Origin of the sequence: Streptomyces sp. PH10-H1 (assembly GCF_030063355.1) — a bacterium.
Lineage (GTDB): Bacteria > Actinomycetota > Actinomycetes > Streptomycetales > Streptomycetaceae > Actinacidiphila.
The window spans coordinates 32,095-79,374 of record NZ_JASISZ010000037.1; the positions used below are offsets into that span (position 1 = coordinate 32,095).

Sequence of the window (47,280 nt, forward strand, 5' to 3'; positions counted from 1 at the left end):
TTGGCGCCGTGGGGTTTTGCGGGCCCCCGTCGGCCGAAAAACGTGGGGGGGGATGGCCACCCGGTTGGGGGGGCCCCCCCCACCGCAGGTTGCGGAGACGGGATTGCGTGAGCGGGGTCGCCGCCGGTCCTATGCCGTCACTGGGATGCCATGGTGGTCTGCGCGCTGGAAGGTCTCCAGCAGTTCTGAGGGCGGTACGGCGATGACAGTGCACGTGGCGTGGGCCAGGCAGAAGCGCTTCCGGACACCCACCAAGGGCACCTTCTCGGCCCAGGTCATGTTGCGCCGCAGCAACATGGTGGTGTCCGTGGACTACACCCGCACGGACAACGACCGGGCGAAAGCGCGCACGGGGGCCGTCGACGCCGCCCGGGAGGCTCTCGGCCGGCTGTGACACCACAGCCGGCTGTGACACCGCAGCCCGGAACGCCGTCCCGCACCGGGGCACCCACCCGACCCATCCTGGTGGGCGGCTGATGACGGCGAGTTCACGCCGGATCGGGGAGATCGCCTGCGCGGTTTCCGTCCGCGATGACACTGGAGGGAACGGAAGAGACCGCACATGTGACGGTCTCGTAGGGGGGATCATGAAGGTGAATCGATTACGCGCGCGCCTGCTGGCATCGGCGGGTGCATTCGTGCTGCTCAGCATGGGTGCCGGGCAGGTGCTCACGGCCGTTCCGGCGGCGGCGGACTCGGGGGCGCGGGTCGTGGGGTACGCCGTTGACGATCTCGGCACGCTGGGCGGCACCGCCAGCTCCGCGGCGGCGATCGACAACGCCACAGTCGTCGGGACGTCCCAGATCACAGGCGACGCCACGACCCATGCGTTCGCGTACGACCGGCACACCCGCACGATGACCGACCTCGGCACCCTCGGCACCTTCAGCCGGGCGATCGCCGTGGAGGGGCCGTTCGTCGTCGGCGTGTCCGGGCTTTCCGACGGCGGCCCGGTCCATGGGTTCGCCTACGACCTGCCGAAGCACACGATGACCGACATCGGCACGCTGGGTGGCAGCAGCATCAGCATCACTGGTCTCAGCGGTCACACCATCGTGGGCTCCTCGTCCCTGGCCGGTGATCTGGTGACCCACGCGTTCGCCTACAACCTGGTCACGCACACCATGACCGACCTCGGCAGCCTCGCCGGCCCGTCGGGGACCAGTTCCGCGGCGGACGTCAGCGGGCACTTCGTGGTCGGAACCTCCTCGCTGCCCGGTGGGCCGGCCACGAGCAGGCACGGGTTCGTGTACAACCTGCTCACCCACACGATGACCGACCTCGGCACCCTCGGCGGCACCATCAGCACGGCCACTGCGATCAGCTGGCCCGTCGTCGTGGGCCAGTCCCGGACGGCAGGTGACGCGAGCCTCGACGGGTATGCCTACAACCTGCTCACCCACACCAGAACCGACCTCGGCCGCAGCCTGATGATCTCCCAACTGGTCAGCGGGAAGACGGCCGTCGGAGCAGACAGCCTCCTCGCGTTCACCTTCGATCTCACCACCCACGCGATCACCAGGATCGGTCCGGGGAACGGCGTCACCGAAGTCAAGGCGATCAAGGGCGATCTCATCGTCGGGGACGTGTTCGCCCCCAACTCCTTCGCCTTCGCCTACGACGTGAAGACCGCCACCTTCACGAAACCGGCCTCGCTCGGTGGCCTCAACTCCGTGGCGCTGCAGTCCGGTTGCCATGGCATCGTGGTCGGAAGCGCGGCCCTGCCGCCCCCGGACCCGCGCACCGCCAACGGCCCGTATCACGCCGTCATCTGGGTGCCGCACGCCGTCTGAAGGTCTCCCGCGGCCGGAGGACCTCTCTTGCACAGTGCGGTAACGATGCCTACGGCGAACCGGTTTCAGCGAGGCAGCCGACTGAGGAAGGGGCTGAGGCAGCCGACCGAGGCAGTCATGTCAGGCAACCGGGCGAGGCCGACGAGGGAGGAACCGTGGAGATCAAGAAGGTAGTGGTCCGCGAGGAAGAGACCACCAACCGTCAGCCGCGCGTACTCGAGAAGCGGCCGACGCGCTGAGCAGGCGGGGCCGAGGGCTGGGGCGGGCGCCGGGCGGAATCCGGCGCCCGCCCCGAGCCGGGGGAGGTGTGGCGGGATGCGCATTCACCTGGTGACGATGCCCTGGCATCCGATCGACCTTCCGTCGCTGCAAGTGGGTCTGCTGCACGCACTGGTGACGCGCAACCGGCCGGACGACGACGTACGCGAATTCCATGGATCGCTGCTCTGGGCGGAGTTCCTGCTGAAACGGTCGGACGGCCGGCTGCGTCCGGGTGACTACGTCACCGTCGGCAGTGATTCGATCTTCGACGGCCTGGGGGACTGGGTCTTCACGGGTGTCCTCTACGACGACCCGTCCTGGGGCGTGGCGCGGTCGCGGGACTACGCCCTGCGGCGCGGGATATCCATCGGCACGGCATCCGACATGCGCGTGCACGCGGCGGGTGGTGGCGCTGCCGCCGCGCATCCGGCACTGGCCTGTGCCCCGTACGGGGATCTGACCTGTGAGTTTCCCGTCGGTGGCCCGCCTGCTGCGGCGGCACCGTCCTTTCGTGTTTGCTCTGCGCCGAGCAGACGGCCAGCTCCATCGGGCGGCAGGTCACCGCACTGGCGCCGGCCTTGCTGGCCGTGACCCGGCCGGACTCGGGTCCGTTCGGCGCGGCGGCGCTGATGGCGCCGACGTATCTGCCCGGGGCCGTCCTCAGCCCGTTCGCCGGTGTGCTGGTCGACCGGGCGCGGCTGCGCAGGCTCACCGTCACGCTCACGTCCCTGCAGGTGGTCGTCGTCGGATCCGTCCCGGTCGCGGGCGCCCTGGGCCGGCTCGGCTGGTGGCAGTTGTACGCCGTGGCGACCGTCTCCGGGGCCCTGACGTTCCCGCTCTCGGTCGCCCTGCAGGCCGCCCTGATCGGGACGGTGCCGGGCGGGGCGCTGGCCGGCGGAGCGCCGGCGTCCTGGCTCGGCGATGTCCCGGTGCTCACGGGCGCGGCGGCGGAGGAGCTCCTCGCCGCGTGCAGCCTCTGGCTCCCGCCCCGTCTCAAGGACGCTGTCGAGGCACCGGTACGGACGCACCATCGATGAAACCGCGAGAAGGCCGAACGGGCCCGCTGCGGGCCCGTTCCGCACCGTTCGTCACCGTTAGACGGGGGCTACGGCGGGGGCTACGGCGCTCCCGCCGTGGTGGCGTGCTCCGCCACGGGTGGCTGGTCAAGGTCCCGCCAGTGCCCGGCGGGGATGCCGACCAGGTCGTAGAGCCGGCGGACCGGGGTGCGCCGTGGCAGGAGGACGGCGCCGGCCACGACCGCGAACAGCGCCAGGCCGACCGGCCACCCGAGCAGATGGACCAGGACGCTGGCGGTGACGGCGCCGCCGAACGGCAGCGCGTAGACCCCCGCCCCGGCGATGGCGACGGCCACGATCCGCGGCACCTTGCGGTCCGTGTCGCCGCCGGGCAGCCGCCAGCCCTCCACCAGCCAGCCGATCTCCGTGACCAGCATCGTCGTGATCACCGCGAAGCCGAGGACGACGAGGGCGAGGAAGGTGCCCGAGGTGGCGAAGTCCAGGACGCGGTTGACGACGCTGTCCTTCGGCCAGTCGGTGAACTGCTGCTGACTGGTGGTCAGGAAGCGCCGGTAGCCTTCGCCGTCCCAGCCGTGGATCAGCGTCGCGAAGACCAGGAAGTACCCGCCGACGGTCTGCAGATAGGCCCAGTAGCCGATGCCGGCCACGGCCAGGGCCTGGGCGATCAGAAAGCCCAGCAGCGCCGCGACGACGATGCCGGCCGCGTAGAGCAGGACGAATCCCGGCCACAGGCCGCGGTGGCCGCCGGCCACCTGCATGGTCTGCCACGACGGGTTCTGCCACAGCAGAAACAGCCCGGTGGGGACCAGCAGCACCGCCGCGAACAGCACGGTGAGACAGAGGTACGGATTCGCGGTGGGGCCGCCGATCCGCACCGCCATGACGCCGGGCAGCGCCTCGGGCGCGGCCTCGCGCTGCCGGGAGCCGACGGTCCAGCGTCGCCAGAACTGCAGTTGGCGGGTGGCGGAGACGGCGAAAGTGGCGCCGAGGGCGTACGCCCAGAACAGGGCGGCCTGTATCGGGATCATCGGGTCTCCGCTCGCAGGTTCAGTGATCGCGCGACGATGCTGTCCGAGGTCACGAGGGCCTGTTCGGCCTCCACATGGGTGAGGTAGACACCGGGCGGGATGACGGGCGGCATCGGCAGCTTGTCGGGGGTGAAGGTCACACACAGCACGCCCTCGATACACCCGCTGAGCCGGGTCAGATAGAGGATGACGTTGCCGCTGAGGTCGAGGCTGTCCGCGCTCAGGGCGAGCCGGCCGCCACCGTCATGGGTGGAAAGCCGGTAGTCGGTGAGGGATGCCGACGCCATGGTGACGATCATGACTTTCAGCGGGCCGTCGGCGGTGGGCATCGTGGTCACCCCCGAGAGGGCGAAGCCGTTCGGGGAGAAGCGGGTCGTGGTCACGGTCGGCGGATGGGCACCCGCTCGCGGCGTACCGGCCCCGCTGTCGGCGGCGCGTACCGGTGCGGCGCCGGCGCCGCCGATGAGCGCCAGCAGCACCACCGGCAGCGCGACGGCGAGCGCCCGGCGGCCTGGAGCGCCGCGCATGACTCCAGGTTCCGGTTCCGGTTCCGGGTCCGGGTCCGGGTCCGGCGCGATCTTGGGGTCGGATGCCGCGGACGTGTCAGCCGGCTCGGGTTCGACCGGCGTCCAGCCGAAGCCGATCGCGCTCCCGGCGATCCCGAGCAGCATGCCGACGAGGAAACCGCCGAGGTTCGTGGCGGCGAACGAGAGCACCGACAGGATCAGCGCGTTGATGCTGACGTAATGCCGGGTGTGCGGCAGGAACCACAGGAAGAGTCCCGCCACGATCAGGGCCAGCCCGATACCGATCGCGGCCAGGCCGCCGAGGCCGAGGCTGACCAGCACGGTCAGCGGCGACAACGGGATGACCAGCAGTTCGGCGCCGCCGAGGATCAGCAGCAGCCCACCCCAGAACGGCCGGGTGCGGCGCCATTCCCGTAACGCCCGGCGCTGGTCGGGCAGCGGCAGCCGTGTGTGGAGGCGTTGGAACCGGGCGGGCGCCTCGCGCAGCGCCCTCAGGAGCACTTGGCGCCGCCCAGGCTGACGTTCACCTTCATGCCCTTGAGACGGAAGTTGCCGCCGGTCGCGGACCAGGCGTGGGACTTCACTCCGGCCACGGTGATGTCCCCGGCCTGCAGCCCGAACGCGCCCTTGTCGCCGTGCAGACCCGGCACCGAGTCGAGCTCCGCGGCGTCCCGGCCGATCTGCGCGGTGCCGAAGCGGGCGTCGCCGACCAGGTCCTCGGCGTCGATGACGAGGCTGCTCGCGGTGACATTGCCGGCGCTGCCGCCCGCCGTGAGCTTGAAGACCACGGTGCCCAGCGGGGTGCTGACCTCGGCGGACTGGCAGATATCGCTCAAGGTCGCGTCGCCGAGGCCGAGCAGGGCCACGGGATGGCCCTTGCCGTCGACGGACCGGTCGGTCTGGACGTAGGAGGCGAGTCCGGTGCTCGTCAGCTGTCCCGACGAGACCTGGAAGCTGGTTCCGGAGACGGCGAAGGAGGCGGCCAGGGCGCCCTCCGCCATGACGGAGGCCATCGCGCCGACGGCGAGAACCGCGGGGATGGCGACGACTGCTGTCTTCTTCCACGCCGTTCTGCCGTACGGCAGGCGGCGGTTGGCTGCGCTCACTGTTCCTCCCAGGGGGCAGCGGATCCACCGGTCGCCCATGCGCGGCCGGTGCGGCTGTGCGGGTGGTCAGGAGGTGCGGGGCGTGCGGGACGTTCTGGGTGTGCCTGGACGCGCGGGGAGGTGCCGCGACAGGACCCGGCGGAAGGCGGTGTCGCTCGGCGGCCTTCTGTCATACTGCGGAAGTCCTGTGGCAGTTGGAGAGTAGGCCCGGTTTTGAATAATAGTCAACAGCGCGGGACGGAGGCCGGGGTGGAGGTTGTGCGCGGACCGCGCGGCACGGACCGCTCCCTGGCACGGCGGGCCGAACTCATCGCCACCGGCCGGAAATTGTTCGCCAATACCTCGTACGACGCCCTGTCCATGGACGACATCGCCCGGCACGCGGGCGTCGCCAAAGGGCTGATCTACTACTACTTCAAGAACAAGCGCGGTTACTACCTCGCCATCGTGCAGGAGTCCGTCGAGGAACTCGTGGTGCGCGCGTCCAGCAACGCCGACCTGCCGCGCGCCGAACGCGTGCGCCGTACCGTCGACGGCTATCTGCGCTACGCCCAGCGCCACCAGGCCGCCTACCGCACGATCGTCACCGGCGGCGTCGGCTTCGACGCCGAGGTGCACGCGGTACGGGACGCTGTGCGCGAGGAACTTCTCGGGGCGATCGCCGAAGGCGCGTACGGCCGCCGGGAGATCCCCGTCATCGCGCGCACCGCGCTGGTGGGATGGCTGTCGTGCGTGGAGGGCGTGACCCTGGACTGGCTCGGTCACCAGGAGCTGGAGCGGGACGTGGTGCGGTCCCTGCTGGTGCGCATGCTGCGGGACACCCTCCGGACGATCGAGTCCTTCGATCCGGGCTGCCCGGCGCCCGTCACGGACTGACCGCTCCACCGGCCGTCAGGACGGACCGCTCCACCGGCCGTCAGGACGGACCGCTCCACCGACCGCTCCGGCGACCGCTCCACCGACCGCTCCGGCGGGTGCCAGAACGGACCGCTCCGCCGGCCGCGGGCGTTACCCCGTTACCCCTTCCGAATTACTGGAACGCGTTCTACTCTGTGCGCCGTTGCCGCAGGGACCGGAGACCGCAACGCCGGAGACCTCAGGAGGGGCCGTGCACCTGGACTACACACCCGAGCAGCAGCAATTGCGCGCGGAGCTGCGCTCGTACTTCGCCGGGCTGGTGCCGGACAACGTCTACGCCCGTTACGCCGATCCCGCGGCGCAGAAGAAGTTCTACCGGGACACCATCCGCCGGCTCGGCGCCGACGGCTGGCTGGGCATCGGCTGGCCCGCGGAGTTCGGCGGCCGGGGGCTGTCGCCGATGGAGCAGTTCATCTTCTTCGACGAGGCGGCTCAGGCGGGTGTGCCACTGCCGCTGATGGCGCTGAACACCGTCGGTCCGACGATCATGCAGTTCGGCACCGAGGAGCAGAAGGCGTACTTCCTGCCGAAGGTCCTCGCCGGTGAACTGGACTTCGCGATCGGCTACTCCGAGCCGGACGCGGGCACCGACCTCGCCGCGCTCAAGACCCGTGCGGTGCGCGAGGGCGATGAGGCCACCGGCCACTACACCGTCAACGGGCAGAAGATCTGGACCACCAACGGTGACACGGCGGACTGGGTGTGGCTTGCCGTCCGCACCGATCCCGACGCTGCGCCGCACAAGGGCATCACCATGCTGCTGGTGCCGACCTCCGACCCCGGATACTCGTGCACGATCATCAACACCCTCGCCTCGCACGACACCACCGCCAGCTACTACGAGAACATCCGCGTCCCCGTCACCCGCCGGGTCGGTGAGGAGAACAAGGGCTGGCGCCTGATCACCAACCAGCTCAACCACGAGCGCGTCACGCTCGCCGCCCACGGCACCATGGCGATCCGCGCCCTGCACGACGTGCAGCGCTGGGCCGCCGACACCAAGCTCGCCGACGGCAGCCGGGTCATCGACCTGGGCTGGGTGCGGCGCCGGCTCGCCCTGACCCATACCCGGCTCGACGCCATGAAGCTGCTGAACTGGCAGATGGTGGATGCCCTCCAGAAGGGAACTCTCACCCCACAGGACGCCTCCGCCGTCAAGGTGTACGGCTCCGAGGCCCGCCGCGACGCGTACGCCTGGCTGATGGAGGTCGTCGCCGCGGCGGCCCCGATGAAGGAGGGCTCCGCCGGCACCGTGCTCCACGGTGAGCTGGAGCGCGGCTACCGCAGCGCGGTCATCTTCACCTTCGGCGGCGGCAACAACGAGATCCAGCGGGAGATCATCTCGTGGATCGGACTGGGTATGCCGCGCGTCCGCCGCTAACGTGGGTGGCGGGGCGGCAGGACGCGACCCACGGCAGGACGCGACCCACGGCAGCGAGGAGTCGGCGATGCGCGATGCGGACCCCGGGCTCTTCGGACCCGGGTCGGTCACCTGGCAGCTGCACGCCGACCCGGTGATGTGGGTCGCGGGGGTGCGCGCCCTGTACTTGCAGGCGCTGCATCCCCGCGCCGTACGGGCGGTCATGCAGAACTCCGACTTCAAGAAGGACGCCTGGGGGCGGCTGCTGCGTACCGCCGACTTCGTCGGCACGATCACCTACGGGACCTCGCTGCAGGCCGAACGCGCGGGCGCCAGGGTGCGCGGCATCCACCGCCGGCTCGGCGCGGACGATCCCCGCACCGGCGAGCGCTTCGGCGTGGACGACCCCGAGCTGCTGCTCTGGGTGCACTGCGCCGAGATCGACTCGTATCTGCAGATCGCCAGCCGGTCGGGACTGCCCCTGACCGGTGCCCAGGCCGACGCCTACGTCGACGAGCAGCGCACCGCCGCCCGACTGGTGGGCCTCGACCCCGACGCCGTTCCCGACAGCGCCCTGGCGCTCGCGGAGTACTTCGAGAAGATCCGGCCGGAGCTGGCCGCCGCCGAGGACGCCCAGGCGGTGTACGAGTTCCTCCGGGCGCCGCCTGTGCCCTGGCCCCTGCTGCCCGCCAGGGCGGCGTTGTGGGGGCGGGTCGCGGGCCTGGCCTACGCGGCGCTGCCGCCCTTCGCCCAGGAGCTGTACGGCCGCCCGGGGCCGCCCGACGCCGTGACCGGCCTGCGGCTGCGCCTGGCCGGCCGGGTCCTGCGCACCATCCCCCGCCAGCTGCGATGGCAGCTGCCGCCCGGTCATATCCTCAAGGCGGTGGGGCGGCTCGGGCCCGGCAGTCACCCGTCCGTGTACAAGCTGCGCGAAGGGGCGCGTTCCCTGCCGTAACGCGGCGTGCCGCCCGGCGGTGCCTGCGGCCATACTGGAAGCCGGGGGAAGTACGCGGAACGACGGGGGCGGGGGCGGCGGCGGATGATGGCGGCTGTACACGACGACAGTGGCACGCTGATTCAGAGCCGGTACCGGTTGCACGAGCTGATCGGCCGGGGCGGGATGGGCGAGGTCTGGCTGGCGCTGGACGAGTCGCTCGGGCGACGGGTCGCGGTGAAGTGTCTCAAGCCGCTGAGCCCGGCGGCCGACGCCGGATTCACCCGGGTGCTGCAGGAGCGCTTCCGGCGCGAGGCCCGGGTGGCGGCCTCGCTGCAGCACCGCGGTGTGACCGTCGTGCACGACTTCGGCGAGCACGAGGGCGTCCTGTTCCTGGTGATGGAACTGCTCGACGGACGCAATCTGCTCCAGGTGCTGGACGACGCCCGCCGCCAGCCGCTGCCGGTTCCGGACGTCATGGACATCGCGGAACAAGTCGCCTCCGCGCTCGCCTACACCCATGCGCAGGGCATCGTGCACCGGGATCTGAAACCGGCCAACATCATCCGGCTGAGCGACGGAGCCGTGAAGATCTGCGACTTCGGCATCGCCCGGCTCGGCCACGACATCGGCTTCACCTCCCGGCTCACCGGTACCGGCATCGCCATGGGAACCCCGCACTACATGTCGCCGGAACAGATCGGCGCCGCCGAGGTCGACCACCGCAGCGATCTGTACTCGTTCGGCTGCGTCCTGTACGAACTCACCACCGGGGCGCCGCCGTTCGACATGGACGACGCCTGGGCCGTCCTGGTCGCCCACCGCGACACCGCACCCGTGCCGCCGAGTGGCGGCAGGCCCGACCTGCCCGCGGAGCTGGAGCGGCTCATCCTGGACCTGCTCGCGAAGGACGCCGACGACCGGCCGCAGAACGCGGCGGATGTCGGCGGCCGCCTCAAGGCGATGCGTGGCGCGGCGGTCCTTCCGGTGGTGCCGGCGCCGCCGCTGCCGTCCTGGGCGCGCGATCTGCCCACCGGCTCCGGCGCCCGCGCCACCCGGGCCTTCCACGCCGCCGTCCCGCCGCGTCATGAACTGACCGGCGCCTGGTCCACCCGCACCGCCTCGGGCGCCGTCGCGCCCGCGCCCGAGCAGCTCGCCACCCTGGCCGCCCGTCACACCGAAGGCACCGGCCTCGGGCGGCTGGGCCGCTGGCAGGAGGCGTACGACCTGCACACCGCGGTCGCCGCCGAACGCGACCGGGCGCTGGGCACCGAGCACCCCGACACCCTGACCAGCCGCTACGAAGCGGCGTCGTGCCTCGCCCGGCTGGGCAGGACCGAGGACGCGATGCGGCTGTTCGACTACGTCGCCGGGGTGCGGCAGCGCGTACTCGGCCCCGACCACGCCGACACCCTCGCCGCCCGGCACGAGACGGCGTACGCGCTCGGGCGGCTCGGCCTGCACCTGGAGGCCCATCAGGGCTACTCCGCGGTACTGGCCGCACGGGAGCACACCCTGGGCGCCGAGCATCCCGACACACTGCGCTGCCGCCACAACCTGACCTTCAACCTCGGTCGGCTCGGGCGGCTCGACGAGGCCTACGCCATGGCGGTCGAACTCGCCGCCGTCCGGGCCAGGGTGCTGGGTCCTGACCACGCCGAGACGCTCGTCACCCGCTACGAGGTCGGCTATGTGCTGGGCCAGCTCGGCCGCTGGGCCGAGGCGCTGGACGTCTACGGGAAGGTGGCCGCCGCGCACGAGCGGACGCAGGGGGCCGGGCATCCGGACACCCTGGCCGCCCGTTACGAGATGGGCATCTGCCAGGGGCGGCTGGGGCGCAGCGCCGAGGCCCTGGATCTCTATCGCGACCTGGTCGCGGCCCGCACCCGCACCGCGGGCCCGTCCGACCCCGAGACGCTGCGCGCCCGGCACGCCATGGGCGTCAATCTCGGCCGGCTCGGCCGCTGGGACCAGTCGCTGGCCGAGGCGCGCGATGTGGCGGCGCTCCGGGAGCGGGTGCTGGGCGCGGACCATCCCGACACGCTGGTCAGCAAGCGCGAGGTCGCGGTGGGCCTGGGCTGGCTGGGCCGGTGGACGACGGCGCTGGACGTCTACCGCGAGGTCGCCGACGCCAGGACGCGGGTGCTCGGCCCGGCCCATCCGGACACCCTCACCAGCCGTAACGACGAGGCGCACTGCCTGGAGCAGCTCGGCCGGTCCGACGAGGCGCTCGCGGTCTATCGCAAGGTCACCGCCGAGCAGGGCGGGCCGCAGCGGTTGTGATCCGGTCCGAAGGGGTTGGGACGCGGTCCGCATTGGCTTTGACGGGGCTCGCGGTGGTTGTGGGTTTCGCAAATATCTGACGTTGCGTCAGATAATCCCTTCCGTCTCCGCGCCCGCTGCGGCATCCTGCCCACCATGGAGACGGAGCTGAGCAAACGGCTGGGTATCGAGCACGCCATCTTCGGCTTCACGCCGTTCCCCGCGGTGGCCGCGGCCATCAGCCGCGCCGGGGGAATGGGCGTACTCGGGGCGGTGCGCTATTCGGACGCGGACGAACTCGCCCGCGGTCTGGACTGGATGGAGGAGAACACCGACGGACGGCCCTACGGCCTCGACGTCGTGATGCCCGCCAAGAAGGTGGAGGGCGTCAGCGTGGCCGACATCGAGGCCATGATCCCCGAAGGGCACCGCGACTACGTACGGCAGGTCCTCGCCAAGCACGGCGTGCCGGAACTGGGCCCGGACGACGTGTCGGGCTGGCGGATCACCGGCTGGATGGAGGAGGTCGCCCGCAACCAGCTCGACGTGGCCTTCGACTACCCCATCAAACTGCTCGCCAACGCGCTGGGCTCCCCGCCCGCCGACGTCATCGCCCGCGCCCACGAGCACGACGTCCTCGTCGCCGCCCTCGCCGGGAGCGCCCGGCACGCCGGGCATCACAAGGACGCGGGCATCGACATCGTCGTCGCCCAGGGCTACGAGGCCGGCGGCCACACCGGCGAGATCGCCAGCATGGTCCTGGTTCCCGAGGTGGTCAGCGCCGTCGACGGCATACCGGTGCTGGCCGCGGGCGGCATCGGCACCGGCGAACAGGTCGCCGCCGGCCTGGCGCTGGGCGCCCAGGGCGTCTGGCTCGGCTCGGTCTGGCTCACCACCACCGAGGCGGAACTCCCCTCACGGGTCCTCATCGACAAACTCCTGGCGGCGGGCTCCGGCGACACCGTCAGATCCCGGGCGCTGACCGGCAAGCCCGCCCGCCAGCTGCGTACCGAATGGACCGACGCGTGGGAGGACCCGGCAGGGCCCGGCACTCTGCCGATGCCGCTGCAGGGCCTGCTGGTCGCCGACGCCGTCTCCCGGATCCAGAAGTACGAGACCGAGCCGCTGCTCGGAACCCCGGTCGGCCAGATCGTCGGCCAGATGAACTCCGAACGCAGCGTCCAAGCCGTCTTCGACGATCTCACCCGCGGTTTCGAGCGGGCCGTCGACCGGATCAACCGCATCGCCGGCCGAGCCTGAGGAGGCGCCCGTATGACGTCCACCGCACCCAACGGTTTCTGGGCACAGGCCGCCCAGGACCCCGACCGGCTGGTACTGGTCGCCCCGGACGGCGACGAATGGAACGCCGGACGGCTCAGCGCCGTCTGCAACCAGCTCGTCCACGGACTGCGCGCGGCCGGGCTCGAACCCGGCGACGCCTTCGCGGTCGTGCTGCCCAACAGCGTCGAGTTCTTCACCGCCTACCTCGCCGCGTTCCAGGCGGGCTTCTATCTGGTGCCGGTCAACCACCACTTCGTGGCGCCCGAGATCGCGTGGATCCTGTCCGACTCCGGCGCCAAGGTCCTCATCGCCCACGAGCGGTTCGCGCCCGACGCGCAGGCCGCCGCCGACGAGGCGGGCTTCCCGTCGGACCGGCGGTTCTCGGTCGGCGAGGTGCCGGGCTTCCGCCCCTACGCGGACCTGACCAACGGACAGCCGGTCACCGAGCCCGCCGACCGCACCAGCGGCTGGGTCATGAACTACACCTCGGGCACCACCGGGCGCCCCCGCGGCATCCGCCGCCCGCTGTCCGGCAAGCTCCCCGAGGAGACCTATCTCGGCGGCTTCCTCGGCATCTTCGGCATCAAACCGTTCGACGACAACGTCCACCTCGTCTGCTCACCGCTGTACCACACCGCCGTCCTGCAGTTCGCGGGCGCGGCCCTGCACATCGGCCACCCCGTCGTCCTCATGGACAAGTGGTCACCCGAGGGCATGCTCCGGGTCATCGACCGCTACCGCTGCACCCACACCCATATGGTGCCCACCCAGTTCCACCGCCTCCTGGCGCTCCCGGAGCCGGTCAAGCAGCGCTACGACGTCTCTTCCATGCGCCATGCCATCCACGGCGCCGCGCCCTGCCCCGAACACGTCAAGCGCGCCATGCTCGACTGGTGGGGCCTCTGCGTCGAGGAGTACTACGCCGCCAGCGAGGGCGGCGGCACTTTCGCCACCGCCGCCGACTGGCTCAAGAAGCCCGGCACGGTCGGCAAGGCCTGGCCGATCAGCGAGATCGCCATCTACGACGACGACGGCAAACCACTGCCGGCGGGCGAGGTCGGCACCGTCTACATCAACATGAAGACCGGCGGTTTCAGCTACCACAAGGACGAGGGCAAGACGCGGAAGAACCGCATCGGCGACTTCTTCACCGTCGGGGACCTCGGCTTCCTGGACGAGGACGGGTATCTGTATCTGCGCGACCGCAAGATCGACATGATCATCTCCGGCGGCGTGAACATCTACCCCGCCGAGATCGAGGCCGCACTCCTCACCCACCCCGCCGTCGCGGACGCCGCCGCCTTCGGCATCCCGCACGAGAGCTGGGGCGAGGAGGTCAAGGCCGTCATCGAACCCGCGCCGGGCCACCGTCCGGGCCCCGAACTGGCCGACCTCATCCTGACCCACTGCGAGCAGCGGCTCGCCGGCTACAAACGCCCCAGGACCGTCGACTTCATCACCGAGATGCCCCGCGACCCCAACGGCAAGCTCTACAAGCGCCGATTGCGCGACCCCTACTGGGAGGGCCGCGACCGCGCGCTGTGACCGCGCGGTCCTCAATCGCCGGACGGGCTGAAATCAGCCCGTCCAGGGGGCACCTCCCAGCGGTAGCCGGGGGAGCCCGGACCGCCCATGATCCGCCGGACAGGCCCTAGATCGCCTTAGATCTCCGGCGGCGGGCCCCAGCGGCCCGGGTCCGGGCGGCCGTAGGGCAGGCCCGCTTTCTCGCAGGCCTGGCGCAGCTGATCGGTGTCCGGCATGTCGAAACTCTCCCGGCGGATGACCTGGCCGGTCGGTGACCAGACGAAGAGCGCTTCCCTGTCGTCCTCGTGGGTGTCGACGCCGATGCCGCCGATCGTGGCGCGCAGGTGCTCCCACCTGGTGCGGCCCGTGCCGCCGCGTGAGGCGAGGCGGATGCCGTCCGGGCCGAGGGCCAGTCCCGGACGGCGCAGGTCGTACAGGCCGCCGAAGAGCGCGCCGGCGACCACGGCCGTCGGCAGACCCCAGGCCAGCCAGCTCATGCCGCCGCTGAGATAGCGCATCTTGAAGCCGATGACGCCCACCACGATGACCATGCTCAAGGCGCCCGCGATATAGTACCACTTGCGGGTGCTCCAGGGCATGTCCAGCACGGCGGGTTCGCCGGCCGGCGCGGGCGGAAGGGCCGGCCGGTCCTGGACGATGCCCGCCGCCAGGCCCGCGTAGGCCGCCGACTGGTAGACGTCGTACTCCGGGTCCGCGAGCGGGTAGCCGAACGCCCGCGCCCGGTCCCGTAGTTCGGTGCGGGAGATCCGGAGCGCGCTGAGCGGCGCGTTCAGCTGCTCGGTGCCGTCCTCACCCCGCAGCCGCAGCCAGGGATGCCCATGGCGGGTGTTGATCTCCATCGAGCCGATGTCGGTGCGCTGGACGCGGATCTCCGTGGTGGCGCCCTCCCAGCGCAGATACGCCGAGGTGACGGTCAGTACGGCGTCCGGGGCCACTTGGTGCGGGAGGAAGCCGGGGCGCAGGTCGTAGGCGCGGCTGCGCGGGCCGTCCTCGATCACCCGGTAGCCGCGCGACCGCAGCACCGCGAAGAGCTCCTCCACCGGGATCCGGCCCGAGTGCGCGGTGCCCAGCAACGCCAGGTCGTGGCCGTAGATCTGCAGCAGCGCCGGCGACCCGCCGCCTTCCGCTCCGGAGGCGCCCAGCGGCTGCGCGACCAGTCCGGCGATGCGCTCGGCGGGCAGATCGGTGGTGCCGAAGAGCGGATCGAAGGCGATGACCCGCTCAGGGGTCACGGTCCAGCGGGCGGGACGGTTTCCGGCCAGCCGGACGACGGAACCGGCGGCCAGGACCAGCACCGCGATACCGAGGGCGTTGAGCAGCGCGACGCGTTCGGGGACCGCCGTCGCGCCGTCACCGGCGGCCACGACCAACAGCGCGATCACGGCGCCCGCCACGGCCACCAGCCGACGGCCGAACTGCCGTCCGCGCAGCCCGGGTTCCGGCCTCGTGAGGTCGACCGCGCCCTCGGCGGGCACCGGCAGCGGACCCTCGGCCGCCGCGGCCAGCAGCGCCGCCTCCCGGCGGGCGAACACCGTCTCCCAGTGCACCGCCGCGCCAGAGGCATCGCCCCGCCGGTCTGTGATCAGTACCGGGGCACCGAGCCGCCGCGCCGTCAGATGGAACGGGAACATCGCGAGGCCCATGCCCGCCACGCCCATCGAGCACAGACTGCCGACCTTCGTCGCCCCGTACTCGGCCGGCGCCAGCACGTCCAGGTCAGGGACCAGGAGTGTCAGCGGCCGATCACGGGAGAACGTATGGGTCTCCATCACCCGTCCGCCCCGCAGCCACTGCAGCCCGCTCGCGCTCAACCGCCAGAACGTGAGCGGCCGCAGGCGCCGCCACCCGACGGCGGCGGCCCACGCGAGCGCCGCCACGCCGAGCGGTACGACCAGCCGCAGCAGCCGGTCGCCGGCCAGCGCGTACGCGATCAGTCCCGCGGCCAGGGCTGTCGACGGCGGCATCCACCACGGTGCCAGGACCGCCCGCAGCCGGTTGCTCTCCAGGACGGTCCCCGCCCCGGTGCCCGGCCCGGGGTACCGGGACGATGACGACTGCGACGGCTCCATGGATGACCTTCCCCCGTGACGGCAGTGGTCCAATATCCTTTCAGATGCCCAGGGGTGAGCGAGTGGAGGCCGTACCGTGCCAGAGATCGTCCGGCTGGAACCGAAGGAATTCGCCGACCACGTCGGGGACCTGGCGGCGCTGCTCGCCGGGACCGTCGGCGGCGGCGCCTCGGTCGGATTCCTCGCGCCCCTGGATCACGGCGCCGCCGCCCGCTGGTGGGAGGGCCTGGCACCGGCCGTGCACGAGGGGCACGTCATCGTCTGGGTGGCCGGGGACGGCGAGCGGATCACCGGCACGGTGCAGTTGCGGCCGTCGGCCGTCGACAACGGCCGGCACCGGGCCGAGATCGCCAAATTGATGGTGCACGGTGAGGCCAGGGGCCAGGGGATCGCGCGCCGCCTGCTGGCCGCCGCCGAGGAGTTCGCCGCCGCGGCCGGGATCACCCTGCTGATCCTGGACACCGTGACGGGCAGCCCCGCAGAACGCCTCTACACGGCCGCCGGCTGGACGCCGGTCGGATCGGTCCCCGGCTACGCGGCCGACCCCGCGGGCACGCTGCAACCGACGACGATCTTCTACAAGGCCATCGCCGCCGGCTGAGGCCCACCCCGGTCGCCGCGCGGTCTCCCGCCCTGCGGCGACCCGGACCCGGAGCTCGAACCACCGTTGAGAACGATCACTTGAACGGGCTCCGGGCTACGACGGTCACGGCCAGTCGACGGCCAGGGCCCGAGCCGGGTTCGCGACGTAGATCTGCTCGGTGACGGCCTCGCCGAGTTCCCGCGCCAGCCTCGGCCGCAGCCCGCTGAGCAGGAACGGCATCCCGGGCCCGCCGCCCGTGGCCGACCGGGCGGCGGCCGTGGTCGTGTCGCCGCCGAGCAGCAGCTGTGCCGCGTGGCCGGCCTCTGTGAGCGTGGCGAGGGCGTCGAACAGCCGCCAGTCGGTGGCGTGGTTGGCGCGGGACGGGCCGTCGTAGACGAGGAACGCCCCAGCCTCGGCCGCCGCCCGGTGGATCCGCAGGTCGGGCGAGCGGTTCAGATGCCCGAGCAGCACCCGCTCCGGGGAGACGTCGAGCTTTCCGCAGAGGAGGTCGAGTACATCCAGGGCGCCGGTGCCGAGTTCGAGGTGGACGCCGATCGGCGCGTCGGTCGCGTGGTGCGCGTGCGCCGCCGCGGTCATGACGTGCCGGGCGTGCGCGTCGAGACCGTGGAAGCCTCCCGCGACCTTGATCATGCCCGCGCGGGCGGTGCCGGGCGGCGCGTCGGGGTCGTCGCCGGGCCGCAGGCCCTCCGTCAGTTCCGATACGAAGAATTCGGCCGTCCGGCCGCGCAGCCGGTCCAACTCCTTCGGTTGGTAGTGCACCGCCTGGTGGAGCCCGGTCGCGGCCACCACATGCACCGACGAGGCCCGGGAGACGGCCGGCAGGTCGCCCGCGTGCCGCCCCAGGCCGAAGGGGGTCCACTGCGTCACGGTCCGGCCGCCCAGTTCGCGGAACGCCAGGAGTTCGGCCTCCGCCGCCCCGGGGGAGTCCAACTCCTGCCCAGCGAGGGCCGGGATACGGAAGAAGAGGTGGTCGTGGGCATCGGTGACGCCCAGCCGCTCGGGCGGGATGTCGCCGAGGACCGTACGGATCGCGCTCATGCCCGGTCGCCCTCCTCGAGCACGGCCGACGCGACGCGCAGCCCTGCCAGTGCCTTCGGCACTCCGATGTACGGAGCCAGATGGACCATCACCTCGATGATCTCCCGTGGCTCGATCCCGATGCGCAGGCTGTTGCGCACATGGTCGTCCAGCTGCGGTTCCACGCCGCCGAGCGCGGTCAGCGCCGCGAGGTTGGCGATCTGCCGGTCGCGCAGCGCCAGCCCCTCGCGCTGGTAGGTGCCGCCGAACAGGGCCGTCACGATCCAGTCGGGGAAGCCCGGGGCGATCGCGTCCAGCCGGGAGAGAGTGGCCTCGATGGTCTCGGGCCCGGCCAGTTCGCCGAGCAGCCGGTAGCCGGCCTCGCGGTCGATGTTCGCCTGCTTCACCACTGGCGTCCCGTCTCGATGGCGGTCGGTTCCGGCGCCGACAGGTGCAGCACCTGGTAGCGGTCACCGGCCGCGGCGGGCGCGGTGTGCTCCCAGAGGGTGAAGTGCAGCAGTTCCCAGTGGCGGGGGTCGACGGCGAGGGTGGCCGAGTGCACGCCGGGGGTGGCGGCGTACTCGCGTACGGCGGTGAGGGCGCGGTCGATGACGGCGGCCGGGTCGTCGCCGGGGGCGATCGGCTCGGCGCGGCGAGTCGCGGCGCGCGGGACCGTGGCGGCGGCCGGGCCGGGCTCGAAGGCCAGCCCGGTCCAGTGCTCGACCTCGGGGCGGCCGAAGTCGTCGATGATTCCCTGGAATCCCGGACCCCAGAGGAAACTGTTCATCCCCCGCCCGGTGTTCCAGAGATAGAACGGCGCGTACTGGTTGACGGGTGATTCGTCGGTGTCGCGCTCGCGGATGAGGTACGCCTTGAGTCCGAGGCCGGGGAACTCGTCGAGCAGATGACCCCTGGACTCGATCCGGTGGCGGATGATCTTCATGTCGTAGTCGGCGGGTAGCGTGATCCGGTACTGCATGGCGTGCATGACGGCGGTCTCCTCAGTCGGTGAGGCTGACATTGACGGTGGAGCGGGCGGCCAGCAGCGCGACCGCGCCGCGCACCGCCTGGCGGAACGGCTCCTGAGAGCCCTCGGCGCGGGCGAGCACATAGCCGCCCTGGACGACGGCGACGATCGTGGCGGCGGTGTCCCCCGGATCGAGCGCGGCGTCGAACTCCCCGGCCGCCAGGCCCTCGGCGATGATCTCCGCGAGCCGTCCGCGCAGCCACGCGAACGTCTCCTGCACTGGGCCGCGCAGCTCCGCGCTGTCGATCACGTCCGGGTCCATGGCCATCCGGCCGACCCGGCAGCCGCGCAGCGCGTCGCGGTCCCGCAGCAGATAGGCCGAGACCCGTTCCAGGGCGGTGCCGCCGCCGGACATCTGGGCGTCGGCCTGCGCCCTGAGCTGTTCGGCGCTGCGCCGCATCGCGGTCAGCGCCAGGTCGGGCTTGCCGGAGAAGTGGTGGTACATGCTGCCCTGGCCCGCGCCCGCGTGCTGCTGGATCGCCTTGGGGCTGGTGCCGGTGTAGCCGCGTTCCCAGAGGAGCTCCTGGGTGCTCTCGATCAACCGTTCCGCGGTATCCATGATCCGAGTGTACATACTAGTAGGTACAGAGTCTATGAGCTGAGGCTACGCGGGCGGCGCGCGCCGCCTCAGCTGGTGGATTGTGGATCAGCGGATCAGTCGCGCCGGAAGCCGTAGGCCCGCTCCACGCGCGCCACTTCGACGCTGTAGGAGGCGTACCACCGCTCCCGGCCCAGCCGTTGCACCTCCAGGTGCTCCGGATCCGCCTTCCAGGAGGCTATGGATTCCGCGTCCGAGTAATAGACCACCAGCAGATCGCGGCCGTCGGGACCGGTCTCCGACTCGCGGCCCAGGTAGCCGGGCCACTTGGCGGACAGCGGTCCCATGCGGCGGTTCGCGTCCGCGTAGCCCTCCGGGTCCTCGCCGCTCGGCAGAGTGGTGATGATGACGGCGTAGTACGGCGGTTCGGGTCGGCGGAACGAGACGGACTCGGGCACGGACACTCTCCGATCAGCGGGCGATCTGGACTGCCGAGCATAGGTCCCGCCACTGACAGTCCGCGGGGTATTTTCCGCCGGCCAGGGCGCCGGCCGCTGCCCCCGTGCCGGCCGCTGCCCCCGTGCCGGCCGCTGCCCCCGTGCGGGGCAGCCACCGTACGGGGCACCCGGCGTGCGGGGCCGTCGCCCGGTGCCAGCCTGGGCGGGATGGTCGAGGAGGCTCTGATGGAGACTCGCGTCACGGAGATCGCGCCGGACATCTACTGGCTGTCCACCTACGTTCCCGACGCAGACTTCCTGTTCAACCAGTTCCTGATCGACGCCGAGGACCTCTGCTCTTCCACCTGGGACTGCGTTCGCTGTTCCCCCTGGTGTCGGAGGCGGTCGAACAGGTGACGCCGGTCGACCGGCTGCGCTGGCTGACCTTCGGGCATGTCGAGGCGGACGAATGCGGAGCGCTCAATTCCTGGCTCGCGGCGGCACCTCAGGCGCAGGTGGCCCATGGTGCGATGGGCTGCATCGTGTCCGTCAACGACCTGGCCGACCGTCCGCCGCCAGGACCGCCCTGTCCATGCCCCGGGATCGCGACGCCCGGCCGCCGTCAGGTCTGCCCGGGCGCCGCCTCCGTCGCCACCGAACGTGCCCAGCGGTAGTCGGCCTTGCCGCTGGGGGAGCGCTGGATGTGGTCCATGACGACCAGGCTGCGCGGGATCTTGTAGCCGGCCAGCCGGGTGCGGCAGTGCGCCTGGATGTCGTCGAGGGTCAGCGGATCCGCGCCGTCCCGCGGCTGGACGACGGCGGCGACATGGTTGCCCCACTTCTCGTCCGGGACTCCGGCGACCAGCGCGTCGTAGACGTCGGGGTGCGCCTTGAGCGCTTCCTCGACCTCCTCCGGGTAGACCTTCTCGCCGCCGGTGTTGATGCACTGCGAGCCGCGCCCGAGGACGGTGACGACGCCGTCCTCGTCGACGGTCGCCATGTCCCCGAGCAGCACCCACCGCTCGCCGTCCCGCTGGAAGAAGGTCTCCGCGGTCTTCTTGGGGTCGTTGTAATAGCCGAGCGGCACATGTCCGCGCAGGGCGATACGTCCTGGTTCGCCGACCGTGACCGGCTCCATCGTGGCCAGGTCGACGACCGCGATATGGGAGTTGACCCGCAGCCGGAAGCCCTTGGCCGGGCCGGAGTCGTCGGTGGCCGTTCCGTTGAAGCCGGACTCCGAGGAGCCGAAGTTGTTGAGGATCATGACGTTCGGGACCAGCGCCTGGAACTGGGCGCGGACGGTCTCCGACATGATCGCGCCCGAGCTGGAGATGGTGAACAGCGAGGAGCAGTCGATGCCCTGGAGCGGCCCGGCCAGCGAGTCCGCGAGCGGGCGGAGCATGGCGTCGCCGACCAGCGAGACGCTGGTGACCTTCTCCTTCGCGATGGTGCGCAGCACCTCGTCCGGCACGTACTTGCGGTGGATGACGACCTTCTGGCCGAAGTTGAAGCCGATGAACGCGGTGAGGGTGGAGGTGCCGTGCATCAGCGGCGGGGTCGGGAAGAAGACCAGCCCCTCGCCGCCGGCCGCGACCCGCTCAGCGAGTTCCTCGGGCCGCTTGACCGGCTCGCCGGTGGGTGCGCCGCCGCCCATGCCGGAGAAGAAGAGGTCCTCCTGGCGCCACATGACGCCCTTGGGCATGCCGGTGGTGCCGCCGGTGTAGATGATGAACTGGTCGTCGGCGGAGCGCTGGGGGAAGCCGCGCTCCGGTGATCCGGCCGCCTCGGCATCGGTGAAGGCCACCGGGGTGATGGACGGTTCCGGGGTGCCCTCGGCCGGTGTGCCCACTCTGACCAGGTGCCGCAGCTTGTCGGTGTGCGGCAGCGCGGCGGCGACCCGCGCGGTGAATTCGGCGTCGAAGACCAGCGCCGCCAGATCCGCGTCGCGGTAGAGGTAGACCAGCTCCTCCTCCACGTACCGGTAGTTGACGTTCACCGGTACGGCGCGGGCCTTGATGCAGGCCAGCGCCGTCTGCAGATATTCGATGCCGTTGTAGAGGTGCAGTCCCACGTGGTCGCCGGGTGCGATTCCGCCGGCGATGAAGTGGTGGGCGATCCGGTTCGCGGCCGTGTCGAGCTGGGCGTAGGTCAGCCGCCGTTCGGCGCCCGTTCCTGGGTGGTCGATGTAGACGAGCGCCTCGCGGTCCGGGACCACGTCCACGACCGACTCGAAGAGGTCGGCAAGGTTGTACTCCACGGCTCCTCCAGCCTCGATGCTGCGAAGGTCTCTCGGCGGTCATTAGAACCCCCCTGGAGCGAGGTGGGAAGGGTTCCCGGGCGGGAAATCTGACTGGTAGTCAGAAAACTATTGAACTCGACCTGCGCCTACTGCAACCTGTTCTAGGTCCGCGACGGAATATGTGACCTTGGAGGCCGGCCATGGGCGGCACGGAACACCTCAGCGTGGAGCGCGTCGGCGCGACACTCGTACTGACCCTGAACCGGCCCGAGGCCAAGAACGCGCTCTCGCTGCCGATGCTGGTCGGTCTGTACGACGGCTGGCTGGAGGCCGACGCGGACGACACCATCCGCTCCATCGTCCTCACCGGGGCCGGCGGCTCCTTCTGCGCCGGAATGGACCTCAAGGCGCTGGCCTCCGACGACGGCGCGATGGCCGGCCAGCAGTACCGCGACCGACTGAAGGCCGACCCCGACCTGCACTGGAAGGCGATGCTGCGCCATCACCGGCCGCGCAAACCGGTGGTGGTCGCCGTGGAGGGTCACTGCGTGGCCGGCGGCACCGAGATCCTGCAGGGCACCGACATCCGGGTCGCGGGGGAGAGCGCCACCCTCGGCCTCTTCGAGGTCCGACGCGGGCTCTTCCCGATCGGCGGTTCCACCGTGCGGCTCGCCCGCCAGATCCCCCGCACCCACGCCCTGGAGATGCTGCTCACCGGACGCCCCTACTCCGCCGCGGAGGCGAAGGAGATCGGCCTGATCGGCCATGTCGTCCCGGACGGCACGGCGCTGGAGCGGGCCCTGGAGATCGCCGGACAGATCAACGCCAACGGGCCGCTGGCCGTCGAGGCCGTCAAGGCGTCCGTGTACGACACCGCGGAGATGACCGAGACCGAGGGGCTCAAGCACGAACTGGAGCGGGGCTGGCCGATCTTCGCCACCGCCGACGCCAAGGAGGGCCCCCGGGCCTTCGCCGAGAAGCGCCCCGCGGTCTTCAAGCGCGCCTGACCCGGGGGACCCAAGGAGAGATGCCGCCCATGACCGAAGTCCTCAGCGCACCACTGGTCGTCGAGTTCCCGTTCACCCGCTCGCTCGGCCCCGTCCAGAGCGCCTTCCTCACCGGCCTGCGCGAGCAGACCGTACTGGGGGTGCGCACCGGTGACGGCCGGGTGCTCGTACCGCCCGTCGAGTACGACCCCGTCACCTCGGCGGAACTGCGCGAACTGGTCGAGGTCGGCGCCGCCGGCACCGTCACCACCTGGGCCTGGAACCCCGATCCCAGCCGCAACCAGCCGCTCACCACCCCGTTCGCCTGGGTGCTGGTCCGCCTCGACGGCGCCGACACCGCGATCCTGCACGCGCTCGACGCGAACGGCCCGGACGCCGTCCGCACCGGCATGCGGGTGCGGATCCGCTGGGCCGGGGAGCGCGTCGGTGCGATCACCGACATCGCCTGCTTCGAACCGGACGACGGGACCGAGCCGGAGGAGAGCGCGGCCACCCCCCACACCGGCGAGTTCGCCGACCCGGTGACCGGCATCGTCGCCCCCGCCCGCCTCGACTACGTCTACAGCCCCGGCCGGGCCCAGTCGCGCTATCTCGCGGCACTCGAGGACAGCAAGATGATCGGCGAGCGCTGCCCGTCCTGCCGCAAGGTCTACATCCCGCCCCGCGGTGCCTGCCCCACCTGCGGCGTCGCCACCGAGGAACAGGTCGAAGTGGGCCCGGGCGGCACCGTCACCACCTTCTGCATCGTCAACATCAAGGCCCGCGGCCTCGACATCGAAGTGCCGTACGTCTACGCCCACATCGCCCTGGACGGTGCGGACCTCGCCCTGCACGGACGCATCGGCGGCATCCGCTACGACCAGGTGCGGATGGGCATGCGCGTCGAACCCGTGTGGAGCGACGGCGGCGGCTTCCCCGACCACTACCGCCCGACCGGTGAGCCCGACGCCGGCTACGACACGTACAAGGAGATGGTCTAGATGCGTGACGTCGCGATCGTGGCCTTCGCCCAGAGCCGCCACGCCCGCAGCACGGCCGAGGTCTCCGAGGTCGAACTGCTGATGCCCGTCCTGCACGAGGCGCTCGGCCAAGTCGGCCTCAAGGCCGGCGACATCGGTTTCACCTGCTCCGGATCCTCGGACTACCTCGCCGGCCGGGCCTTCTCCTTCACGATGGCGCTGGACGGCGTCGGCGCCTGGCCGCCGATCTCCGAATCACATGTCGAGATGGACGGCGCCTGGGCGCTCTACGAGGCATGGGTGAAGATCCTCACCGGCGAGGCGGAGACCGCGCTGGTGTACGCCTACGGCAAGTCCTCACCCGGCGACGTCCGCGAGGTCCTGACCCGCCAGCTCGACCCGTACTACGTCGCGCCCCTGTGGCCCGACCCGGTCGCGCTCGCCGCGCTCCAGGCGCGGGCCCTCATCGACGCCGGGCACACCAGCGAACCCGAACTGGCCGGCGTCGCCGCCCGAAGTCGCACCGCAGCGCGGGGCAACCCGTACGCGCAGCTCACCGATGTCCGCGACGGTGAGGACTACGTCGTCCAGCCGCTGCGCCGCCAGGACTGCCCGCCGGTCGGCGACGGCGCCGCCGCGATCGTGCTGGCAGCCGGGGACACCGCCCGCCGGCTGTGCGGACGGCCCGCGTGGATCCGGGGCATGGACCACCGGATCGAGGCCCACAGCCTCGGCGTACGCGACCTCACCGACTCGCCGTCCACCCGGCTCGCGGCCGAGCGGGCCGGGGCCTTCGACGTGCCGGTCGACACCGCCGAGCTGCACGCGCCGTTCACCTCCCAGGAGGTCGTCCTGCGCAGGGCGCTGAAACTGGGCGACGACGTGCACGTCAATCCGTCCGGCGGTCCGCTCGCCGCCAACCCCGTCATGGCCGCCGGTCTCATCCGGCTCGGCGAGGCGGCCGCCCGCATCCACCGCGGTGAGTCCGACCGCGCCCTGGCCCACGCGACCTCGGGTCCCTGCCTGCAGCAGAACCTGGTCGCCGTCCTGGAAGGGGACGCGGCTGTGAGCGACGGACGCAAGGCCGCCGGGCCGCGGCTGTCCACGCAATCCGCACCTCTGCGCCGCGCGGCCGGAGAAGCGAACGAGGAGGCGCTATGAGCAAGGCACATGTGGCCGTCGTGGGCATCGGCCAGACCAAACACGTCTCCGCCCGGCACGATGTGTCGATCGCGGGGCTGCTCCGCGAAGCGGCCCTGCGGGCGCTGGCCGACGCGGAGCTCACCTTCGCCGACATCGACGCGGTCGTCATCGGCAAGGCACCGGACTTCTTCGAGGGCCTGATGATGCCGGAGCTGTATCTGGCGGACGCCCTCGGCGCCGTCGGCAAGCCGATGCTGCGCGTGCACACCGCCGGCTCGGTCGGCGGCTCGACCGCCCTGGTCGCCTCGAACCTGGTCGCGGCCCGGGTCCACCGCACCGTGCTGACCGTCGCGTTCGAGAAGCAGTCCGAGTCCAACGCCATGTGGGGGCTCTCGCTGCCGATCCCGTTCCAGCAGCCGCTGCTGGCCGGTGCCGGCGGATTCTTCGCCCCCCATGTGCGCGCCTACATGCGCCGTACCGGAGCGCCCGACCACATCGGCTCCCTCGTCGCCTACAAGGACCGCCGCAACGCGCTGAAGAACCCCTACGCCCACCTGCACGAGAAGGACATCACGCTGGAGAAGGTGCGGGCCGCCCCCATGCTGTGGGACCCGATCCGCTACTCCGAGACCTGCCCGTCCTCCGACGGCGCGGTCGCGATGGTGCTCACCGACACCGGGGGCGCGGCCCGCGCGCCGCGCCCGCCCGCCTGGCTGCACGGCGGTGCGATGCGCAGCGAGCCGACGATGTTCGCGGGCAAGGACTACGTCAGCCCGCAGGCCGGCAAGGACTGCGCCGCCGATGTGTACCGGCAGGCCGGGATCACCGATCCGCGCAGGGAGATCGACGCGGTCGAGATGTATGTGCCGTTCTCCTGGTACGAACCGATGTGGCTGGAGAACCTCGGCTTCGCCGCCGAGGGGGAGGGCTGGAAGCTCACGGAAGCGGGCGTCACCGAACTCGACGGCGACCTGCCCGTCAATCCGTCGGGCGGTGTGCTGTCCACCAACCCCATCGGCGCGTCCGGCATGATCCGTTTCGCCGAGGCGGCCCTGCAGGTGCGCGGCCAGGCCGGTGAGCACCAGGTGGACGGCGCCCGCCGGGCGCTCGGCCACGCGTACGGCGGCGGCGCGCAGTTCTTCTCGATGTGGCTCGTCGGCGCGGACCGGCCGACCACCTGATCGGGGGGTGTATCCGGGCAGCTTGTCCCATTGCCTGTCGGGCGATGGGCCCGGTGGCTAGGGTGGGTCGCGGATGACGATGTCGGGAGGAGAGCGGACGTGGCCGAGAGCATCATCGGACAGCCGTTGACCAACGGTAAGAAGCCGCAGCTGGATCTTACGAGCGCGGATTGGCAGTCCAGCAGTCAGGGCACGGGCGACGTCCAGATCGCCTTTATCGAGGGCTACATCGCGATGCGGGACGGGCGGAGCCCGGACGGGCCGGCGCTGATCTTCACCCCCGCCGAGTGGCGCGCCTTCGTACTCGGTGCGCGTGACGGTGAGTTCGACCTCACCTGAGGCGGCCGGACGAACCGCGTGCGCTCACGGCCACGGACCGAGTTCCGGAGGCGGCGAGACACCGCTGTCCCGGGCCGGCCGCCCGCCGTCGTAGGGATCGATCAGCTCGTCCTTCGGGGCGTACCGCGCCTGCCGTGCCAGCGCGAGGGCGACGCCCTCGAGGTGGCTGAGCAGATGCCCGCGGGTCCAGCCCGGCAGCGCGCTCGGAGCGCGGACGACGCTGTCGGTGAGGCCGTCGAGCAGCGCGGGCAGCCGTGGCCGGCCGGCGAGGATCGCCGGAATCGGGTCGGGGTGACTCACGGCCACAGCAACTCCTTGTGCCAGCCGTCGGTGGAACGGCGGTAGTTGAGCCGGGTGTGGTTGCGATGCTTGTCGCCCTGCCAGAACTCGGCCTGCTCGGCCTGCACGCTGTACAGCGTCCACTCGGGCGCGACGAGGTCCGGTTCGCGCTCCAGCCGTGCCTGCGACTCCCGGAGGGCGGCGTCGCGGTCGGCGGGGGCGGTCAGCGGGCGGCTGGTGCGTCCCAGCAGCGCCTCGGCCCGCGCGCTCGCTCCCCGCGCCAGGAAGTCCGCGGCGCCGAGATCGGCGCTCTCCCGTGTCACGGGTCCGCGCACCCGGATCTGCCGGGCCTGGGCCGGCCAGTAGAAGGTCAGGGCGGCGTAGGGGCGCTCGGCGAGATCCTGGCCCTTGCCGCTGCCGGAGTGGGTGGCGAACTGCCAGCCCGCGCGGTCGCCGGTGCGGTCGAGGTTCTTCAGGATCAGTACCCGGGCCGACGGATCGCCGTCCGCGCCGGCCGTGGAGAGCGTCATCGCGTGCGGTTCGGGCACTCCGGACCGGATCGCCTCGAGCAGCCACTCGGTGAAGAGCGCGGCGGGATCGTCCGGGGTGTCCCCGGGATCGAAGGGGGGCAGGTCGCCCGCGAACACCTCCAGCTCGCGGAGTAGTTGACGGATCTCTGCCATGCGGCCCCCCTCGCCCTCAACGACTAATGCATTGAGCTGAAGATAACATTAGGCCCACATCCGGGGTCGGAGTGATACGCAGAAGGAGCCGGTGCCGCACTCCCGCGCGGCCCGGCTCCTTCCTGCCCCCGTTCCCGGTCCCGGCTCAGCCGAGGCCGCCGCGGGTGATTCCGTTGGTGCCGTCGGGGCCGAAGAGATCCGACCAGGGCCGTTGTCTGCCGCCGCTCACCGCGGCGATACCGGATTCGCGGTAACGGGCGGTCTCCAGGGACCAGTCGAGATTGCCCCGCATCACATGGCGCATTGCCCGTACGTAGTCGTCCACCTGCTCCAGCAGGTCCGGCGCGGCGTCGTACTCGTCGAGCACCGCGGGCAGTCGTTCGGCGAGCGTCTGGAACCGCTGCACCCGCGCGTTGGCGGCCCGCGCGATGAGTCCCACGGCCTCCTCCAGCGTGTGGTCGGTGGTGTTCCGCAGCAGGATCACGCTGTTGTTGACATCCCCGGCCGCCATTTCCTTGTCCACGGACATGATGTCGTTGACGAAGATCACCACATCCCCGGTGATCTCCCGCATCTCGGCCAGCGGGGACGTCGAGTGCAGCATCTCCGGCAGGGTGTAGCCGCCGCACCGTTCGGCGAAGTCAAGGCAGGGCTGGACGCCGATCGAGTCCCGCCGGCCCCGCAGGAAGGCGTCGAGGGTCAGCGGGGGCCGCTGCGTCCGGTTGAGGGCCTCCCAGTGGTAGGCGCGCAGATACTCCCGCCAGTGGTCGCGGAAGCGCTCCTGCCACACGGCCGGTGTGCCGGCCGCCGAGCGGACCCAGATGTCGCGGAAGCCGTCCGCGAGCGGGCTCGCCTGATGGCCGACGGGCGGATGGTTCACGGGCGGGGAGGAGGGGGAAGGGGGTTCGTAGAGGATGGACACCAGCGCGTCCACCTCGCGTTCCACGTCGTCAGGACGGCGCCCGAGAGGGCCGTCGAACTGGTCGTCGAAGATGAAGAACCAGGCGTTGAAGTCGGCGGCGAGGTCGAGATCCGGCCCGGTCGCCCGGGGGTAGAAGAACGCCATCAGGCGCTCCAGTCGCAGGGCGTCGTACTCCGAGACGCCGTAATCGGCACGGAGTATCCGGAGGTCGCGCAGCCACTGCAGGGTGTGCCGACGGGCCCTGTCGGCGTGCGGACTCGACCGTCCGGGGAAGGGGATGGACAGTAACGTGGTGCGTTCCGCGAGAATGTCGCGCGGAATGGCGCTGCTGGGGGCTGTGCTGTCCGTCAAGGTGCCCGCCTCAGGTCGGGTCGTGCCGGCCCGGGACCGTCCGGGCCGTTGGAGTGTGAACTGGCGTTTGCCATCTACCCGTTCGGAAGACGCGGATATCACCAGCGGGCACTACAGAGCGTCCCTGCGGGCGTACGCTCAGCGCTACCTGCCGAACAGGCACGAGAACGGGATTCAGACATGCCAGACGCGGTGGAACAATTGGGACGAGTACATCGCTCGGTTCTCGAACGGGAGTCCGAACTCGTCGCGCTCGACGGTGCTTTGGACGACCTCTGCGGGACGCGGTCCGGGACGAGGCACGGCGGCCTGCTCGCCTACGCCGGTCCGGCAGGACTCGGTAAGACCGCGCTGCTCGCCGAGGTGCGGAGGCGGGCGGCCGCGCGCGGCTGCACCGTACTGTCCGCCCGCGGTGGCGAGCAGGAGCAGAGCATGGCGTTCCATGTGGTCCGCCAGCTCGTCCAGCCCGCTCTCGCGGCGTCCTCCGAGGAGGAGCACCGCCGGATACTGGGCAGCTGGTACGACATCGTCGCCCCGGCGGTCGGGCTGGTCGCGGCGCAGGGCGGCGGCGCCCCCGACCCCACCGGTGTACGGGACGGCCTGGACTGGGTGGTGACGCGCTTCGCGGTCCAGCAGGCGCCCGTCGTCCTGGTCCTCGACGACGCGCACTGGGCCGACTCCGAGTCCCTGGCGTGGCTGACGGCCTTCGCCCCGCGGGCCGAGGAGCTGCCGATGCTGGTGGTCGTCGCCTACCGACCCGACGAACTGCCCGCCGACGCCGTGGCGTTCCGCAGACTGGCCGGAAGGCACGGCTCGCGCCCGTTCGACCTGGTGCCGCTCACCACCGGCGCGGTCCGGCGCATCGTGCGTGACGCGGTGGGCGAGAGCGCCGATGAGGCGTTCTGCCGTGAGGCGTGGGCGGTCACCGGCGGCAACCCGTTCGAGGTCGTCGAACTCACCGCCAAGATCTGTGACCGCGAACTCAAGGGCCAGCGCGAGGACATCCCCGAACTGCGCGAACTGGCCTCCGCCGTCAAGGGCAGCGGTCTGATCGAGCGCATCGAGCGGCTGGGCCCGTCCGCGGTCCGTTTCGCCTGGGCCGCCGCCGTACTCGGCACCTCGATCGCACCGCCGCTGGCCGCGGGCGTCGCCGCGCTCGGCCGCGAGGAGGCCGCCGACGCCTTCGAACGGCTGCGGGCCGCGCGCATCCTCACGGTCGGCGCCTCCGACGGCACCACCCTGGAGTTCGTCCACCCGCTGATCGCCACCGCCGTCTATCGGGCGATCCCCAGCGCGCTGCGCGTCGGGATGCACGGCGAGGCCGCGTCCGCCGTCATGGAGGCGGGACTGGGCGCCGCCAACGCCGCCCGGCACCTGCTGGAGCTGCACCCTGAGGGCGACCGGTGGGTGGTGCAGCAACTGCGCGACGCCGCCCGCGAGTATCTGCGGGCCGGAGCGCCCGACGCGGCCCAGCGCTGCCTGGCCCGCGCCCTGCGCGAACCCCCGTCCTACGGCGAGCGCGCGGCCGTGCTCTTCGAGCTCGGCTGCTCCTCGCTCCTCAACGAACCAGCGAACACCGTCAACCACCTGCGGGCCGCTCTGGAGGAACCCGACCTCGACCCGGATCTGCGCGAGGCCATCACCTACCGGCTCGCGCAGGCCCTCGGGCACACCGACCGGATGGGCGAGGCCGCCCGCATCGTCGAGGCGGAGGCCCACCGGGCCACCAACGCCCGCACCAAGCTGCGCATGCAGGCCGAGCAGTTCATGTGGAACGCCTTCCGGGCCGACGAACAGGACTCGCCCGCCCGCTCCCGGCGGCTGGCCCGGCTGGCGGACCACCTCACCGGCCGCGGACTGGGCGAGCGATACATCCTGGGCCTGCGCGCCTGGGACGCGATGGTGCGCGGGGAACCGGCCGCCACCGCGATCCATTTCGCCGAGGAGGCCCTCGGCGACGGCCTCAGCTGGACCGACGAGAACTGGGGCTTCGAGGTCCCGGTCCTGGTCGCTCTCACCTTCATGTACTGCGACCAGCCGGGCCGCGCCGAGGAGTTGTTCACCAAGGGCATCGCGGAGCTGGAGGGCAAGGGCTGGCGCGGCGCGCACCTGTCGTTCGGCTTCACCCTCCTCGGCTACATCCGCTACCGGCGCGGCCGGCTCGCCGAGGCCGAGGATCTCGTGCACGCCGGACTGGGCATCGCCGACCGGGTGGGATCCGGAGTGCCCGCGCAGTGGTTCGCGATCGGCATCCTCATCGAGATCCTGCTCGCCCGCGGCCGTACCCACGAGGCGCAGGAGCTCGCCGACACTTACCACTACGGCGAGGTGATCCCCAACGCCGTCGTCTACCCCGACTCCCAGACGGTCTTCAGCGAACTCCTGCTGGCCCAGGACATGCGCGGCGATGCCGAACGCCATCTCACGGCGGTCGGCCGGCGTCTGGAGGCGCGCGGTATGCGCAACCCGGCGTGGTGCCCGTGGCAGCTTCATCTCGCCCAGGCGGTGGCCCTCGTCGAACCCGAACGGGGCGCCGACACCATCCGTGAGGTGGTCCAGCGGGCCCGCCAGTTCGGCACCGCGTCGGCGATGGGCCAGGCGCTGCACGCGGCCGCGGAGGTGTCCGGAGGTCCCGAAGGCCTGCGACTGCTGGCCGAAGCGGTCGGCCACCTCGAACGCTCGCCCTCGGCCTACGAACTGGCCCGCGCGCAGGTCGCGTACGGAGCCGCGCTGCGCCGTGCCGGACTGCCGCAGGATGCCGCCGACCGGCTCCATGCCGGTCTGGAGGGCGCGCTGCGCTGCAACGCGGAAGCGCTCGCCAGCCGGGCCCGCGATGAGCTCGCGGCGGCCGGGATGCGTCCCCTGCAGCTGCGCCACACCGGCACCGACACGCTCACCGGCCAGGAGCGGGCCGTGGCCGAACGGATCGCGGGCGGCCAGACCACCGCCAGGATCGCCGAGGATCTGGGCACCGGGGAACGTGCGGTGACGCAGATGCTGTCCGCCGTCTACCGCAAGGTCGGCACCGATCACGCCGGGCTGCCCAAGGCGCTCGGACAGACGCCGGACGGCGACGTCCAGCACTCCGGGCTCGGGCGATGAGAGGGATCCGGAGCGCGTAGCGTCCCCCGAAGGCTCCTCGAACGCTCCTCGAACGCTGTGAGAAGTCGTCGCGACAGAGTACGGACCGTACCGACGGGCGTACGCTGAGGTGGCATCGGACGCGCGTCCGCCGAGCGCATCCGGGCGCCCGGCGTACGCCGTGGTACCAGGGGGTAGGCGATGCCGGAGGGCAGGGCCCGTACAGGGCGCCGGCTGCTCGAACGAGAGGCCGAAATCACCGCTGTCGAGGCGGCGTTGGCGCAGCTCACCGCGGTACGCGCGGACGGGGCCGAGCACCGTGACCGGCCTCGCGGCGGTCTGCTGGCCTTCTCCGGCACCGCCGGGCTCGGCAAGACCACGCTGCTGGCCGAAGTGCGCCGGCGCGCGGCCGACAAGGGCTGCACCGTGCTGTCCGCCCGTGGCGGCGACCAGGAGCAGCGGGTGGCCTTCCACGTCGCCCGGCAGCTCCTGCAGCCACAGCTCGCGGGATCCGGCGAGGCCGAACTGCGCGCCTCGCTCGGCGGCTGGTACGGAATCGTCGGCCCGGCACTGGGCCTGTGCGCCGGAGGCGACGGCGCGCCCCCCGACCCGCAGGGTCTGCGCGACGGCCTGGACTGGGTGGTCACCCATCTCGCCCAGCGGCGCGCCCCGGTGGTCCTCGTGCTCGACGACGCCCACTGGGCCGACCCCGAATCCCTGGGCTGGCTCGCCGCGTTCGCGCCCCGGGCCGGGGAACTGGCCATGCTGATCGCGGTCGCCTACCGGCCCGAGGAACTGCCCGGCCACGCGGAGGCGTTCCGCGGGCTGCCCGGCGGCGCAGGTCGCCGGCCCCTGGACCTGGAGCCGCTCACCGCCACCGCGATAGGACGCCTGGTGCGCGCGGCGGTCGGCGAGCACGCCGACGACGCCTTCTGCCGCGAGTGCTGGGCTGTCACGGCGGGCAACCCCTTCGAGGCGGTCGAACTGGCCGCCAAGGTCCGCGACCGGGGCCTGCGGCCGGACGAGGCCGGCGCGCCCCTGCTGCGCGACCTGGCGGCCGCTGTGAAGGGCAGCGGACTGACCACCCGGCTGGAACGGCTCGGCGCCTCCACCGTCCGTTTCGCCTGGGCCGCCGCCGTCCTGGGGACCGAGATCTCACCGGCGATGGCCGCGAGCGTCGCGGGACTGGGCGAGCCGGAGGCCGCCGAGGCCGCGGACCGGCTGCGCAGCGCCCGCGTCCTCACCGGCGGCGAGACCCTCGAGTTCGTCCACCCGCTGATCGCCACCGCTGTCTACCGGGCAATCCCCGACGCGGTGCGGGTCGCGCTGCACGGCCAGGCGGCCTGGTCGGTGGTCGACGCGGGACTCGGCTCGTCGGCGGCCGCCCGCCACCTGCTGGAGACTCACCCCGAGGGCGATCCCTGGGTCGTCGGCCGGCTGCGCGCCGCCGCCCGTGAGACGCTGCGCGCGGGCGCTCCCGAGGCCGCCCGCAGCTACCTCGCCCGGGCCCTGCGCGAACCACCGCCGCCCGGCGAGCGCGCCGCCGTCCTGTACGAACTCGGCTGCTCCTGCACGCTGCTCGAACCCGCCACCACTGTCAACCATCTGCGGGCCGCGCTGCGGGAGCCGGCCGTCGACCCCGCTCTGCGGGAGGGGATCCTCTTCCGGCTCTCCCAGGCCCTCGCCCACAGCGACCGGCTCGACGAGGCCGCCGACACCGTCGGCCAGGCGGCCCGCACCGCCACCGACCCCCGCGCCCGGCTGCGGATGCAGGCCGAGCAGTTCATGTGGGACGCCTTCCGGGCCGACGAGCCGGACTCGCCCGCCCGCTCCCGCCGGCTGAGCAGGCTCGCCGACCGGCTGACCGGCCGCGACCTCACCGAGCGCTACATCATCGGGCTCCGCGCCTGGGACGCCGTACTGCGCGGTGAGCCGTCCGGCACCGCACTGCGCCACGCGGGCCGGGCACTCAACGGCGAGCTGCGCTGGGCCGACGAGAACTGGGGCTTCGAGGTCCCCGTACTGGTCGCCCTCGTCCATATGTACGCGGACCGGCCCGGCCGGGCGGAGGAGCTGTTCGCCGACGGGATCGCCGAGTTCGAGCGCCAGGGCTGGCGCGGCGCCCATCTGTCGTTCGGCTATCTGCTGCTCGGCTACGTCCGCTTCCGGCGCGGCCGGCTCGCCGAGGCCGAGGACTTCGCCCGTGCCGGACTGCGGCTCGCCGAGCGCGTCGGACGCGGCACCCCCGTCCAGTGGTACGCCGTCGCGGTCCTCATCGAGGTGCTGCTCGCCCGCGGCCGTGTCGGGGAGGCCACGGAACTGGCCGCCGACTACGGCTTCCACGCCCCGTTCCCCGCCGCCGTCACCTTCCCCGACGCCCAGGGCGTGTACGGCGAGCTGCTGCTCGCCCGCGGCATGGCCGGGGAGGCCGCCGCGGAACTGGCCGCTGTGGGCCGCCGCCTCAACCCGCGCGGCATGCGCAACCCCGCCTGGTGCCCCTGGCAGCCGCACCTGGCGCTCGCCGAGGCGGCCGACGACCCGGTGCGGGCCCGTGCCACCGCCCTGGAGGCCGTCGCCCGCGCCCGGCAGTTCGGGGCCGCCTCCACCATCGGGCACACCCTGCGGATTGCCGCGGAGGTGTCCGGGGGAGCGGAGCGGATGAAGCTCCTGGAGGAGTCCGTCGACTGGCTGGAACGCTCCCCGGCCGGCCACCAGCTGGCCTGTGCGCTGGTCGCCCACGGGACGGCGCTGCGGAGGGCCGGCCACCCGGCGGAGGCCGCCGAGCAGCTCTACCGGGGCCTGGAGAGTGCCCTGCAGTGCGGGGCCGACGGGCTGGCCGAGCGCGCCCGCGGCGAACTCATCGCGGTGGGGCTGCGGCCGCTGCGCTTACAGGCCACCGGGACCGACGCCCTGACCGAGCGGGAACGGGCGGCGGCCGCCCGCGCGGCCGGCGGCGAGGCACCGGCCGTGATCGCGGCGGCGCTGTCCACCGACGGCACCACGGTCGGCCGGCTGCTCTCCGCCGTTTACCGCAAGCTCGGCACCGACCGCGACGGCCTGGCGCAGGCTTACCCCGCGGACCCGCCCGTGGGGCACCCCGCGACGGGGGCCGGGAAGGAATGACGGCGGGGTACGACAGGGGTCCGGCGGTCGCGGCTGCCCGGCGCCGCGCGGGGGGTCCCGGGCCACGTACGATGGCCGTATGTCGTTCCTCCGCCGCCGCACCGCAGCCACGCCCACCGGGCCGGACTTCGATGTCCTGGCCATGGACCCGGGGGACTGGCCGGGCATTCTCGGCGCCGGGCTGCTGCCCGGTCCGGACGGCAGCTGTCAGGGCATCTTCCTGCGCTACGACCTCTTCGGCGGGCGCGGCCCCGCCATGCTGATCGGCAACCTCCCCGAGGGCTCCCCGGCGCGCGAGCTGGAGGACGGCCAGGTGCCCTTCGAGGTGGCACAGCTAATGGTGGCCCTCGGCAACGAGGAGCCGGTCGAAGTGGTGAGCAGCGAGGACACCCCGGCGATGCACGGCGACGGCCTGCTCATCGTGCGGCGCATCAAGCTCACCGAAGGGCGCATCGCCTGCGCCCAGTTCGACCGCAGTGACGGCGTCCAGGTCACCATCGCCACCTGGGACCGCCCCATCACCGACGACCTGTACCAGCTGCTGAAGCCGCTGCCCGCGGAGATGTTCCAGCAGGGCTGACCACCGCCCGCCACGCTCGTGCGCAGGGGCGCCGCCGGGATCCGGCGGCGCCCCTGACATGTGCCGGGGCAGATCGTCAGCGCGGAGCGCCCACCTGCGACGGCAGGACGGTGACGTCCTCCGCCTTGACGTACTCCACCCGGTGGCCGAACTGGATCTCGTAGTAGACCTGATTGCCGCGCACCACCCGGTGCCCGGTGGTGTCGAAGGTCGTCGAGTAGAAGTACTCGCCGTGGACCCGGTTGCCGATCACGTACTCCTGGCCCGCCAGGAGCTTGTACGGCATCGGCACGATCGCCTGCACGGGCACGCCCGCGGGGTACGCCGACGCCTCGGGATAGGCGCGCCCGTACACCGGGATGTCGGTCAGGCCCGGCTTCGGGGAGACGGTGAAGCCCCAGGCGTTGACCGCCGTGGGCTGCGACCGGGGGTTGTGGAACCAGCCCTTCTGGCCGAGATACCACACGGCCGTCCAGTCGCCCTGGCGCTCGGCGACGGCGTACTGCTGGCCGGTGGAGGCGCGCGCCCCGACATCGTTGACGCCAGTGGTGGAGTCACCCGTCTTGTGCAGGCCGATGTCCTTGACCAGCGGAGCGTCCTCGCTCGGCGCCGTGTACAGCCGCACCGCCTCCGAGCCGCGTGCCGGGCAGGTGTCGCCCGCCTTGACACAGCCGGTGTACAGCGGCTGGTTCTCGTCGTAGTCCGGGCGGATGGTGACCAGGCCGCCGCCGGGACCCGCCGTGGCGTGCAGCGGAGCGCCCATCAGCTGGAAGTAGTGCGCCCAGTCCCAGTACGGCCCCGGGTCGGTGTGCATCCCGCCGATGTACGCGCCGGTGGGTCCCGGCACGTTGTCGTGGCCCAGGATGTGCTGGCGGTCCAGCGGGATGCCGTACTTCCTCGCCAGGTAGGCCACCAGCCGCGCGGACGTCCGGTACATCGACTCCGTGTACCAGGTGCCCGGGTCGATGAGGAAGCCCTCGTGCTCGATGCCGACCGACTTGGCGTTGATGGACCAGTTGCCCGCGTGCCAGCCGACGTCCTTGGTCTTCAGGTGCTGGTCGATGTGCCCGTCCGCGGAGCGGATCGTGTAGTGCCAGGCCAGGTACGTCGGAGTCCGCACCAGCTTCAGCGCGGTGTCCCAGGTGCCCTCGGTGTCGTGGATGACGATGTAGTCGATCTTCTGGTCGTTGGGCCGGTCGGCGAGATCGTGGTTGCCGTAGTTCCCGGGAGCGGTCTCCTGGTAGGGCGCGGGCAGCCACTCGCAGCCCACGCCGCGCGGGCACTCCGTTCCGGCGTCGTTGGCGTGCTTGAGGCCCAGCCCGGCCGCCTGGGCGGTGTCGGGGGCGATCCCGGGGGCGGCGGCCAGGGCGACGCTCTGCCCGGAGTCGGTGGTGCGGGACTCGCCCTGCCGCAGCACGTCGTAGACATCGTCCGCGAAGGCGGTGGCCGTGGCCGAGTCGTCGGCGCCTGAGAAGCGCGCGACGGCGCCGTACCAGTCGGCGGGGTCGGCGGTCAGCGGCCGGCCGAGGGACTTCTGGGCGTCGGCGATCAGCGCAGCGCCCCCCGCGACGTTGGCCGCCGGGTCCGTCCGCAGGTCCTGGGCCGGCAGCCCGGTCAGCCCCGCGGCACGGTCCAGCGTGGTGAGCGTGGCCGGCAGCTGCGACAGATCGGGAGCGGGCACCTGCGCGCCGCCGGTGAGCGGCCGGGGGTCGTCGCCGCGCGCGTCGTCACCGCCGTCGCCCTTCTGCGGGAAGTCGGTGAGCGCCGTACGGGCGTCGGTGAGATGCATCGGCCCGTAGCCGGCGGTGACGCTCGGCAGCCCCTGATGGGTGTCCCAGCGCGATTCCATGTACGACACGCTCAGCAGCACGCTCGCCGGCACCTGGTAGTGCTGGGCCGCGTCGCTGAACGCCTGCTGCAGCGACGAGGTGGCGGGCTGATCGGCGGCGTTCGCGGACGGCGCCGAAGAGAGCACGGGCAGCAGCGCCGCGGCGGCGGCCGCCGCGGTCACCGTCCGCAGCGCTCTCCGTCGGGGTCTCGCTGATCGAGCGGCGAATTCTCGCAATGCGATCTCCTTGAAGCGGTGCTGGGCGAGCGGCTCCACAGAGTTATCGGCTTCCGGACGATCCGTCAACAGCCCCCTAACGGCCCCAAACGGACACTGTTTACGCACGTCAAACGCCCGTGCCGGGAGTTTTCCCGGCACGGGCGTGCTGGCCTGCCAGGCGTCAGTGGTCTGGACCGATGATGTGGGCTCGGGCGGTCGGCGAAATCCCCTTGGATTTCGGTGTGGGGCCGGGGCGCCGAAGCCGCGGCTGCGTTCGCGTTCGCGTTCGCGTGGACGTCAGCGGGTGCCGACCGCGGCGCGCACGGCCCGCCGGGCCAGACCGCAGTCGTCGTGCAGCCGGCGGAGCAGCAGCCGCTGCTCCTCGCCCGCCCCGGCCACGGTCTGCGCGGGCGGAGTGGCGCCGCGCATGGTCCGCTGCACGGCGGTCTCGTAGGTACGGATCTCACGGGTCAGCACGAGCATCAGATTGACCAGGAAGGCGTCCCGGCAGGCGGGACCCTGGGTCTGGGCCAGCTGGCTGATCTGGCGGCGGGCCACCGGGTCGTCGCCGAGTACCGACCACAGCACGGCGAGGTCGTACCCCGGCAGATACCAGCCGGCGTGCTCCCAGTCGACCAGCACCGGGCCGGCCGGGGACAGCAGCACATTGGACAGTAAGGCGTCGCCGTGGCAGAACTGCCCCTGTACATGCGCCAGTCCGTGCAGCAGCTTCTGCAGGTCCCCCATGTCCCGGTCGGTGAGCAGGCCCAGTTCGTGATAGCGCGAGATGCGCGCCGGGTAGTCGATCGGCGCGTCGAACACACCGGCCGGCGGCCGCCACAGGTTGACCCTGCTGAACGCGCCGATGGCCGCCCGGACATCGGACCGGGGCGGGGTCTCGGCCGGATGGCGCTGCACCGACACGACCCGTCCCGGCATTCGCTCCAGCACCAGCACACAGCTCTCCGGATCGGCGGCGATCAGCCGCGGCACCCGGGCCGGTGGCCGGTGGCGGACGAACGCCCGGTACGCCGCTATCTCGTGCTGGAACCGTTCGACCCACGCTGGGGACTGGTCCAGCAGACACTTGGCGACCGCGGGGCTGCGCCCCGACGTGCCGATGAGCAGTGCCGTGCGCCCGCTGCGGCGCAGCATCTGAACAGGGTTGAACTCGGGGCATATCCGCTGTACCGCGGCGATGGCCGTCCGCAGCTGGGCGCCCTGGGGGCCGGTCAAGTCGAGTCTCCCGCTGAGCGGATGGGAGGTGCCCGTCGGGACGCCCCGCCGGACGGCGGAGAGCGACGGACGGGAGCGCATGGAGGAGTCCGTACCAGCGGGGTGCGACAACCGGGGCGGAGCGGACACGGAGGACGATGCTGAATACATGAGGGGGAAACAGATCCCTTCGTGTGCCTGCGAGCTCAGGACGGTGATGCGGTGCTGCGTGACGCGGTGCGGTGCTGCGGTGCTGCGTTGCTGCAGTGATGCGGCAGCGCGGGTGCTGCGTCGTTCGAGGTGCTGTGGACAGCGGTCGGTGGCAGGGCCGGCGCGTGGACGGTACGGATCCGGTGCCGGCGTCCTGACCCGCACCCTGGGGAATGCGGGTCCAAACCGGTGGTCCGGTTTCGTCCACGCGCCGTACGCCCCTCCCGGGGGCGGTCGTCCCCCTCATAAGGGCTGCTCACGAGGGCTCGAACGACTGTCCGGGAGCCGGCTGGTGCCGGGCCGGGGTGGCGCGTTCCTACATCACACCCTGGCGCGGGTGGCAGACCATCTGGCGGACCCTGGCGAACCCTGGCGAATACTCGCGGGGCCTTTGTCAGGCGATTAACGTCAACCGTGCCGAGGAACCTGGGGGCTTGAAGTGATCAAAGAAGCCAACACCCGACTTGCGGACCTGTTCAGCCTTACCGGCTGGTCCAAGGGCGAACTCGCACGGTTGGTCAACCGGCAGGCGGCGGCCATGGGCCATCCGCAACTGGCGACCGACACCTCGCGGGTGCGCCGCTGGATCGAGACCGGCGAGTCGCCGCGCGAACCCGTGCCGAAGGTGCTGGCCGCTCTGTTCACCGAGCGGCTCGGCCGTGTCGTGACCATCGAGGATCTCGGGTTCGACCGGCACCGGCACGCGGGGAAGAAGCAGGCCGGAGACGGCTTGCCGTGGCCACCGGAGCGAACAGCCGCGGTCCTCACCGAATTCACGGGAATGGACCTCATGCTCAACCGACGCGGTCTGGTGGGCGCGGGCGCCGCGCTCACCGCTGGCTCCGCACTCAGCAGCGCCATGTACGACTGGTTGCACACCGACCCGGCCCTGGTGGCCGATGCACCGGTCATCGACAATCCACTCCATGCCGACCCCGCCGCGTACGACCGGTACGAAGCGGCTCCGGTCGGCTCCCAGGAGATCGAGGCTCTCGAGCGCTCGGTCGAGGTGTTCCGCGCCTGGGACGCGGCCCGCGGCGGCGGGCTGCAGCGCAAGGCTGTGGTCGGCCAGCTCAACGAGGTGGGCGGCATGCTCGCCTACCACCACCAGGACCATCTGCAGCGCAGGTTGTGGGGCGTCGCCGCCAACCTGGCGGTGCTCGCCGGATGGATGTCCCATGACGTGGGCCTGGAGCCCACGGCGCAGAAGTACTTCGTGATCGCCGCGCACGCGGCGCGGGAGGGAGGGGACCGGCCGCGGGCCGGCGAGGCGCTGTCCCGCGCGGCCCGGCAGATGGTCCACATCGGCAGACCGGACGACGCGCTCGACCTGATGAAGCTGGCGAAGTCGGGCTCCGGCGAGCAGGCCCTGCCCCGTACCCGCGCCATGCTGCACACCATCGAGGCGTGGGCACAGGCGTCCATGGGGCGCGGCCAGGCGATGCGGCGGACGCTGGGGGAGGCCGAGGAGCTGTTCGTCTCGGACAGGGGCGATGTGCCGCCGCCGAGTTGGATGCAGATGTTCGACGAGGCGGACCTGCACGGCATGCAGGCGCTGGCGTACCGCACGCTGGCCGAGCACGACCCGTCCGCCGCGGCCCAGGCGCAGATGCACGCCAAGCACGCACTGGAGCTCCGGGTGTCGGGCCGGGACCGGTCGAAGATCTTCGATTACATCTCGCTGGCGTCGGCCTGCTTCATCGCCAACGACCCCGAACAGGCGGACCGTTACGCTCGGATGGCACTGCTGACCATCGGCAGTACGTCCTCCCACCGCACCTGGGACCGGCTGCGGGCGATGTACCGGCTCACCGGGCGGTACGCGGACTACACGACGATCCAGGAGCTGCGGTCGGAGATCGAGTCCGCGCTGCCGCCGGTTCCGAGGAACAGGAGCACGCAGGTGTGAACGTCAGTCGCTCCTGACCGACCGATCGTCGGCTAACCGATCCTCGCGATGAGCACGCAGGCATCGTCCTCGCGCTCGGGGGCGCCGAACTCCTCGACGACCAGCCGTACGCAGTCCTGTGCGGTACGGGCCCGGGTGAACAGCGGGGCCATCGCGAGCAACCGCCGTGCGCCGTCGGCCGGTTCCGTCGCGGCCGGGAACGCGGTGCGGCGCGGCACCAGTCCGTCGGTGTGCAGTACCAGCAGGTCGCCGGAGACGAGGGACTCCGTGGCCTGGGTGTACCGCGCATCGGAGGTCGCTCCGAGGAGCACGCCCTCGGGGGGATCCAGGACGCGCCCGGCCCCGCCGCGGAACAGCAGCGGGGCGGGGTGGCCGGCCTGGGCCCAGGCCAGGGTGCGGCCGGCGGGGTCGTAGCGGCAGCACAGCGCGCTGCCGAGGGTGGGCTGGGCCGCGGTGTCCAGCAGCTGGTTCAGCCTGCCCAGCAACGGCCCGGGTTCCAGTCCGGCGATCGCCATGCCGCGCAGCGCGCCGAGCATCATCGCCATGCCGGAGGCGGCACTCACGCCGTGTCCGGTGAGATCGCCGACGGTCAGCAGCGTGGCGCCGTCGGGAAGCTGCAGTGCGTCGTACCAGTCGCCGCCGATCAGGGCGCTGGTACCGGAGGGGAGGTAGTGGGCGGCCAGGTCCACGGTGGTGGGGCCGCCGCCCTGCGGGAACCGCAGGGAGCCGCGCCACGGCGGGAGCACGGCTTCCTGCAGTTCAACAGCCAGCCGGTGCTCCGTCCGCGCGATCTGCCGCTGTCGCTGGAGAGAGTCACGGGTCTCTCTCAGCGTCAGCTGGCTGAGGCGCAGTTCGCTGACGTCCCGCAGTACGGCCCACATGGACGCGGTGCCGCCGTCAGCGTCGAGCACGGGCTCGCCCACCATGTGCAGCGTTCGGGTGGAGCCGTCCGCGAGCACGATGCGGAATTCGCCGTCGATGGGCCTGCCGTCGACCAGGCATCCGGTCACCATCGAGGTCAGGGTCTGCTGGTCCTCCTCGAGGAGCCAGGAGGGAAGCTCGTCCAGCGTCAGCGGTCCGTCGTCCGGGTCGCGGCCGAAGATGCGGTACAGCTCGTCGGACCATTCCGCCTCGTCCGTCAGCAGATCCCATTCGGCGCTGCCGGCCCGGCTGGGGGCATGGGCGGAGACGCGGTCCGGCATGGCGGCGGGTGGGAGAGCGGCGGTGGGGGCACCACCCGGGAGGAACGGCCCGGAGGCGGAACCATCGTCCGCTAAGCCTTCCCGCAGCTGCCCCAGATGCTCGCCCAGATCGTCCAGCTGGTGCACCGCGAGATCACAGAGCGCACGCTGCCAGCGGACCTGGGGGTCCTCGCCGTCCGGGACGGCGGCGTCGCGGCGTACCGCGTCGACCTCGCTGCGCAGCCGGCGGGCCTGGGAAATGAGCGCGTCCACCGCACCGGGGTCGGTCGACTGTGCGGCGGAGTGATCCGCGTGCAGATGGGACGGCATGACGCTCTCCGAACGTGACTCCGATACCGGCGCTGAGGGCCAAGGTGGACGGAAGGGTCGGTAATGACTGTGGCACACGGCGTGAGGGGCCGTAAGTGTTTCGGCAATACCCGATCCGGTGGTGCTTCTGGCATATGCCGTGAGCCTTCCGGGGGGTCCGAGGGCCCGGAGCGACACGGGCCGGGAAACCTCGGTAGGCTGCGGCCCGCCCGGGCCCCACACGTCCCCGCCCCTCCGCCAGGCATGAAACGCCCGGTGGCCGGTAAGGATGCCAGGCACCCCGCAGCGGAAATCCCGTTGCCTTGGAACCCCCCGCACCGGATGCTGACCTCATGTTCGACCCAGACATAGCGCCCAGTGGAACCCTTCTCGGCCTCCTCCAGCGAGGACGCGGAGACGGGACCCTGCATGCCCTGGCGGCGCAGCGGGCAGATGCCCTCGCCGCTCTGGAGCAGTGCATCCTGCGTGACCCGCGCCTCGACTGGCGGGTGGAATCACGCTCCCTCTATTACGCGCGCCTGTATTCCGAGCTGGAAGCCGGGCTCGACGGGATCGAACAGCACCTCTTCCATCCGGACGACCTCCTGACCCCCGACGAGCACCGCTGCGGCCTCGCGCTGTCCGTCCTCGGCCACCTGGCCGGCTACGGACGCGGCGACGCCCTGCGCCTGCTGCGGCGCTACGCCGCCACGGGCGGCAACTGGGAGTGGGCCCTGGACGAGCTGGCCGTCCGCGACGACGAGGAGGGACTGCGCGGCCTCGGCCCCGCCCTGCTCGCCCGTTTCCCGGAGACCGCCGAGGGCGACGCCGAGCTGGCCGCCGCCGTACGCGAGGCGTACGAACCCAGGCCGTGGCAGCTGTGGGCCGAGGACCTCCGGCACCCCGTGACCGCCGCCCGGGTCCGCAAGGCACTGGAAGACGTCTCCTTCGGCCGCTGGCAACGCCAGCTGCGCCCGACGGGCCCCGCCCCCGGCTGGAGCGTGCGCGCCGTACTCGCATGGGCCGACGAAGGCCTCAGCCAGTACCCGGCGGTCTACCGCGACCAGCCGGCGGCCCGCTGCCTCGCCGCCGTCGCCGGCCCCGAGGACCGTCCCGAACTGATCGCCGCGGCCCAGGACGGCCCCGCCGCCGCCCGCGCCGCCGCACTGCGGCACCTGGCCGACCGGCAGGATCCCCAGGCACTCGACCTCATCGAGGCCGCCTCCGCGAGCCAGGTGGAGCTCGTCGTACGGGCCGCCCGCGAATCGTTCGAGCGCATGCGCGGCACCGACGCCATGGACCGCGCCCGCGTCTGGTCGGACCGGGAGGACGCGCTCGGTGTGTCCGCCGCCCGGATGCTCGCCTGCCGAGGCGGCGACGAGGACGCCGGCCGGGTCCTGGCCGGTTTGCGCAGACTCGTCCAGAGCGACGGCGCCGACGCGGAGGGCCTCGCCATCCTCGTCGAAGGAGCCGGCCGGCTGTCCATCGGCCGCTCCGCTCCCGTCCTGCGCCATGTCTACCGCGAGACCTCCTCCTCCCAGCTGCGCGGCTGCGCCGCCCAGTCCCTGGCCGCCACCGATCCCGGCTTCGCCGCCGGCTTCGCGGTGGAGTGCCTGTGGGACTGCGAGGAGACGACGAGGGAACTCGCCGCTAACGAGGCCGCCACCGGTGACGTGCGGGTGCTGGCCCAATTGCGCCGGATGGCCGCCGACCCGGCCGAAGAGGCCGAGGTACAGACCGCGGTCCGCGGCCGGCTGAGCTCAGGAGAACCGGCCCGGTAGCCCGGACGGGCTGAATTCAGCCCGTCCGGGCCTGAGGACGAACCGGCTGCCCCGATCCGGGACGCAAACCGCACGAAGGTCATCACGCGTTCCACGGCGGGAAAGATCGACGTGGCCCTGTCAACGCTCGGCATGGCGACAACCTTGGTATGCGTGTCGCCATCGTCACCGAATCCTTCCCACCCGACCTCAATGGAGTGGCGCACTGCGCGCTCCGTACCGCGGAACACCTCGCAAGGCGCGGGCACGAGCCGCTGGTCATCGCGCCGGCCGGGCCGAACGAGGTGCCATCGGGCGAGGACCCCTGCCCCGTCATCCGCGTCCCCTCGCTGCCGCTGCCCCGCTACCCCCAGGTGCGGGTGGCCCTTCCCGGCCGCCGGACGGCCGCGGCCATCGCCGCGCACCGCGCCGACATCGTCCACCTCGCCAGCCCGTTCGTCCTCGGAGTGCGGGGGATGGCCGCCGCCGCCCGGCTGCGGGTCCCGGCGGTCGCCGTCTACCAGACCGACCTGGCCGGTTACGCCCGCACCTACCTCTCCGCGGGGGAGGGCGCCGCCTGGCGGCGTATCCGCGCCGTGCACGCGGCCGCCGCCCGCACCCTCGCGCCCTCCAGCGCCTCCCTGCGGGAACTGGAGCGGCAGGGCGTCCCCCGGGTGCACCTGTGGCCGCGCGGGGTCGACTCGGTGCGCTTCGACCCCGGGCACCGCGACACGGAGCTGCGCCGCCGGCTCGCCCCGCGCAGCGAACTGCTCGTCGGATACGTGGGCCGGCTCGCCCCGGAGAAGCACGTCGACCTGCTCGCCGGGGTCTGCGGGCTGCCCGGCGTCCGGGTGGTCGTCGTCGGCGACGGTCCGAGCGCTCCCGGGCTGCGCGCCGCGCTGCCCGGTGCGGTCCTCCTCGGCCCCAGGACCGGCGACGAGCTGGCCCGGATCTTCGCCTCGCTCGACGTCTTCGCGCACACCGGACCGTTCGAGACGTTCTGCCAGACCGTCCAGGAGGCCATGGCCAGCGGGGTGCCGGTGATCGCCCCCGCCGCCGGCGGCCCGCTCGACCTCGTCGCCCACGGACGCACCGGACTGCTCGTGCCACCTGGTGACGCCGACGCGCTGCGCGACGCCGTGCAGCTCCTGCAGCGCGCTCCGGCGCTGCGCGCGCAGTACGGGGCCGCAGGACGCGCCGACGTCGCCCTGCGCACCTGGGAGGCCGTCGGCGACCAGCTGCTCGACCATTACACGCAGGTGCTCACCGCCGATGCGGCGGTCGCGGCATGAGCCGGCCGCTGCGGATCGTCCGGCTCGCGAACTTCATCACGCCCGTCTCCGGCGGGCTGCGCACCGCCCTCCAGCACCTGGGCGAGGGGTATCTCGCGGCCGGTCACGAGCCGGTCCTCGTCATGCCGGGAGCCGCGTCCCCCGGATATCCGGTGATCCGCGCCGAACTCACCACCCAGGGGCGGGTCATCACCCTCCCCGGCACCATCGTGCCCGGCACCGGCGGCTACCGGGTCCTCGCTCATCAGCGCCCGGTCGAGGCCCTGCTCGACGCGCTGTCACCCGACCGGCTGGAGGTCTCGGACCGTACGACACTGCGCTGGACGGGGGAGTGGGCCCGCCGGAACCGGGTCCCGTCCGTCATGGTCTCCCACGAGAGCGTCGACGCGGTGCTCCGTACGTGGGGGCTGCCGCCCCGCGCCGCCCGGGCCGCGTCCGACCGGCTCAACCGCCGCACCGCACGGGCCTACTCGCGGATCGTGTGCACAACGCCCTGGGCCGCCGCCGAGTTCGAACGCCTCGGGGCGCGCAATGTCGTACGCGCCCCGCTCGGGGTCGATCTCGACCGGTGGCACCCGCGCCGCCACGGCGCCGCGCTCCACACGCGGTACGCGGGCGGCGCCGCGGTACTCCTCGTGATGGTCTCGCGGCTGTCGGCCGAGAAGCGGCCGGGGCGCGCGCTGGAGGCGCTCGCGGAACTCCGCCGCCGCGGAGTCGACGCGGCACTTGTCGTGGCCGGGGAAGGGCCGCTGCGCGGGCGCCTGGAGGCGCAGGCCCGCGCCGCCGGGCTGCCGGCCACCTTCCTCGGTCACCTGGCCGACCGCGAACGGCTGGCCGCCCTCCAGGCCAGCGCCGACATCGTCCTCGCCCCGGGCCCCGCCGAGACCTTCGGCCTCGCCGCCCTGGAGGCGCTCGCCTGCGGCACGCCCGTCGTCGCCAGCGCACTGTCCGCGCTCCCCGGCCTCATCGGCCCGGCCGGTGCCGTCGCCACCGACGGTCCCTCCTTCGCCGACGCCGTCCAACTCCTGCTCTCCCGGCCCGAGTCCGCCCGCCGCGCCGCCGCCCGCCAGCAGGCCGAGCAGTACGGCTGGCCCGCCGCCGTCTCCGCCTTCCTCGCCGCCCATGAAGCCGCCCCGCTCGTCCGTATCCCGGGAGCCATGCCATGACCTGCCGACGTCCGCCGCTCATCCGGGGCGCGAGTGGAGACCTCGTGACCGCCCGCCAAACCGGGCCAGGGGCCGTTCCACCGCCCCTCGGCGCCGCCGGAGCCCGGTTCCCGCCGTCCTGCCGCACCGCCGCCGAGGGCGCCCGGGGCGGCACCCCGTGACCGCCCCGGTCCTGGCGCCGGGCACGCGGCCGCCCGGCGGGCACGATCGCCCGGACGGTGCCGCCGGGTGCGGCGCCGGTGTGCCGGTTCCCGTATCGCCGCAGCCGATCCGGTTCGCCGTGCTGGGCGACTCGCTCACCGAGGGAATCGGCGACCCGGGCCCCGACGGCCGGTGGCGCGGCTGGGCGGCGCTGCTGGCGCCGGGGCTGGGAGCCGGGCCGCGCGCCGTGGAGCTGCTGAACTGCGCCCGCAGCGGGGCGCTCACCTCCGACGTGGCGGGAGGGCAGCTCGACGACGCGCTGCGGTTCCGGCCGCAGCTGGCGTCGGTCCTGGTCGGCGCCAATGACACGCTGCGCGGCTCGTTCGACATCGCCGTCATCGCGCGCCGCCTCGACACGG

Annotated in this window: 42 protein-coding genes; 26 read left to right on the forward strand and 16 right to left on the reverse strand. The window is 72.2% G+C overall.

All coding sequences use genetic code 11. From position 1 onward, the window contains the following. Nucleotides 1-202 precede the first annotated feature (202 nt). The 4 genes from QMK24_RS22135 to QMK24_RS22150 all read left to right on the forward strand — a co-directional run bounded on the left by QMK24_RS22135 (nucleotide 203) and on the right by QMK24_RS22150 (nucleotide 3,091). Nucleotides 203-394 (forward strand): hypothetical protein, encoded by a 192-nt coding sequence (locus tag QMK24_RS22135; protein WP_283468330.1) that lies wholly within the window; start codon nucleotides 203-205, stop codon nucleotides 392-394. A 193-nt stretch (nucleotides 395-587) separates the two neighbouring features. Then, a complete protein-coding gene (locus QMK24_RS22140; protein ID WP_283468332.1) occupies nucleotides 588-1,793 on the forward strand; it encodes a hypothetical protein in 1,206 nt (401 codons plus the stop codon). A gap of 315 nt (nucleotides 1,794-2,108) precedes the next feature. Further along, nucleotides 2,109-2,645: a hypothetical protein gene (locus QMK24_RS22145; protein WP_283468334.1), complete on the forward strand. Its 537-nt coding sequence runs from the start codon at nucleotides 2,109-2,111 to the stop codon at nucleotides 2,643-2,645. Then, nucleotides 2,642-3,091 carry an MFS transporter gene (locus QMK24_RS22150; RefSeq protein WP_283468335.1) on the forward strand — a complete coding sequence of 150 codons (450 nt, stop codon included), beginning with the start codon at nucleotides 2,642-2,644 and terminating at the stop codon, nucleotides 3,089-3,091. The genes QMK24_RS22145 and QMK24_RS22150 overlap by 4 nt, the downstream gene beginning before the upstream one ends. Before the next feature lie 80 nt (nucleotides 3,092-3,171). Here the strand turns inward: QMK24_RS22150 and QMK24_RS22155 are convergent, their stop codons facing one another. From QMK24_RS22155 to QMK24_RS22165, 3 genes are read right to left on the reverse strand one after another with little or no spacing between them, the layout of a single operon-like run. Next, nucleotides 3,172-4,119, reverse strand: a complete 948-nt coding sequence (locus tag QMK24_RS22155; RefSeq protein WP_283468337.1) for a hypothetical protein — start codon at nucleotides 4,117-4,119, stop codon at nucleotides 3,172-3,174. Next, the gene (locus QMK24_RS22160; protein ID WP_283468338.1) at nucleotides 4,116-5,147 is read right to left on the reverse strand and encodes a DUF6114 domain-containing protein; all 1,032 of its coding nucleotides are present in this window, start codon (nucleotides 5,145-5,147) and stop codon (nucleotides 4,116-4,118) included. Before QMK24_RS22160 ends, QMK24_RS22155 begins: the two co-directional genes overlap by 4 nt. Continuing rightward, the gene (locus QMK24_RS22165) at nucleotides 5,138-5,752 is read right to left on the reverse strand and encodes a DUF6230 family protein (protein WP_283468339.1); all 615 of its coding nucleotides are present in this window, start codon (nucleotides 5,750-5,752) and stop codon (nucleotides 5,138-5,140) included. Before QMK24_RS22165 ends, QMK24_RS22160 begins: the two co-directional genes overlap by 10 nt. A 213-nt stretch (nucleotides 5,753-5,965) precedes the next feature. Here QMK24_RS22165 and QMK24_RS22170 point away from each other — a divergent pair, with 213 nt between their 5' ends. From QMK24_RS22170 to QMK24_RS22195, 6 genes are all read left to right on the forward strand, one after another. Continuing rightward, the gene (locus QMK24_RS22170) at nucleotides 5,966-6,628 is read left to right on the forward strand and encodes a TetR/AcrR family transcriptional regulator (RefSeq protein WP_502962619.1); all 663 of its coding nucleotides are present in this window, start codon (nucleotides 5,966-5,968) and stop codon (nucleotides 6,626-6,628) included. A gap of 232 nt (nucleotides 6,629-6,860) precedes the next feature. Next, a complete protein-coding gene (locus QMK24_RS22175; RefSeq protein ID WP_283468342.1) occupies nucleotides 6,861-8,051 on the forward strand; it encodes an acyl-CoA dehydrogenase family protein in 1,191 nt (396 codons plus the stop codon). A gap of 67 nt (nucleotides 8,052-8,118) precedes the next feature. Then, complete coding sequence (locus tag QMK24_RS22180; protein ID WP_283468344.1) at nucleotides 8,119-8,985, forward strand: oxygenase MpaB family protein; 867 nt, start codon at nucleotides 8,119-8,121, stop codon at nucleotides 8,983-8,985. Between the two features lie 84 nt (nucleotides 8,986-9,069). Beyond that, nucleotides 9,070-11,247 (forward strand): serine/threonine-protein kinase, encoded by a 2,178-nt coding sequence (locus QMK24_RS22185; RefSeq protein WP_283468345.1) that lies wholly within the window; start codon nucleotides 9,070-9,072, stop codon nucleotides 11,245-11,247. A 135-nt stretch (nucleotides 11,248-11,382) separates the two neighbouring features. Continuing rightward, a complete protein-coding gene (locus QMK24_RS22190; RefSeq protein WP_283468348.1) occupies nucleotides 11,383-12,486 on the forward strand; it encodes an NAD(P)H-dependent flavin oxidoreductase in 1,104 nt (367 codons plus the stop codon). 12 nt (nucleotides 12,487-12,498) lie between these two features. Further along, nucleotides 12,499-14,052: an acyl-CoA synthetase gene (locus QMK24_RS22195; protein WP_283468349.1), complete on the forward strand. Its 1,554-nt coding sequence runs from the start codon at nucleotides 12,499-12,501 to the stop codon at nucleotides 14,050-14,052. A 116-nt stretch (nucleotides 14,053-14,168) separates the two neighbouring features. Here QMK24_RS22195 and QMK24_RS22200 read toward each other — a convergent pair whose 3' ends face one another. Beyond that, nucleotides 14,169-16,121, reverse strand: a complete 1,953-nt coding sequence (locus QMK24_RS22200) for a hypothetical protein (protein WP_283468350.1) — start codon at nucleotides 16,119-16,121, stop codon at nucleotides 14,169-14,171. A 76-nt stretch (nucleotides 16,122-16,197) separates the two neighbouring features. On the opposite strand from QMK24_RS22200, the gene QMK24_RS22205 reads away from it, so the two are divergent. Next, the gene (locus QMK24_RS22205; RefSeq protein ID WP_283468353.1) at nucleotides 16,198-16,722 is read left to right on the forward strand and encodes a GNAT family N-acetyltransferase; all 525 of its coding nucleotides are present in this window, start codon (nucleotides 16,198-16,200) and stop codon (nucleotides 16,720-16,722) included. Nucleotides 16,723-16,827: 105 nt separating this feature from the next. On the opposite strand, the gene QMK24_RS22210 is transcribed toward QMK24_RS22205, so the two are convergent. From QMK24_RS22210 to QMK24_RS22230, 5 genes are all read right to left on the reverse strand, one after another. Next, the gene (locus QMK24_RS22210; protein ID WP_283468355.1) at nucleotides 16,828-17,763 is read right to left on the reverse strand and encodes a phosphotriesterase family protein; all 936 of its coding nucleotides are present in this window, start codon (nucleotides 17,761-17,763) and stop codon (nucleotides 16,828-16,830) included. After that, nucleotides 17,760-18,149, reverse strand: a complete 390-nt coding sequence (locus QMK24_RS22215) for a carboxymuconolactone decarboxylase family protein (protein ID WP_283468356.1) — start codon at nucleotides 18,147-18,149, stop codon at nucleotides 17,760-17,762. The genes QMK24_RS22210 and QMK24_RS22215 overlap by 4 nt, the downstream gene beginning before the upstream one ends. Continuing rightward, nucleotides 18,146-18,730, reverse strand: coding sequence for a DUF4865 family protein (locus tag QMK24_RS22220; protein ID WP_283468357.1), 585 nt, complete (start codon nucleotides 18,728-18,730; stop codon nucleotides 18,146-18,148). Before QMK24_RS22220 ends, QMK24_RS22215 begins: the two co-directional genes overlap by 4 nt. Before the next feature lie 13 nt (nucleotides 18,731-18,743). Further along, nucleotides 18,744-19,328: a TetR/AcrR family transcriptional regulator gene (locus QMK24_RS22225; RefSeq protein ID WP_283468360.1), complete on the reverse strand. Its 585-nt coding sequence runs from the start codon at nucleotides 19,326-19,328 to the stop codon at nucleotides 18,744-18,746. 95 nt (nucleotides 19,329-19,423) lie between these two features. Continuing rightward, nucleotides 19,424-19,765, reverse strand: coding sequence for an antibiotic biosynthesis monooxygenase family protein (locus QMK24_RS22230; RefSeq protein WP_283468362.1), 342 nt, complete (start codon nucleotides 19,763-19,765; stop codon nucleotides 19,424-19,426). A gap of 225 nt (nucleotides 19,766-19,990) precedes the next feature. Here QMK24_RS22230 and QMK24_RS22235 point away from each other — a divergent pair, with 225 nt between their 5' ends. Both QMK24_RS22235 and QMK24_RS22240 read left to right on the forward strand, forming a co-directional pair. After that, a complete protein-coding gene (locus QMK24_RS22235) occupies nucleotides 19,991-20,161 on the forward strand; it encodes a hypothetical protein (RefSeq protein WP_283468363.1) in 171 nt (56 codons plus the stop codon). Then, a complete protein-coding gene (locus QMK24_RS22240) occupies nucleotides 20,137-20,418 on the forward strand; it encodes a hypothetical protein (RefSeq protein WP_283468365.1) in 282 nt (93 codons plus the stop codon). The genes QMK24_RS22235 and QMK24_RS22240 overlap by 25 nt, the downstream gene beginning before the upstream one ends. On the opposite strand, the gene QMK24_RS22245 is transcribed toward QMK24_RS22240, so the two are convergent. Further along, a complete protein-coding gene (locus QMK24_RS22245; RefSeq protein WP_283468367.1) occupies nucleotides 20,367-22,001 on the reverse strand; it encodes an acyl-CoA synthetase in 1,635 nt (544 codons plus the stop codon). The two genes, QMK24_RS22240 and QMK24_RS22245, sit on opposite strands and share 52 nt — an antisense overlap. A gap of 182 nt (nucleotides 22,002-22,183) precedes the next feature. Here QMK24_RS22245 and QMK24_RS22250 point away from each other — a divergent pair, with 182 nt between their 5' ends. The 5 genes from QMK24_RS22250 (at nucleotide 22,184) to QMK24_RS22270 (ending at nucleotide 26,612) form a co-directional block, all read left to right on the forward strand. Beyond that, complete coding sequence (locus QMK24_RS22250) at nucleotides 22,184-22,990, forward strand: crotonase/enoyl-CoA hydratase family protein (protein WP_283468368.1); 807 nt, start codon at nucleotides 22,184-22,186, stop codon at nucleotides 22,988-22,990. Between the two features lie 29 nt (nucleotides 22,991-23,019). Further along, nucleotides 23,020-23,970: a Zn-ribbon domain-containing OB-fold protein gene (locus QMK24_RS22255; RefSeq protein ID WP_283468369.1), complete on the forward strand. Its 951-nt coding sequence runs from the start codon at nucleotides 23,020-23,022 to the stop codon at nucleotides 23,968-23,970. After that, nucleotides 23,971-25,110, forward strand: a complete 1,140-nt coding sequence (locus QMK24_RS22260; RefSeq protein WP_283468371.1) for a thiolase family protein — start codon at nucleotides 23,971-23,973, stop codon at nucleotides 25,108-25,110. Next, entirely contained in the window at nucleotides 25,107-26,273 is a 1,167-nt protein-coding gene (locus tag QMK24_RS22265) for a thiolase family protein (protein WP_283468373.1), read from the forward strand. Before QMK24_RS22260 ends, QMK24_RS22265 begins: the two co-directional genes overlap by 4 nt. Before the next feature lie 99 nt (nucleotides 26,274-26,372). Continuing rightward, entirely contained in the window at nucleotides 26,373-26,612 is a 240-nt protein-coding gene (locus QMK24_RS22270; protein ID WP_283468374.1) for a DUF397 domain-containing protein, read from the forward strand. Between the two features lie 24 nt (nucleotides 26,613-26,636). On the opposite strand, the gene QMK24_RS22275 is transcribed toward QMK24_RS22270, so the two are convergent. The 3 genes from QMK24_RS22275 to QMK24_RS22285 all read right to left on the reverse strand — a co-directional run bounded on the left by QMK24_RS22275 (nucleotide 26,637) and on the right by QMK24_RS22285 (nucleotide 28,847). Further along, nucleotides 26,637-26,912 carry a maleylpyruvate isomerase N-terminal domain-containing protein gene (locus tag QMK24_RS22275; RefSeq protein ID WP_283468375.1) on the reverse strand — a complete coding sequence of 92 codons (276 nt, stop codon included), beginning with the start codon at nucleotides 26,910-26,912 and terminating at the stop codon, nucleotides 26,637-26,639. After that, a complete protein-coding gene (locus QMK24_RS22280) occupies nucleotides 26,909-27,574 on the reverse strand; it encodes a pyridoxine/pyridoxamine 5'-phosphate oxidase (RefSeq protein ID WP_283468377.1) in 666 nt (221 codons plus the stop codon). The genes QMK24_RS22275 and QMK24_RS22280 overlap by 4 nt, the downstream gene beginning before the upstream one ends. Before the next feature lie 145 nt (nucleotides 27,575-27,719). Next, nucleotides 27,720-28,847 (reverse strand): isoafricanol synthase, encoded by a 1,128-nt coding sequence (locus QMK24_RS22285; protein ID WP_283468378.1) that lies wholly within the window; start codon nucleotides 28,845-28,847, stop codon nucleotides 27,720-27,722. 180 nt (nucleotides 28,848-29,027) lie between these two features. On the opposite strand from QMK24_RS22285, the gene QMK24_RS22290 reads away from it, so the two are divergent. The 3 genes from QMK24_RS22290 (at nucleotide 29,028) to QMK24_RS22300 (ending at nucleotide 35,631) form a co-directional block, all read left to right on the forward strand. Beyond that, the gene (locus tag QMK24_RS22290) at nucleotides 29,028-31,949 is read left to right on the forward strand and encodes an ATP-binding protein (RefSeq protein ID WP_283468379.1); all 2,922 of its coding nucleotides are present in this window, start codon (nucleotides 29,028-29,030) and stop codon (nucleotides 31,947-31,949) included. Between the two features lie 180 nt (nucleotides 31,950-32,129). Beyond that, entirely contained in the window at nucleotides 32,130-35,051 is a 2,922-nt protein-coding gene (locus tag QMK24_RS22295) for an ATP-binding protein (protein ID WP_283468380.1), read from the forward strand. 79 nt (nucleotides 35,052-35,130) lie between these two features. Then, nucleotides 35,131-35,631, forward strand: coding sequence for a hypothetical protein (locus tag QMK24_RS22300; protein WP_283468381.1), 501 nt, complete (start codon nucleotides 35,131-35,133; stop codon nucleotides 35,629-35,631). 76 nt (nucleotides 35,632-35,707) lie between these two features. On the opposite strand, the gene QMK24_RS22305 is transcribed toward QMK24_RS22300, so the two are convergent. Both QMK24_RS22305 and QMK24_RS22310 read right to left on the reverse strand, forming a co-directional pair. Beyond that, entirely contained in the window at nucleotides 35,708-37,642 is a 1,935-nt protein-coding gene (locus QMK24_RS22305; protein ID WP_283468382.1) for an N-acetylmuramoyl-L-alanine amidase, read from the reverse strand. Between the two features lie 333 nt (nucleotides 37,643-37,975). Next, a complete protein-coding gene (locus QMK24_RS22310) occupies nucleotides 37,976-39,064 on the reverse strand; it encodes an aminoglycoside phosphotransferase family protein (protein WP_283468385.1) in 1,089 nt (362 codons plus the stop codon). 478 nt (nucleotides 39,065-39,542) lie between these two features. Between QMK24_RS22310 and QMK24_RS22315 the strand changes: the two genes are divergently transcribed. After that, complete coding sequence (locus tag QMK24_RS22315; protein WP_283468386.1) at nucleotides 39,543-41,012, forward strand: DNA-binding protein NsdB; 1,470 nt, start codon at nucleotides 39,543-39,545, stop codon at nucleotides 41,010-41,012. Between the two features lie 32 nt (nucleotides 41,013-41,044). Here the strand turns inward: QMK24_RS22315 and QMK24_RS22320 are convergent, their stop codons facing one another. After that, entirely contained in the window at nucleotides 41,045-42,523 is a 1,479-nt protein-coding gene (locus tag QMK24_RS22320; RefSeq protein WP_283468387.1) for a PP2C family protein-serine/threonine phosphatase, read from the reverse strand. 332 nt (nucleotides 42,524-42,855) lie between these two features. On the opposite strand from QMK24_RS22320, the gene QMK24_RS22325 reads away from it, so the two are divergent. The 4 genes from QMK24_RS22325 to QMK24_RS22340 all read left to right on the forward strand — a co-directional run. Next, nucleotides 42,856-44,283, forward strand: coding sequence for a HEAT repeat domain-containing protein (locus QMK24_RS22325; RefSeq protein ID WP_283468389.1), 1,428 nt, complete (start codon nucleotides 42,856-42,858; stop codon nucleotides 44,281-44,283). A 149-nt stretch (nucleotides 44,284-44,432) separates the two neighbouring features. After that, nucleotides 44,433-45,554, forward strand: a complete 1,122-nt coding sequence (locus QMK24_RS22330; protein ID WP_283468390.1) for a glycosyltransferase family 4 protein — start codon at nucleotides 44,433-44,435, stop codon at nucleotides 45,552-45,554. Beyond that, nucleotides 45,551-46,720: a glycosyltransferase gene (locus tag QMK24_RS22335; RefSeq protein WP_283468392.1), complete on the forward strand. Its 1,170-nt coding sequence runs from the start codon at nucleotides 45,551-45,553 to the stop codon at nucleotides 46,718-46,720. The genes QMK24_RS22330 and QMK24_RS22335 overlap by 4 nt, the downstream gene beginning before the upstream one ends. A 157-nt stretch (nucleotides 46,721-46,877) precedes the next feature. Then, a partial coding sequence (locus tag QMK24_RS22340; protein ID WP_502989159.1) for a GDSL-type esterase/lipase family protein occupies nucleotides 46,878-47,280 on the forward strand: 403 nt, incomplete at its 3' end.

Bases quoted from the DNA above. Each gene is read 5' to 3' on its own strand.
- QMK24_RS22135 (WP_283468330.1), top strand. From the start codon at position 203: ATGACAGTGCACGTGGCGTGGGCCAGGCAGAAGCGCTTCCGGACACCC.
- QMK24_RS22140 (WP_283468332.1), top strand. From the start codon at position 588: ATGAAGGTGAATCGATTACGCGCGCGCCTGCTGGCATCGGCGGGTGCA.
- QMK24_RS22145 (WP_283468334.1), top strand. From the start codon at position 2,109: ATGCGCATTCACCTGGTGACGATGCCCTGGCATCCGATCGACCTTCCG.
- QMK24_RS22155 (WP_283468337.1), bottom strand. From the start codon at position 4,119: ATGATCCCGATACAGGCCGCCCTGTTCTGGGCGTACGCCCTCGGCGCC.
- QMK24_RS22180 (WP_283468344.1), top strand. From the start codon at position 8,119: ATGCGCGATGCGGACCCCGGGCTCTTCGGACCCGGGTCGGTCACCTGG.
- QMK24_RS22185 (WP_283468345.1), top strand. From the start codon at position 9,070: ATGATGGCGGCTGTACACGACGACAGTGGCACGCTGATTCAGAGCCGG.
- QMK24_RS22190 (WP_283468348.1), top strand. From the start codon at position 11,383: ATGGAGACGGAGCTGAGCAAACGGCTGGGTATCGAGCACGCCATCTTC.
- QMK24_RS22195 (WP_283468349.1), top strand. From the start codon at position 12,499: ATGACGTCCACCGCACCCAACGGTTTCTGGGCACAGGCCGCCCAGGAC.
- QMK24_RS22200 (WP_283468350.1), bottom strand. From the start codon at position 16,121: ATGGAGCCGTCGCAGTCGTCATCGTCCCGGTACCCCGGGCCGGGCACC.
- QMK24_RS22210 (WP_283468355.1), bottom strand. From the start codon at position 17,763: ATGAGCGCGATCCGTACGGTCCTCGGCGACATCCCGCCCGAGCGGCTG.
- QMK24_RS22220 (WP_283468357.1), bottom strand. From the start codon at position 18,730: ATGCACGCCATGCAGTACCGGATCACGCTACCCGCCGACTACGACATG.
- QMK24_RS22225 (WP_283468360.1), bottom strand. From the start codon at position 19,328: ATGGATACCGCGGAACGGTTGATCGAGAGCACCCAGGAGCTCCTCTGG.
- QMK24_RS22235 (WP_283468363.1), top strand. From the start codon at position 19,991: ATGGAGACTCGCGTCACGGAGATCGCGCCGGACATCTACTGGCTGTCC.
- QMK24_RS22250 (WP_283468368.1), top strand. From the start codon at position 22,184: ATGGGCGGCACGGAACACCTCAGCGTGGAGCGCGTCGGCGCGACACTC.
- QMK24_RS22255 (WP_283468369.1), top strand. From the start codon at position 23,020: ATGACCGAAGTCCTCAGCGCACCACTGGTCGTCGAGTTCCCGTTCACC.
- QMK24_RS22260 (WP_283468371.1), top strand. From the start codon at position 23,971: ATGCGTGACGTCGCGATCGTGGCCTTCGCCCAGAGCCGCCACGCCCGC.
- QMK24_RS22265 (WP_283468373.1), top strand. From the start codon at position 25,107: ATGAGCAAGGCACATGTGGCCGTCGTGGGCATCGGCCAGACCAAACAC.
- QMK24_RS22280 (WP_283468377.1), bottom strand. From the start codon at position 27,574: ATGGCAGAGATCCGTCAACTACTCCGCGAGCTGGAGGTGTTCGCGGGC.
- QMK24_RS22290 (WP_283468379.1), top strand. From the start codon at position 29,028: ATGCCAGACGCGGTGGAACAATTGGGACGAGTACATCGCTCGGTTCTC.
- QMK24_RS22295 (WP_283468380.1), top strand. From the start codon at position 32,130: ATGCCGGAGGGCAGGGCCCGTACAGGGCGCCGGCTGCTCGAACGAGAG.
- QMK24_RS22300 (WP_283468381.1), top strand. From the start codon at position 35,131: ATGTCGTTCCTCCGCCGCCGCACCGCAGCCACGCCCACCGGGCCGGAC.
- QMK24_RS22310 (WP_283468385.1), bottom strand. From the start codon at position 39,064: ATGTATTCAGCATCGTCCTCCGTGTCCGCTCCGCCCCGGTTGTCGCAC.
- QMK24_RS22320 (WP_283468387.1), bottom strand. From the start codon at position 42,523: ATGCCGTCCCATCTGCACGCGGATCACTCCGCCGCACAGTCGACCGAC.
- QMK24_RS22325 (WP_283468389.1), top strand. From the start codon at position 42,856: ATGTTCGACCCAGACATAGCGCCCAGTGGAACCCTTCTCGGCCTCCTC.
- QMK24_RS22330 (WP_283468390.1), top strand. From the start codon at position 44,433: ATGCGTGTCGCCATCGTCACCGAATCCTTCCCACCCGACCTCAATGGA.
- QMK24_RS22335 (WP_283468392.1), top strand. From the start codon at position 45,551: ATGAGCCGGCCGCTGCGGATCGTCCGGCTCGCGAACTTCATCACGCCC.